General features: G+C 62.9%; 41 protein-coding genes. 2 read left to right on the plus strand and 39 right to left on the minus strand.

Annotation, left to right across the window (positions count from 1 at the left end; translation table 11 throughout):
• Positions 1–232: 232 nt before the first annotated feature.
• From recO to Q5Q88_RS07640, 33 genes are all read right to left on the minus strand, one after another.
• Complete coding sequence (gene recO / locus Q5Q88_RS07480) at positions 233–979, minus strand: DNA repair protein RecO (protein WP_302742661.1); 747 nt, start codon at positions 977–979, stop codon at positions 233–235.
• Between the two features lie 182 nt (positions 980–1161).
• Positions 1162–2193 (minus strand): GTPase Era, encoded by a 1032-nt coding sequence (era, locus tag Q5Q88_RS07485; protein ID WP_294123811.1) that lies wholly within the window; start codon positions 2191–2193, stop codon positions 1162–1164.
• A 186-nt stretch (positions 2194–2379) separates the two neighbouring features.
• Entirely contained in the window at positions 2380–2769 is a 390-nt protein-coding gene (locus tag Q5Q88_RS07490) for a diacylglycerol kinase family protein (RefSeq protein ID WP_118653646.1), read from the minus strand.
• Positions 2770–2777: 8 nt separating this feature from the next.
• Entirely contained in the window at positions 2778–3287 is a 510-nt protein-coding gene (ybeY, locus tag Q5Q88_RS07495; RefSeq protein ID WP_302742665.1) for an rRNA maturation RNase YbeY, read from the minus strand.
• Complete coding sequence (locus Q5Q88_RS07500; protein WP_294123806.1) at positions 3268–4278, minus strand: PhoH family protein; 1011 nt, start codon at positions 4276–4278, stop codon at positions 3268–3270. Before Q5Q88_RS07500 ends, ybeY begins: the two co-directional genes overlap by 20 nt.
• A complete protein-coding gene (locus Q5Q88_RS07505) occupies positions 4275–5618 on the minus strand; it encodes a MiaB/RimO family radical SAM methylthiotransferase (protein ID WP_118653649.1) in 1344 nt (447 codons plus the stop codon). Before Q5Q88_RS07505 ends, Q5Q88_RS07500 begins: the two co-directional genes overlap by 4 nt.
• Positions 5619–5629: 11 nt before the next feature.
• A complete protein-coding gene (gene dnaJ, locus Q5Q88_RS07510) occupies positions 5630–6793 on the minus strand; it encodes a molecular chaperone DnaJ (RefSeq protein ID WP_302742669.1) in 1164 nt (387 codons plus the stop codon).
• 205 nt (positions 6794–6998) lie between these two features.
• Positions 6999–8120, minus strand: a complete 1122-nt coding sequence (locus Q5Q88_RS07515; protein WP_294123802.1) for a DnaJ domain-containing protein — start codon at positions 8118–8120, stop codon at positions 6999–7001.
• Between the two features lie 195 nt (positions 8121–8315).
• A complete protein-coding gene (locus Q5Q88_RS07520) occupies positions 8316–8798 on the minus strand; it encodes a dCMP deaminase family protein (RefSeq protein WP_118653652.1) in 483 nt (160 codons plus the stop codon).
• Between the two features lie 398 nt (positions 8799–9196).
• Positions 9197–10432, minus strand: a complete 1236-nt coding sequence (hemW, locus tag Q5Q88_RS07525; protein WP_302742672.1) for a radical SAM family heme chaperone HemW — start codon at positions 10430–10432, stop codon at positions 9197–9199.
• 2 nt (positions 10433–10434) lie between these two features.
• Positions 10435–11586 (minus strand): tRNA dihydrouridine synthase DusB, encoded by a 1152-nt coding sequence (dusB, locus tag Q5Q88_RS07530; RefSeq protein ID WP_302742674.1) that lies wholly within the window; start codon positions 11584–11586, stop codon positions 10435–10437.
• A 146-nt stretch (positions 11587–11732) separates the two neighbouring features.
• The gene (gene lepA / locus Q5Q88_RS07535; RefSeq protein WP_302742676.1) at positions 11733–13541 is read right to left on the minus strand and encodes a translation elongation factor 4; all 1809 of its coding nucleotides are present in this window, start codon (positions 13539–13541) and stop codon (positions 11733–11735) included.
• A 327-nt stretch (positions 13542–13868) separates the two neighbouring features.
• On the minus strand, positions 13869–15503 hold the full coding sequence (gene recN, locus Q5Q88_RS07540; protein ID WP_302742678.1) for a DNA repair protein RecN: 1635 nt from the start codon (positions 15501–15503) through the stop codon (positions 13869–13871).
• Positions 15493–16353, minus strand: a complete 861-nt coding sequence (locus Q5Q88_RS07545) for an NAD(+)/NADH kinase (protein WP_302742680.1) — start codon at positions 16351–16353, stop codon at positions 15493–15495. The genes recN and Q5Q88_RS07545 overlap by 11 nt, the downstream gene beginning before the upstream one ends.
• On the minus strand, positions 16350–17165 hold the full coding sequence (locus Q5Q88_RS07550; RefSeq protein WP_302742682.1) for a TlyA family RNA methyltransferase: 816 nt from the start codon (positions 17163–17165) through the stop codon (positions 16350–16352). The genes Q5Q88_RS07545 and Q5Q88_RS07550 overlap by 4 nt, the downstream gene beginning before the upstream one ends.
• A 12-nt stretch (positions 17166–17177) precedes the next feature.
• Positions 17178–17489 carry an exodeoxyribonuclease VII small subunit gene (locus Q5Q88_RS07555; RefSeq protein WP_118653658.1) on the minus strand — a complete coding sequence of 104 codons (312 nt, stop codon included), beginning with the start codon at positions 17487–17489 and terminating at the stop codon, positions 17178–17180.
• 3 nt (positions 17490–17492) lie between these two features.
• Entirely contained in the window at positions 17493–18143 is a 651-nt protein-coding gene (nusB, locus tag Q5Q88_RS07560; RefSeq protein WP_118653659.1) for a transcription antitermination factor NusB, read from the minus strand.
• Positions 18144–18146: 3 nt separating this feature from the next.
• Entirely contained in the window at positions 18147–18506 is a 360-nt protein-coding gene (locus Q5Q88_RS07565; protein ID WP_118653660.1) for an Asp23/Gls24 family envelope stress response protein, read from the minus strand.
• Positions 18507–18546: 40 nt separating this feature from the next.
• Entirely contained in the window at positions 18547–19110 is a 564-nt protein-coding gene (gene efp / locus Q5Q88_RS07570) for an elongation factor P (protein ID WP_118653661.1), read from the minus strand.
• 53 nt (positions 19111–19163) lie between these two features.
• On the minus strand, positions 19164–20294 hold the full coding sequence (locus Q5Q88_RS07575; RefSeq protein ID WP_302742687.1) for a Xaa-Pro peptidase family protein: 1131 nt from the start codon (positions 20292–20294) through the stop codon (positions 19164–19166).
• A gap of 88 nt (positions 20295–20382) precedes the next feature.
• Positions 20383–21474, minus strand: coding sequence for a hypothetical protein (locus tag Q5Q88_RS07580; RefSeq protein WP_302742689.1), 1092 nt, complete (start codon positions 21472–21474; stop codon positions 20383–20385).
• Complete coding sequence (locus Q5Q88_RS07585; protein ID WP_118653664.1) at positions 21471–22004, minus strand: shikimate kinase; 534 nt, start codon at positions 22002–22004, stop codon at positions 21471–21473. Before Q5Q88_RS07585 ends, Q5Q88_RS07580 begins: the two co-directional genes overlap by 4 nt.
• Before the next feature lie 6 nt (positions 22005–22010).
• Positions 22011–22508, minus strand: coding sequence for a YqeG family HAD IIIA-type phosphatase (locus tag Q5Q88_RS07590; RefSeq protein ID WP_118653665.1), 498 nt, complete (start codon positions 22506–22508; stop codon positions 22011–22013).
• Between the two features lie 3 nt (positions 22509–22511).
• On the minus strand, positions 22512–23777 hold the full coding sequence (gene mltG / locus Q5Q88_RS07595) for an endolytic transglycosylase MltG (RefSeq protein WP_302742692.1): 1266 nt from the start codon (positions 23775–23777) through the stop codon (positions 22512–22514).
• Positions 23770–24198 (minus strand): Holliday junction resolvase RuvX, encoded by a 429-nt coding sequence (gene ruvX, locus Q5Q88_RS07600; protein ID WP_302742694.1) that lies wholly within the window; start codon positions 24196–24198, stop codon positions 23770–23772. The genes mltG and ruvX overlap by 8 nt, the downstream gene beginning before the upstream one ends.
• 15 nt (positions 24199–24213) lie before the next feature.
• Positions 24214–26868, minus strand: a complete 2655-nt coding sequence (gene alaS / locus Q5Q88_RS07605; protein ID WP_302742695.1) for an alanine--tRNA ligase — start codon at positions 26866–26868, stop codon at positions 24214–24216.
• A gap of 66 nt (positions 26869–26934) precedes the next feature.
• Positions 26935–28302: an AI-2E family transporter gene (locus Q5Q88_RS07610; RefSeq protein ID WP_302742697.1), complete on the minus strand. Its 1368-nt coding sequence runs from the start codon at positions 28300–28302 to the stop codon at positions 26935–26937.
• A gap of 21 nt (positions 28303–28323) precedes the next feature.
• Complete coding sequence (locus Q5Q88_RS07615) at positions 28324–29109, minus strand: RNA polymerase sigma factor SigF (RefSeq protein WP_302742699.1); 786 nt, start codon at positions 29107–29109, stop codon at positions 28324–28326.
• Entirely contained in the window at positions 29099–29485 is a 387-nt protein-coding gene (locus tag Q5Q88_RS07620) for an ATP-binding protein (RefSeq protein ID WP_302742701.1), read from the minus strand. The genes Q5Q88_RS07615 and Q5Q88_RS07620 overlap by 11 nt, the downstream gene beginning before the upstream one ends.
• Positions 29478–30044 carry a hypothetical protein gene (locus Q5Q88_RS07625; RefSeq protein WP_118653672.1) on the minus strand — a complete coding sequence of 189 codons (567 nt, stop codon included), beginning with the start codon at positions 30042–30044 and terminating at the stop codon, positions 29478–29480. The genes Q5Q88_RS07620 and Q5Q88_RS07625 overlap by 8 nt, the downstream gene beginning before the upstream one ends.
• 243 nt (positions 30045–30287) lie before the next feature.
• Positions 30288–31613: a replication-associated recombination protein A gene (locus tag Q5Q88_RS07630; RefSeq protein ID WP_302742704.1), complete on the minus strand. Its 1326-nt coding sequence runs from the start codon at positions 31611–31613 to the stop codon at positions 30288–30290.
• A 73-nt stretch (positions 31614–31686) separates the two neighbouring features.
• A complete protein-coding gene (locus tag Q5Q88_RS07635; protein WP_118653749.1) occupies positions 31687–32940 on the minus strand; it encodes a deoxyguanosinetriphosphate triphosphohydrolase family protein in 1254 nt (417 codons plus the stop codon).
• A gap of 131 nt (positions 32941–33071) precedes the next feature.
• Complete coding sequence (locus Q5Q88_RS07640; RefSeq protein ID WP_302742720.1) at positions 33072–33554, minus strand: prepilin peptidase; 483 nt, start codon at positions 33552–33554, stop codon at positions 33072–33074.
• 82 nt (positions 33555–33636) lie between these two features.
• Here Q5Q88_RS07640 and Q5Q88_RS07645 point away from each other — a divergent pair, with 82 nt between their 5' ends.
• Positions 33637–34032, plus strand: coding sequence for a hypothetical protein (locus tag Q5Q88_RS07645; RefSeq protein WP_302742706.1), 396 nt, complete (start codon positions 33637–33639; stop codon positions 34030–34032).
• Positions 34033–34035: 3 nt separating this feature from the next.
• Here Q5Q88_RS07645 and Q5Q88_RS07650 read toward each other — a convergent pair whose 3' ends face one another.
• The 6 genes from Q5Q88_RS07650 to Q5Q88_RS07675 all read right to left on the minus strand — a co-directional run bounded on the left by Q5Q88_RS07650 (position 34036) and on the right by Q5Q88_RS07675 (position 41588).
• Positions 34036–35310 (minus strand): glycosyltransferase family 2 protein, encoded by a 1275-nt coding sequence (locus Q5Q88_RS07650; RefSeq protein WP_302742708.1) that lies wholly within the window; start codon positions 35308–35310, stop codon positions 34036–34038.
• 83 nt (positions 35311–35393) lie between these two features.
• Positions 35394–36410, minus strand: a complete 1017-nt coding sequence (locus Q5Q88_RS07655; protein WP_302742710.1) for an RluA family pseudouridine synthase — start codon at positions 36408–36410, stop codon at positions 35394–35396.
• On the minus strand, positions 36410–37045 hold the full coding sequence (lspA, locus tag Q5Q88_RS07660; RefSeq protein ID WP_302742712.1) for a signal peptidase II: 636 nt from the start codon (positions 37043–37045) through the stop codon (positions 36410–36412). Before lspA ends, Q5Q88_RS07655 begins: the two co-directional genes overlap by 1 nt.
• A 246-nt stretch (positions 37046–37291) precedes the next feature.
• Entirely contained in the window at positions 37292–40093 is a 2802-nt protein-coding gene (ileS, locus tag Q5Q88_RS07665) for an isoleucine--tRNA ligase (protein WP_302742714.1), read from the minus strand.
• Positions 40094–40578: 485 nt separating this feature from the next.
• The gene (locus Q5Q88_RS07670; RefSeq protein WP_302742716.1) at positions 40579–40923 is read right to left on the minus strand and encodes a DUF3784 domain-containing protein; all 345 of its coding nucleotides are present in this window, start codon (positions 40921–40923) and stop codon (positions 40579–40581) included.
• 212 nt (positions 40924–41135) lie between these two features.
• Positions 41136–41588: a DUF523 domain-containing protein gene (locus tag Q5Q88_RS07675; protein ID WP_302742722.1), complete on the minus strand. Its 453-nt coding sequence runs from the start codon at positions 41586–41588 to the stop codon at positions 41136–41138.
• A 125-nt stretch (positions 41589–41713) separates the two neighbouring features.
• Here Q5Q88_RS07675 and Q5Q88_RS07680 point away from each other — a divergent pair, with 125 nt between their 5' ends.
• The gene (locus Q5Q88_RS07680; protein WP_302742718.1) at positions 41714–42802 is read left to right on the plus strand and encodes an iron-containing alcohol dehydrogenase family protein; all 1089 of its coding nucleotides are present in this window, start codon (positions 41714–41716) and stop codon (positions 42800–42802) included.
• Positions 42803–43014 lie beyond the last annotated feature (212 nt).

Genomic DNA, 43014 nt, shown 5'->3' on the forward strand with positions numbered 1-43014 from the left:
TTACCTTGTACCCAGCTCAGTGCATATATATCAACTAACTGTTGTGACAGAGCCTTTCAATAATTCAAACAGCTCGAGAAGCGTCATTAAGCAACCTCTCCATCCCCAACGATACGTAGACACATCAAACAGTCGAATATATTACCAAACTGGGTAGATTTGTCTCCTGGAATGCATAACGTGGGACACAACTGCAGAAATCTGACAGAAATGCGTCAGATTCTGCCGTTTATTAACGCCCCAATAAGAATTCGAGCGCCCTTAAGCGGCAATCCAGGTGCGTGGCGGCCCATATATGGGCCAAGCCGAGGAGCCGCGCCGCGGTATGGGGGTCGATGTTTGAGGCGGCGAGCTCCGTGAAACGCAGGGCAATGAGACCCTCGAGCCACTGCGCCATGTTGGCATCCACCCGCTCGCACCCGGGAACGCCCTGCGCGCAACTGGCGCACAGCAAGCCGCCCGCCTGGGCCGAGAAGTACGTGGGGTGCTCGTCATCGCACGCGACGCAGCACGAATAATCGGGTCGGTAGCCCACATGACTTAACAGCTTGAAGGCGTACGCAGCTACCAGGAGGTCCTGGTGGACGGGGTCTGCCTGGGCCAGCTGCGCCAGCGCCGCGCGCGTGATGGGGTACACGAACGTATCTTCGGCATCCTCATAGGTGCACCGCTCCGCGACCTCCGCCACCGCGCTCGCGGCGGCAAGGAGCTCGTAGGTGGGCTGCGCGCCCAGTGGTGCGCCGATGAGCTCCGCCTGGGATACGATGTCGAGGCTGCGCCCATGCGCCAACAGCAGGTCGACCTCGCAGCACAGCTCACAGCGCGCGGCCAGGCGGCTCCCCGGCTTGCGCGCGCCCTTGGCGACCGCACGGATCTGGCGACCGGTCTGGTCGACGAGCGTGAGGATGAGGTCCGTCTCCTTGAGCTTGGTCTTGTCGAGCACGATGGCCTTCGTGCGATACGTGCGGCTACCGGCCATGACCGCTCACGACCAGCCGCAGCGCATGTGGAGGGTTCCGGTGCATGTCATCGCCTGCTCGAACAGTCCTGCTCGCGACGAAGGCGCCACAGGCGCCTTCTGCTCGTGCGGAACTCGCAAGCGATGACATGCACCGGCACCGGACGATCACGGGCGTCAGTCTGTACGAGTGAGAAACGTGGCTACTCGTCATCGGCGGCGTAGCCAAAGCGGCGGATCTCGCGGGCGTCCTCGCGCCAATGCGGCTTGACCTTAACGTCCAGCCCCAGGTACACGCGGCAGCCGAACATGCGCTCCAAGTCACGGCGCGCCTCGATACCGATACGCTTGATCATCTCGCCGCCCTTGCCCACGAGGATGCCCTTCTGACCCTCGCGCTCCACATAAACGGTGGCATGCAGGCGCAGTAGATCGCGCTTGGGACGCTCGAACTCATCGCAGATCACGCCGACGGCATGCGGAATCTCCTCGCGCGTGCGCAGCAGCACCTTCTCGCGCACGAACTCGGCAACCAACACCTCGTCGGCCTCGTCGGTGCCCATGCCCTCGGGGAACCAGCGCGGACCTTGCGGAAGGAATCGCGCCACCACATCCACGAACGCCTCCACGTTGAAGCCTTCCGTGGAAGACACGACGATCTCGTCGTCAAAGTTCACGAGCTCGCGCGCGGCTTCGATCTGCTTGAGCATCTGCTCGGGGCTCGCGAGGTCGGCCTTGGTAAGAACGAGAACTTTGGGTGCCTTGGCGACAGCCACGCGCTCGGCCACCCATGCGTCGCCACGTCCGATGGGTGCACTGGCGTCGATCACGAACGCGATCACGTCGACGTCCGCAAGCTCTCCCAGGGCGCTCTTGTTGAGCTCGGAGCCCAAGCCGTCCTTGGGCTTGTGGATACCAGGCGTGTCCACAATGACGAGCTGGCAGTCCTCGCGATTCACCACCGCACGCAGGCGGCGGCGGGTCGTCTGCGCCACCGGTGAGGTGATGGCGACCTTCTCGCCGTAGCAGGCGTTGAGCAGCGTGGACTTGCCAGCGTTTGGACGGCCCACCAGGGCAACGAAGCCGGAACGGAAACCCTCGGGCACATCGGCGCACAGGGGTGCCGGTCCAGCAGTGCCGGAAAAGTCAGGCATCTCACCGGACTCGAGCATGGCATCAAGCTCATCGTCGGAGAGGTCGGCAAACGGGTCGAAATCGGTCATAACATCGGACATAGGTACTCCTCAACAGATACGTTGGAACTTGAACGGTGCGGACAATCACAGCGATCGAATGGTGCAATTGGGGACGTACCCCAACTGCGCCATTCCCCAACTGCACCAGTCGGTGCGAGCTACAAGGTGCAACGGCTGGCAGGGCTGCGTTTTACAAAGGGACTACGTCCCCAATTGGAAATACGGTCAGTGCCAGGGGCCGAGGAAGCCGAAGGCGTGGGCGAACACGAGGATGCCCACGATCGCGGCGGTGATGGACAGCACGTAGACACTCGCAGCGGCGATGTCCTTGGCGCGCTTGGCAAGCGGGTGCAGCTCCTGCGTGGCCAGATCCACGATGGCCTCCATGGCGGTGTTACACAGCTCGGCGAAGATCACCAGGCCGATGCAGATCGCGATAAGCGCCCAGCTAATCAACTGAAGCTTGGCCACTAAACCGGCGATGACCGTAAGGATACCCGCCACGAGCATGACCTTGATGTTGCGCTCTGTCTTGACGGCGGTCATGAAGCCCTCAATGGCGTAGCCAAACGAGCGCAAAAACGACGGATGGTCCTTGTTGGAACCGGGAATCATGGCGCCTCCTAATCGTGTGCGTGGTTAGTGATGGGACCGACCTCGACGTCGTCGGGGTTCTCTCCCCGCATGACGGCGAGCTCGCGCAACAGCGCGTCCTCGCGGGCCTCCATAACCTCAGCCGCATCATCCTCGATATGGTCATAGCCCAGCAGGTGCAAAAGGCCGTGCACAAGCATGAGGCGGCACTCGTCGGCTGGCGTGTTGCCAAACCCGGGTGCTTGGCGCTCAATCACCTCGGGCGCCAGGATGACATCGCCAAGCTCGATGAGTTCATCGGCAGGAAGCTCATCGTCAAAAGCTGAGTCGCACTCAAAGGAGAGGACATCGGTGGTTCGATCGATGCCACGCCACTCGTGGTTGAGCTCGCGCATCTCCGACTCGTCCACAAACGAAAGGGAGATCTCCACCTCTCGTTCCGCTCCTTCTGCGGCGAGGACATGTGCCGCAATGGCACGAATCTCCTCCTCGGCAATGAGGGTGGGCAGCTCGGCATCGTTACTTATGAGAACGGTCATGACGCCCCTCCTTTCCAGATTGCACGCCTTCGGCATCAAACGCCTCGTACGCTTCCACAATCTTACCAACAAGCCGATGACGCACCACATCGGCGCGGGCGAGCTCCACGAACGCGATGCCCTCCACGCTGCACAGGATCTCCTGGGCATCGGTGAGACCGCCGCGCTTGCCAGGTAGGTCGCGCTGCGTGGCATCGCCGGTGATAACGAAGGTCGAGTTAAAGCCCAGACGCGTGAGGAACATCTTCATCTGCTCAGGCGTGGTGTTTTGCGCCTCGTCCAAGATCACGAACGCGTCGTTCAGGGTGCGGCCGCGCATGTAGGCGAGCGGCGCGATCTCGACCACGCCGCGTTCTACGAGCTCATGTGCGCGCTCGGCGTCCATCATATCGAAGAGCGCGTCATAGAGGGGGCGAACGTAAGGATCGACCTTCTCCTCCAGGGTGCCGGGCAAAAAGCCCAGACTCTCCCCCGCCTCGACCACCGGGCGCGTGAGTACGATGCGCCCCACGTCGCGGCGCTGCAGAGCTGCCACCGCCATGGCCATGGCAAGATACGTCTTGCCCGTGCCCGCGGGACCCGTGCAAAAGGTGACGGTGTGCTCGCGAATGGCGTCGATATAGCGTTGCTGGCCAGGGGTCTTGGGCCGAATGACCTTGCCGCGGTAGCTGAGCAGCACGTCATCGCGCGGGCCGGAGGAGCGCACGTCCTCGGCGCGCAGGCCGTCGATGGCGCGATCCACATCGTCCGCCGTGAGGGCAACGCCGGTAGTGGCAACTTGCATGATGTGGGTGAACAGGCGCGTGAGCAGGTCAACCTCGCCGGGTGCGCCACTCAGCGAGACGGCGTTCCCCCGCACGGTGACGCTGGCCTCGCACCGGCGCTCGGCGGCGCGCAGAAGCGCGTCGGCCGGGCCGGTCACGCGCGTGGGGTCAACCCCCTCGGGGATGGAAAGCCGCACTTTCGCCGTACTGGTAGCGGAGCCACTCATCGCCGCCCCTCCCCTTCGGCAGACCCATCAGAGGCGTTGGGGGCTACCGACTGGTCGTCGTTCCCGCGCAGGACATGGGCATGGAGGATACCGCGATCATCCATGGCGTCGACCCGCACGCGAACAAGGGAGCCGGCGCGGTCGAGGGGCACATCGTCCACGATCACGCGATGGAAGCTGCCCAGGGTACCGCGGTTACCATACTCCAAGACGGCGTTCTCGCACGTGCCCACGCGTAAGGCCGCATCCGCCTGAGCGCACCGCTCGGCAACCGCACGAAGCTCAGAGGCGCGGGCCGCCATGACCTCGGGCGCCACCTGATCGGGCGCCTCCGCGGCGGGGGTACCGGGTCGCGCGCTATAGCGGAATACGTGCATGCGGCTAAAGCCCACGCGCTCGCACAGGGCGCGGCTCTGAGCAAACTCTTCCTCGGTCTCCCCAGGGAAGCCCGCGATGATGTCACAGGAAATAGAGGCGGCGGGCAGTTTGCCGCGGATCATGGCGACTGTAGCCTCGTATTGCTCTGCCGTGTAGGGGCGATTCATGCGCTCCAGGGTAGCGGTGCAACCAGACTGGAGCGGTAGATGCAAAAACGGGGCGACACGCTCGCCGCCGGCCACCATGGCGTCTATAAGGCGCTCGTCGACGTCCATGGGCTCGAGCGAGGACAGGCGAACCTGGGGGATGTCCGTCTCGTGCAGGATGATGCGCAGCAGCTCGTCGATCTCCACATGAGAGTCCTCGGCATCCGCGCCATCATATGCCCCCAGGTTGACACCCGTGAGCACGACCTCGGGAATGTCGGCGCGTTCGGCTTCGCGCACTTGGCGCAGGACCGCCTCGACGGGAACAGAGCGCTCGGGACCACGTGCCTTCCACACGATACAGTAGGAGCAACGGTTGTTGCAGCCGTCCTGGACCTTGATGCCCAGGCGCGAGCGGCCCAGAAGGTCACCTAGGTCGTGGTGTTCGCCTGCCGACGCGTCGGTACGCAAGGAGAGCCCTGCGGCTCGAGCGGCCGTGCGGGCGACGTCGATCTTGGAGGGTTCGGCGATTACGCGCGGCGACAGCTCCGTAAGCTCACCGGGATGAAGGTTGACCACGCAGCCAGTCACGATAACGATGGGCTCGTTGGGCAGACCGAGTGCATGCCGCACTGCCTTACGGGTCTTTGACTCGGCCTCACCGGTGACGGCACAGGTGTTGATGACGATGAGGTCCGCATCTTGCTGGTCCACGAGCGCGAAGCCCGCAGAGGCAAGGTCGGAGGTGATGCGGTCGGATTCGACGCGGTTTACCCGGCATCCCAGGTTAACCACGCTGGCGAAGGGGCGCGTCATACGGGTCCGTTCTAGTCGAGGATATCGTCGATGGCGTCACGGATGCGATCGCCCACCGTGCGCTTCTTGGCGGTGCCGGCGGCATGCTCACCCGAAGCCGCGGCATAGCGCTCGAGTGCCTCGCGCGCGTCGGCGGAGAGGTGCGTGGGGACGTCGATGACGATGCGAGCCACGAAGCGACCGCGCGAACCGCCGCCGCCCAAGCGCGGCATGCCATGCCCGTCGACGGTGATGAGGGAGCCGTACTGCGTGCCGGCGGGGACCTCAAGATCGAATTCCTCGTCGGGCATGATGCCCTTGACCTCAACCAGGCAGCCGAGTGCTGCCTCGGCGATGCCGATGTGAACCTCAGAGAGGAGGTCGTCACCATGGCGCTCAAAGCGCTCGTTGTCCTCGACCTGGATGGTCACGATGAGGTCGCCGGATGCGGCACCTCGGTAGCCGGCCTCGCCATAGCCACGCAACCTCAGCTGGCGGCCCGTCGCAACACCGGCCGGGACCTCGACATCCAGGCGCTCGTGCGTACGAGAACGACCCTCGCCGTGGCAGTGCTCACACGGCTTGTCGACGATGGTGCCCTCGCCACCGCAATCCGGACACGGGGCGCTCGACTGCATCTGGCCGAAGATGGAGCGCTGGACGGTGGTCACATAGCCGGAGCCGTTGCAGCGCGGACAGGTCTTCTCCTGGCCACCCTCTCCACGACCTGAACCGTGACAATGCCCGCACGGCGCCAAGCGATCGAACGAGATGGTCTTCTTGCAGCCGATCGCCGCCTCTTCGAGCGAGACGGTGAGCGAGATGGCCATATCGCGCCCGGCCCTGCGGCGAGCACGGTCGCGCGGACTGCCGCCGCCCGATCCTCCTCCGCCGAAAATCGACGAGAAGATATCATCGACGCCCATGCCGCCGAAGATGTCGGAGAAGTCGACGTAGCCGGACCCGCCGGGCATGCCGTCGACGGTGCCGTAGCGATCGTACATGGCGCGCTTCTGGTCATCGGAAAGCACCGAGTATGCCTCGTTCAGCTCGGCGAACTGCTCGTTGGCGTCGGGGGCGTCGTTGTGGTCGGGATGAAGCTTGACCGCCTTCTTTCGGAACGCGCGCTTGATCTGGTCGGCCGTGGCATCGCGCTCGACGCCCAGCACCTTGTAGTAATCCCTTTTGTCCGCCACCTTGTGGACCCTCCCCCAATGAATGATCAACCTTATGCGCCCGCCGCGCGCACGCCGCGGGCGTCTTTCGTTTTACCCATAGTTCCGCCCATCCACACGCGCGATGCACAGACACCCCAAGGCATCGACACACCCCGCTCCGCAAGACGGGAGAAGCGAACAGCGCGTGCCATGTGCGGACGTTCCGCTCGGACTTTAACCCTGCCTACATGAACCGATACGGCGCGAGGAGCACCGCCTGCGTGCAGCTGGAAAACCAAACGGCAATCATGGCGAACACCAGCCCGTTGGCCGCGCCGTTCGCAAGCACCTGCAAACCTCGCTTCCACCACAGCCCGCTGCGATGCAACACGTCATCGGAGACGATCATGAAGATGCCCATGACGAGCGGTATCAGGCACAGCATGAGGAACATGGAAAACGTGCCGGAAAACGCCGAAAGCACCAGGAACGGCAAGACCAGGCCGAGCATGTAAAAGCCGCTCTGCGCGCGACCCTCGAGGCGCTCGGCAGCCACATGGGCGCGGCCCACAAGGTCGCCCGTCTCCCCACCGTTGGTTCCAGCGTTGCCGCGGGCCTTTATGCGAACGACGTCGCCGTCATGCGTGCCCGCCGGGAACTCGACCACGGCCTCGGCTTGAACGCGCGTACGGCCCTCTCCCCCGCACACGGGGCAGGGGTCGGCCACGACTTTGCCGGAACCGCCGCACTCGGGGCAGACCATGCGGGCCTGACCCATGCCGAACATGCCCAAATCGACGGCAATGGCGCCGGTGCCTCCGCAGGTGGGACAGGCGCGGTGATGCTCGGATGCCACGGAGCCCGAGCCGTGGCAATTGTCGCAGGGCTCATAGCGCGGATACTTGACGGCCACCTTGGCACCGTCCTTTGCCTGGTCGCGCGAGAGCTTGACCTCGACGATAACGTCGGCACCGGTAGAAGGGTTATAGGCGGACGCGCCGCGGCGGCGCTGCGTGCCAAAACCGCCCATGCCGCCGAACGGGAAGCCAAAACCGCCAAAGCCGGTGTAGCCGCCCTGGTATCCGCCGGGGTACCCTCCGGGGTAGCCCCCCGCGGACGGCGAGCCGGCCGAGGCAAAGGGGCTGCCCGAGCGCATGGCGTCGTAGCGGGCGCGCTTTTGTTCATCGGAGAGAACGGCGTATGCCTCGGAGACCTCCTTGAAGCGCTCCTCGGCATCGGGCTCCTTGTTCACATCGGGATGGAGCTTGCGGGCCTTTTGCTGGAAGGCCTTTTGGATGTCCTTAGCGGAGGCGTCTTTATCAACGCCCAGAATGGCGTAGTAGTCTTTATCGTTCATTCCTGCCATATGGCAAAGACTCCCCTGTTCATGGGTTACATTCAGTGGGAGACATTATATCCCGACCCCGCGTGCGATAAGCGGGGCGGGTGCGTTTTACACATCCACGTACAAAACGTGTCCACCGCTTTTACAAGCGGCGATGCAATCGGTCGCTCGACCGGAACCCGTGCCTAGCGGCAGTGTAGTCACCTGCCCAAGAGCCTATTCAGCAGGCTGATCGCTCAACTGGACCTGGCGATAGGCAATGCCGCAGCGGTCGAGGATGTTCTTGGAAATGAGGTTGTCCTCGGTGCCGCAGTACTTGTCGTCGAGGTAGACGACCTCGCCGATGCCCGCCTGCACGAGGGTCTTGGCGCACTCGTGACACGGGAAGAGCGTGACGTAGACGGTGGCATCTGCCATGTCCTTGAGGGAGCCACGGTAGTTGAGGATCGCGTTGGCCTCGGCATGAATCACGTAATTGTGCTTGTCATGCAGGGGGTCGTCCGCTGTGCCCCAGGGGAAATCGTCGTCGTTGAGGGCGGAGGGCGTGCCATTGTAGCCCACCGAGAGGATGCGGTGGTTGGTGTCGGCAATACAGGCGCCGACCTGCGTGTTGGGATCCTTACTGCGCAGGCTCGCGGCGACGGCCGCACGCATGAAGAACTCGTCCCAGCTGATCACGTCTTCGCGTTTACCGGGCATGATGCCCCTCCTCTCAAGCGTTTTGGACAGCATGGCGCATAACGTGGGAAGATGCAAGCGTTGGCGAAAAGATGTCCCTCGCAAAAGGCGGTGTCGCTAGCGGAGAAGCGTGCCCGCAATGGCGACGAGGGCTGCCCGTAACGGCGACGAAAGGCACCGGGGCAACGACGACGCTTGGCATTGGCGATGTGAGAAATCAGGGGTTTGAAACAAGCCGGCCGTTTCAAACACCTGATTTCTCACAAAAAAGTAGGTGGTAATGTGATTTATCAACGGTTTGAATGAATGGGCTTATTTCAAACCGTGGATTTCTCACATTGCGAGGGCGAAGAACGGCGGCCGAGGGCTGAGATGCGGGGGCCCGGCACTCGGCGCGCGTTCAGGCCGTGCACACAGCGTTACGCATCAGCCGCCAAATCCCAGAAGATGCCGAAGAGCTTGTTGCCATCGAGCCATCCGAGGTGCGTGGGCTTGAGGGCACCGTTGTCCCACGCGGCGAGGTTCCACTCAACAGCGCGATCACAGGCAGCGGAGAGCTCGTCCGCCGGAATGACCCGTATCGCACGCGCGAGTAGCTCCGGGCCGATACCGTCGGTCATACGGCACGCGAGCATGAGGTCCTCGGCCATAGCTTCGCGGGGCGTAAGGAACTCGTGGTCGAATTCCTCACCCGCGTCGTCGAGCTGCGTGAAGCGAATGCGGGCCGTGGACGAATTGGCAGACGATCTGCCGGCAGCGCCATCGGACGTGCCGTCAGACTCACTATCTGGCGTTCCGTCGAACGTGTTTTCCAGCAACAAGCTGACGTCGCCCGTTGCAGCGCACATGCTTGCGGCGGAGCGGCCGATACCCAAATAAGGCACGCCGGTCCAGTAGGCGATGTTGTGCTGGCAGCGGTGCCCGGGCTTGGCATAGCTCGCCACCTCGTAGCGCTCGTAACTATGCGCATGCAAAAGCTCCGCCGCGATGTCCATGCATTGGGCCTGGAAATCCTCATCGGGCACCTCGATTTTCCCCGCCGACTCGAGACGCTCCAGAGGCGTGCCTTCCTCAAGCTGCAACGGATACACCGAAACATGGTCGGGATCCGCCAAGAGGACCCTCTTAAGCGTGTCCCTCCATGCGTCGAGCGTCTGACCGGGCAACCCACACATCAGGTCGCAGGAGGTGGAAAATCCCTCCTGCCGTGCCAAGGCAACAGCCTTCACAGCCTGTTCAGCCGTATGAATGCGGCCAATTGCGCGGAGCTCATCCGCCTGCAAAGACTGCACGCCAAGGGAAACCCTTGTCACGCCCGCGGCGCGCAACGAGCGCGCAAGCTCGGCCGTAAACGACTCGGGATTCGCCTCGCAGGTGAACTCGACCGGATCACAGTAGCCGAGTACACGCCGGACGAGTTCAACCAGGCGGACCCCCAACAGCGAGGGCGTTCCGCCCCCGATGTACACCGTTTGGACCTCCGCCAGATCCCCCGCCCTGCCATGGGCGTCGATCTGCGCGGCAAGAGCGTCGCAGTAGGTGGCCACGGCCTCATCCAGCGCGCACCCCTCGCCCATCGCGCGCGAGTCGAAATCGCAGTACGCGCATTTGGATTTGCAGAAGGGTATATGCAGGTACAGAGCCTCGAAGCGCATGGCTACACGCGCTCCGGCGACGACGGTCCCGCGTCGGCGACGCCGCCGGCAGCGGGAACGGCTGACCTGCAGGCGCCCGGAGCGGCGGGAGCGGATGCCCCGAAGACGCTTGGGGCGGCGGGGGCGGCTCCTGCACCGAAAACGACATCTGCCCCGCAAGCGGCGTCGGCGGGGGCAGCCTCGAAGGCGACGACGTCAGCCTCGACCTCGTCGAGCATCGACATGAACTCTTCGTAGCTGGTGCACCGCACGACCTTGCCGCGCCAAGCGGCGGCGTGCGGCAGCCCCTTGAGGTACCAACCCGCAAAGGCACGGGCGCGCGCCATGTAGGGCTGCGTGGCGTGCAACAGCGTGAGGTGCTCACGCAGGGCGTCAATGCGCTCGAGCGCGATGCGCTCCGGCACGGGAACGCCATCGAGCGCGAACGCACGGGCGTCGCCGAAGATCCAAGGGTTTCCGTATATACCGCGCGCGATGAACACTGCGTCTGCGGCAGTGTCGTTGAGCATGCGCGCCGCATCCTCGGCCGAAAACACATCGCCGGAGCCGATCACCGGTACGTCCACGCGCGCGGCGACCTCGTCGATGGTGGACCAATCGGCCTCGCCAGTGTAGAGCTGATTGGCGGTGCGCCCGTGAACCGCCACCGCCGCGGCGCCCGCCTGCTCCATGCGCGCTGCAAACTCGGCGGCCGTGTTCTCCCCCGCCGCGAAACCGCGGCGGATCTTGACGGTGACGGGCACGCGCGCCTCGCGCACGCACGCCTCCACCAGCGACGCGGCAAGCTCGGGCTCCTTCATGAGCGCGGATCCCTCGCCCTTGGTGATGACCTTGCGCGCCGGGCACGCCATGTTGATGTCGATGAGACTGAGCTTCTCCCCCACTCGCTCCTGCACGGCGTCGACGGCGAAGGCGAACTGCTCCGGCTTGGTGCCGAACAGCTGCACGCAGATCTGCGGCTCCTCGGGCTCTGGCTCCACGAGCACCCACGTTTTGGCGCTTTTGTACGAAAGACCCGCAACGCTCACCATCTCGGTGTACGCCATCTCGGCTCCGCGACGGCGGCACATAATACGGTACGCCGCGTCCGTGACGCCCGCCATGGGCGCCATCAAAAACGGCTGACGCTTGAATTGTTCACGTAGGTCGATCAAGTAAACCCCTCAAATCGACGATAAGCCTATCAACTCGATCTGGGTTTCTCAGGTGCCCCAGATTCGGGTGAAAGAGGAGGGCGCACGCCTGACGTGCGGCGCCCGACGATTGAACCCGAAGGTGGGGTGCCTGGGAAAGCCGGCGATTAGTCTTCGACCTTCAAGATGGCGAGGAACGCCTCCTGCGGCACTTCCACGCTGCCGATAGCCTTCATGCGCTTCTTGCCCTCTTTTTGCTTCTCGAGCAGCTTGCGCTTGCGCGAGATGTCGCCGCCGTAGCACTTGGCGAGCACGTCCTTGCGGCGCGCCTTGACGGTGGAGCGGGCGATGATCTTGTTGCCAATGGCGCCCTGGATGGGCACCTCGAACAGCTGCCGGGGGATGATCTCCTTGAGCTTGTCGCAAAGCCCTCGCGCCAAACCGTAGGCTTTGTCCTTGTGGACGATGAACGACAGGGCGTCCACCTCGTCGCCGGACAGCAGGATGTCGAGTTTGACGAGTTCGCTCACGCGATAGTCGGAGAACTCGTAGTCGAGCGAGGCGTAGCCCTTGGTACGGCTCTTGAGCTGGTCGAAGAAGTCGAGGATGAGCTCGGCGAGCGGGATATCGAAGTGCATCTCCACGGACTTCTGCGACAGGTGGATCATGTCGGTGGTGATGCCACGGTGTTCGATGGCGAGCTGCATGACCGCGCCGGTGTACTCGGGCGGAGTGATGATCTTGGCCTTGAGGTAGGGCTCCTCGATGTGGTCGATGCGCGTGACGTCGGGCAGGTCCTGCGGGCTGCGGACCTCGAGCATCTCGCCGTCGGTCTTGTAGACGTGGTAGTCCACGGAGGGGCTCGTGGCGATGAGCGCCAGGTCGAACTCGCGCTCCAAGCGCTCCTTCACAACCTCCATGTGCAGCAGGCCGAGGAAGCCCACGCGGAAGCCGAAGCCGAGCGCCGCCGAGGTCTCGGGCTCCCAGATGAGTGACGGATCGTTGACGTGCAGCTTCTCAAGCGCGTCACGCAGGTTCTCGTAGTCCTTGTTGTCGATGGGGAACAGGCCCGTGTAGACCATGGGCTTGGCCTCGCGATAGCCGGCAAGCGGCGCGTCGCAGGGGTTATTCACAAGGGTGAGGGTGTCGCCCACGTGCACGGCCTCGGGATCCTTAAGACCCGTGACCACAAAGCCGACTTCGCCTACGCCGAGCGCATCGACGGCGAACTCAGCCGGACGGCGCACACCCACGCCGTCTACGAGGAACTCCTCGCCGCCCTGCATCATGAGCAGGTGGTCACCCTTCTTGACGTGTCCGTCGAAAATGCGAACCGTGGCGACCACGCCGCGGTATTCGTCGAAGTACGAGTCGAGGATGAGGGCCTTGAGTGGCTTGTCCGCGCTGCCCGTGGGCGGGCTCACGAGAAAGACGATAGCCTCGAGCAGGTCGTGGATGCCCTCGCCCGTCTTTCCAGAGACGCACACGGCGTCGTCGGCGGGGATGGCAAGCTCGTCCTCGATCTCGACCTTGACCTCCTCGGGATGCGCGGAGGGCAGGTCAATCTTGTTGATGGCCGGTACGATGTCGAGGTCGACGTTCATCGCGAGGCTCGCATTGGAGACCGTCTGTGCCTCGACGCCCTGGGTGGCGTCGACCACGAGAACGGCGCCCTCGCATGCCGCGAGGCTGCGGGAGACCTCATAGGTGAAGTCGACGTGACCGGGCGTGTCGATGAGGTTGAACTGGTAGGTCTCGCCGTCATCGGCGTCGTACATCACACGGACGGCATTCGACTTGATGGTGATACCGCGCTCGCGCTCGATGTCCATGGTGTCGAGCAGCTGCGACTCCATGTCGCGCTCCTCCACCGTGCGGGTGAGCTCGAGGATGCGGTCGGAGATCGTCGACTTGCCGTGGTCGATGTGCGCAACGATCGAGAAGTTGCGGATGTGGGAAGTGTCAAAAGTATTCATGCAGACCATCTTACCTGAAATTGGCTGGGTCGGGTGCGTGTTTGCCGCTCGGTCAAGTCCTGCGCAAGACGAAGAGCCCACTGGGCTCTTCTTTGCGTGCGGAATCTACGGCAAACACGCACCCGACCCAGCCCCAAGGCTCGACGGCCGCGCATTCAGAACGAGATTCCGCCTGAAAGTCGCCCGTAAACGTAAGCTCAACGTAGCCCAGCGAGAACATATAAGGTTCGACGTAGATTCCGCACGAGCGGAAGGCGCCTGTGGGGCCTCGTCGCGAGCAGGACTTGACCGAGCGCCGAATCTTATATGCTCTCGATGGGCGAGCGTCTACAGTTGTCCTGCCTCAGCGAGCATTTGCTTGGCGTGGGCGAGAGATTCCTCGGTGGCGTCGCCCGAAAGGAGGCGGGCGACTTCGGCGATCCGCTCGGGACCCTCAACGCGCAGCAGACGCGTCTCGGGGACGTCCTCGGAATCATCGCGACGGACCACGTAGTGGACGGAGCCCTGCACCGCGACTTGCGCGAGGTGCGTAACCACGATCACCTGGTGCGTGCGGGCAAGGTCGGCGAGCACCTGGGCGAGCGAACGCGCCGTGGCACCGCCAACGCCGGCGTCGACCTCGTCGAATACGAGCGTATCGACGGCGTCGGCTTCACCAAGCACCACTTTTGCGGCGAGCATCACGCGCGAGAGCTCGCCGCCACTCGCGATACGGCGCAGGGGACGCGGCGTAAGGCCGGCGCCACTGCGGTACAGCAGCTCGCAAGCGCAGGGCCCCTGGGCGGTCCAGCGTTCGCGCGGGAGCTCGCGGCTCTCCCACACCAACTCGGCACGCCCCATCTCCAGTCGTGCCATCTGCTTGCCCACCTCGCGGCAAAACCGCGGAGCCGCGGCATTACGGCGCTTGGTAAGCGCGCGGGCCGCCTCATCGAGAACGGCCTCGGCAGCCTCAAGCGCCTCGCGGGCACGACGGACGCGGGCCTCGGCGTCATCGACGAGGCTCAGCAGCTCGGCAGCCTCGGCACGACGCGCGAACACGTCCTCCATGCGCGGACCCCATTGGCGCAGCAGTCCCTTGAAGGCCGAGAAACGCTCCTGTGCCGCCGCGAGCTCGGCGGGGTCGTAATCTACGGAGTCACGATAGCGCCGTAGGTCGGAGGCGGCGTCCTCGATGATAATCGCGGCACTCGTGAGCTCCTCGGCAAAATCAGCGAGCTTGGCATCGACTGAACCCATACGCGAAAGGCCGGCAATGGCGGAGTTGAGGGCATCAAGTGTTCCCCCTTCGCCCGAGAGGGCCTCAGAGGCGTCGTTGGCGCAGCTCGCAAGCGCCTCGGCATGCTCCGCTCGGGGCAGACGCTCCTCAAGCTCCTCGTACTCACCGGGCTTGGGGTCGACTTCGTCAATACGCTCAAGGGCAAAACGGGCTTCCTCAAGTCGACTTCCCTGCGTGCGGCTTGCCTCTTCCACACGGGCAAGCTCACGAGCCGCCTCGGCGGCGCGCGCAAGCGCTTCGCGATACGCCTTGAGCGCGTCGGCAACGCCGGTGCCCGCCCATGCGTCTACCATGCCCACATGGGAGGCTGGATCGAGCAGGCGTTGATGCTCGTGCTGGCCGCAAAGGTCAATCAGAGGGCTCACGCGCTCGGAAAGCTCACGCACGCTGGCCAAGCCGCCGTCGATGCGCGCGCGAGAGCGACCGTCGGCACCCAGGCGGCGCGTCACCACGAAGCCCTCCTCGTCATGTGGGCCCGCAAACAGACGGCCCTCCACCAGCGCGCCTTCGCTCCCCTCTCGAACCGCGGAGGAGTCGGCACGCTCCCCCATGAGCAACTTGAGTGCGGAGAGCAACGCGGTTTTTCCCGCTCCGGTCTCGCCCGTGAGCACGGTGAGGCCCGCGCCCGGTACGAGGTCCGCCTCGCGGATCAAGGCCACATTTTCGACATGGATCTCATCGATCATGACGCACTCCGTAGAACACACGGCTCACCGAGCGGTAAAAGCTCTGCGGACCATAATCGAGCAGCAGAACATCGGCGTCACCCCGACGAACCTCCACACGGTCGACCTCGCCCTCGCAGGTGAGGAACTGGCCGTCGACGGCGATGGCGGGCACCGAGGGGCGGTCCTTGGACATCTTGAGTTCGATCACATCGGAGGGCGAGGTGAGGAAGGCGCGCGCCTGAATAGTGTGCGCCGCGATAGGCACGCAGACCATACCCGCGTAATCGGGGCTGACGATGGGGCCTCCCGCGGAAAGTGCATAGCCCGTCGACCCAGTTGCCGTGGACACCACCACGCCGTCGCCACGTAGACGGTCGATATGATGGCCCGAGACCGTGATATCGAATTCAACCATATCGGACAGCGGGCCACGCGTAAGGGCCAAGTCGTTCAGGGCGAAGCTCGTGTAGGAGCGCTCCTCGCCGAACTCATCAACGCTCACGATATCGCAGGCGAGCGTTGCGCGACGACTCACGTGCAGCTCACCTGCAAGGGCATCACCCACTACGGTGAGGACGTTGCGATCCTCGGGCCTGGCCGCCGTAAGAAAGCCCAAATGGCCATAGGAAAGGCCGAGAATGGGGATCTCGCGGTATCCCACGATGCGTGCGGCGCGCAGCAGCGTACCGTCACCGCCGAGTGAGATCACGAGCCCACAGTCGTCAAGGTCGGGCGTCGACTCGATGCCGGAGCGCTGGTCGGGGGCCCACTCGACCTCGAAGCCCTGACGCGTGAGCCAGAGCTCCAAGGCAAGGCCGCTCTCAACGGCCTCCTGCTTGTAGTAATTGGGGACGAGAAAGACCATCATAGCGAGGCCGCCTTACTCACGAGCAACGCGATGCGCTCATCGAGGGCGCGTGCGTTGGAACACAGACCTTGGACGTCGCGGGCGCCCCGAGCGCCCAGCAGGAAGAACTCACGATTGCCCTTCGCCCCCTTGATGGGCGAGGCGCACACGTCGAGCGGGGCGAGGCCGCTTTGGGCGAAAAGGCGCACCGTTTGCTCCAACACGCGCGCGTGCACCGTGGGGTCGCGCACGATACCGCCTTCCCCCACCTCGTCTGGCGCCGCCTCGAACTGCGGCTTGACGAGCGTGAGGAAGGCGCCGTCGGCCGAGATAAGCTCGAGCACCGCAGGCAAAATGGTGCGAATGCTGGTGAAGGAGACATCGCACACGGCTAGGTCGAAGGCCCCCGCATGACCGAGCGCGGGTACATCGACGATGTTCGTGCGCTCGAGCAGGGTCACGCGGGCGTCGTTGCGCAAGGACCAGTCGAACTGGGCACGGCCCACATCGACGGAGACCACGTGCGCAGCGCCGCGCTTAAGCAGGCAGTCGGTAAAACCACCCGTCGAACATCCCACATCGAGGCAGGACAGGCCCGAGGGGTCGACCTCGAACGCGTCGAGGGCACCGGCCAGCTTGAGGCCCCCGCGGCCCACATAGGGAATGCGCCCCTTGACATGCAAGGGCGTGCCGGGCTTGACCATCATCCCGGGAGAGCTCAGGCGCTCGCCACCCGAAGAGACGAGACCCGCCATCAACGTGCGCAGGGCATCTGCGCGGTTCTCGCAGATGCCCTGGGAAATCAATTCATCATCTAGACGAACACGTGCCACGATGTGCCCTTCTTACGCGTCCTCGGCGCTCGAATCCGCGCCGGAGGGCCCATCCGAAGACGCGGTTGCTTCGGGTGTACGCGCGTCCTTGACCGCCGAATCTGCCGAGTCCTCGGAGCCGTCACGCGACTCCCGCTCATCGAGCATGTCGACCTCGCGAGGCGACAGCTCGAACGAGTCGACCATATCCACGGCGCGCGAGCCAAGCTCAATCGCCTCATCGAACAAATCGAGGCTGCGCTCGAGCGAGGTGTCCTTGGAACGAACTTGAGCGATGATCTGGTCCAGACGCTCCGTGATGTCGTCGAAAGTGCCCTCGGCCATGTCCTACTCCCCGTCGGAGGAATCGAACGGGTCGAGGAACATATCGTCGAGGTCCTCGGTCTCAAAGCCATACTCGGCTGCCTCGAAGCGCGCGCGGGCCTCCTCGGCGGCGCGGGCGGCTTCGCGTTCCGCCTCGAGCCGCTTGGGATCGATCTCGAACCACAGGGCGGAAATGCAGGCAGCCTCGCAGTCATCTGCCGTGACGGTGCACGCAACGTGCTGGAGGCTCGGCAGATGGCGCTCACGGACGATGCGGCCGAGCACGCCGTTCACAAAGCCAGCGGAGTCGTCGGTGCCGTAGGCCTTGGCGACCTCGACGGCCTCATTGATGACGACGGCGGCATCGAGGGTATCGGCCACCTGGAAGTACAGCTCGTACACGGCGGCGCGCAGCAAGTTGCGGTCGGCACCGGGCATGCGCTCGAGGCTCCAATTGGCGGAGACGGCGCGCAGCGCGGAATCGATGCGCTCGCGATTGGCGTCCACGCCGCGCGCGATCTCTACCGCGTAATCTGCCAGCGGGCCCTTGGAAAGCGTGAAATCGCCGGCAAGAACGTCGGCCACGGACTCGCCGCGGACCTCCGCCTGGAACAAGATCTGAAGGGCCTGGCTACGGGCGAGCGTACGCCCGCGGTTGACCTTAAGGGATGCCACGCGCTACTCCTTGGGGAAAACGAGGCTGTCGATGCAGATGTTCACGCTCTCGACCTCGACGCCCACCTGGGCATCGATGGCGTTGACCACGGCCTCGCGCACGACCTCGGCGAGCTTCTTGAACGGATAGCCGAAGAAGACCGTGAGGTGCACGGTGAGACGGAGCTTGTCGTCAATGACCTCGGCCTCGACGTCCTCACCCACCTGCGTGGACTTGGCGGAGAACATGGAAACGAGATTGGTGGCGAGGTCCTTGACGCCCACAGACGCGACGCCTTCGACCTGCTCGACGGAACGGGAGACGATGGCGGCCAGGACCTCAGGCGCGATGCCGATTCCTGCGATGGTGATCTCTTGCGACATGGTCACTCCTTACGTGAATGCGTGATGCGCGAGGATGCGATTAGAGGCGCTGGACGAACTCGCCGGTGCGGGTATCGACCTTGATGCGCTCGCCCTCGTTGAGGTACATGGGGACCTGAACGACCGCGCCGGTGTCGATGGTGGCGGGCTTGGTGGCACCTTGGACGGTGTTGCCCTTGGCACCCGGGACGGTCTCGACGACCTCGGCCTCGATGAACATGGGCGGATTCACGCCGAGCAGCTCGGTATCGGCGTAGAGGAGCTGGGCGTTGTCGTTCTCGCGCAGCCACTTGGCGTTGTCGCCGATAAAGTCGGCGGGCACCGGGATCTGCTCATAGGAGCTCATGTCCATGAAGTAGTAGTTGTCGCCGTCGTTGTAGAGGTACTGCATCTCGTTGGTGATGAGCTGCACGCTCTCGAACTTGGAACCGGCGTTGCAGGTGTTCTCGACCACGCGGCCGGTCTTGAGGTCCTTGGTCTTGTAGCGGACGAAGGCACCGCCCTTGCCGGGCTTGACGTGCTGGAACTCGACGATGGTGTAGTACTTGTCCTTGATCTTGAGACCCATGCCGTTGCGGAAGTCGGCGGTGGTAATGGAAGCCATGGCTTGCCTTTCTGTAGAGGAGTCGAACCTGAAAAGTATACTCTCAAATGCGCTTAACAGTCGATGACGACCAGCTCGTGCGTAGAGGTCGTGAAGGGCTCGTAGCCGTCCTTCGTCACGACGCCGTAGTCCTCCAGGCGCACGCCGCCCACGCCGGGCAGGTAGATGCCGGGCTCCACGGTGATGACGGCGCCCTCCTCCACGATGTTGCTCTTGCGGCCGAAGACCGGAAGCTCGTGGATGTCGATGCCCACGCCATGACCGAGGCCGTGGCCGTAGTACTCACCGTAACCGGCATCGCCGATGATCTTCTGCGACAGCAGGTGGATATCGTGACCGTCCACGCCGGCGCGGATCGCGGCGACGCACTCCTCGTGCGTACGGCGAACGATGTCGTAGATCTCACGTTGCTTCTCGGAGGGCTCGCCCACGCAGACCGTACGGGTCATGTCCGACTTGTAATCGCGGTACCCCGCGCCGTAGTCCATAAGGACGAAGTCACCCTTCTCCACCACGCGGTCACCGGGGATGGCGTGCGGGTTGGCGGTATTGGGGCCGCTCGCGACGATGGAGCCAAAGGCCAGGCCATCGGCACCGTTGTCGAACATGAAGGTTTCAAGCTCGGTGCGGAGCTGCTTTTCCGTGTAGCCGGGACGGATGGACTCGCACATATGGACGAAGGCGGCGTCGGTGATGGACTGCGCATGGCGCATGAGCTCGATCTCCTCGGCGTCCTTGATGGCGCGCATGAGCTGGAGATCTCCGTGCATGAGCGGCAGGCTCGCGCAGATGGAGCAATCCTCTAGCCCGCGCTCGATGCCGCGGTAGAAGTTGATCTGCATGTCATCCTCGACGGCGACGGTACGGCTCTTGGTATCGCGGGCGCGCTCGGCGACCCAACGCGGAATGTCGATGACCTCCATGTCGAGCTTCCACTCGACGCCCTCGGGAAGGTTCTCCTCGAAGGTGTTGAAGTACCGGGAGTCCGTGTGCAGGTAGCAGGCATCAGCGGTGATAAAGGCGGCGTGCGGGTATTCGCCGGTGTAATCGAAGACCCGCATGGCCCCAGTGAGCCAGCGAAGGTTTGCCTCGTCGCGCACGACCACGGCGTCGTAGCCGCGCTCTGCCATAAGGGCACGCAGGCGGGCGATGCGCCCGGCGGGACCGTTAAGTTTCTGGGACATAGGATGATCCTTTCTCGAGAACAGGCTGGCTGGGATGTGTGCAATGGGAAGACGGATGCGTCCTGCACCATTATCGCACTGTAAGAAGCTAGGGGTGGCGCGAGGCGAGGAACGCGCGGGCGTGGCGCTCGAAGACCTCGTCGTCTACCGATGCCAGGCGAATGATGCCCGGATGCTTGGGCAGGGCAAACTGGAAACGGTTCGAGCGACGGAAGCGCTCAGCGCGCACGGCCTCGACGAACGTCTCGGGTTCAATCGAGAACTGAAGCTCCTCGATGCCCAGGTCTTCCAGGCGATCGTCGAGGGCAAACATCTCATCAACGGGAAACTCGCACACGTCGACGGCAAGACGCGCCTCGAAGCGCATGCCCTCGGCGTAAAGACGGTACCCGGGGATGGAGGAGTCATTCAAACACACGGCTAGTGCGCGAGCCGTGGTATCGCCGTACATGAACGCGCGGCGTGCGGAGGGGCTCGCCGACTTGACAGTATTCATGCGCGAGGTATGCGCACTGGTGAACGCCTCCATGAGCGAGACTTCACTACCGGCGACCATGCCCTCGACCGTGGACTCGAACGACTCCCAGCACTTGCGGCTCTCGGCGAGGCTCGCCGCGCACATGAGCACGTAGCCCAGGCCATTGCGCTGCGAGTCGAACGCGCGCACAAGGTCGAGATCGCATATGACGAGACCGACCTCAGGCGCAAGCGACACGCCCGCATCATGTGCCCCAACGGAAAGGGGCACCATCTGGGTGGGTGCCATGATCATGGCATCGAGCGTCGTGGGGACAAGAGCGCACGCGCACCCTCCGCACCACGAACGGGCGATGTACGCGGAGATGGAGCAGACGGGGGCGGAGCCAACGCCCACGACGAGGTCCTCGGCAGTGAGGCCGAAAGACGCGAGGCGCACGAACAACCCGCCGACAGTTGCGAACGAGCTCGCGGCCTCTCCATCGAGCGCCACCTCATCCACGCGATATCCGGCATCGATAAGCGAACGGCGCACGTTAAGGACAAGGTCCTCGGGCAGGTCGGCATCGGCAACCATGAAGGCGCGACAGGGACGCCCCACGGCGCCGGCGAGCATTTTGGAGAGCTCGGAAAACGCACCGCAGCCAAAGCGCAAATCGGTGCTACGTGAGCCAAAGTTGAGAAGCTTGCGACGAATCGTCATATCAAACCACGCTCCAAGAGCAGTTCGGCAACGGTATAGGACACATCGGTGAACGAGGTGCCGCGAATATCCACGGTAAGATCGGCAGCCTGTCGGTACAACGGGCGGCGATGTTCGAGCAGACGCGCGGCGTGCTCGGCGCTGCGGAAATCGGGTCGGGTGTCGGAGCGGCGGATTTGACGCAGGGAGTCGTCTAAGTCACCGTCGAGATACACGCAGTAGCCCATCTCGTGCATGAGCTCGATGTTGCGAGGGGTCTCCACGACACCACCCCCGCATGAGACGAGCAGGCTGCGCTCCGAACGCAGCCCCTCGAGCACGGCGGTCTCGAGCTCGCGAAAGCGGTCCTCGCCAAGTTCCTCGAACACGCGGGCGACGGTGCTGCCGCAACGCCGCTCGACCAAGCGGTCGGTGTCGACGAAACGGCGATGGAACATCCGTCCCAGGTTTCGGGCGAGCGTCGACTTGCCGGCCCCAAGGAATCCGACGAAGAAGACGTGATCGCATCCGTGCTTGACCGCCTGCGCCATGGCGACCTACTCCTCGCAGGCCACGTGACGCAGGGCGCGGCGCTCGAAGATGCGGAAAATCTGCGTGTACCACAGGTCGACGGTTGTCTGTGGCTTGACCAGAATAGTGTCGATACCGGCGAAGTTTCCGCCCCACACATCGGTGTAGAGCTGGTCGCCGATCATGACGGCCTCCTCCGGCTTCGCGCCCAAACGGCGCATACCCGCCGTGATCGCATAGGGCAGCGGCTTGCACGCGAAGGAGATGTAATCCATCTTGAGCTCGCGCGCCGAGCGCGAGACATGACTCTTGTGCCAGTTGTTGGACACCATGATGAGCTCGAAGCCGAGCTCACGCGCATGGTCGAGCCACGCCGCCACGCTGGCGGGCGCGTCCTTGCGGTCACGCGGGACGAGCGTATTATCGCGATCGAGTAGAATGGCGCGTTTGCCGGACGCCCAAAGGGCGTCGAGGTCGATGCGCTCAACGCTCGAAACATAGCGTGCAGGGGAAAACCAGCTCATTGCCTACTCCCAAGACTGCATGTGCTCATCGTAGGTCTCGGAGAAATACTCCTCGTCCTGCGTGATGTAAAAGTAGAGGTCATTTGAATCGGTCGGGTTCAAGGTAGCCTGAATCGCCTCGACCGACGGCGCGCAGATGGGCGTGGGGGGAAGTCCCGCGTTCTTATAAGAGTTATACGGGCTGTCGATGCTCTGGATGTCATCGGCCGTGACGGCGCCGCCCGTCACATACATGAGCGTGGCGTCACTTTGCAGGTACGGGCGACCCGCAAAATCACCCTTCCCGCTCATGCGGTTGAGGAAGACGGAGGCAACATGCGCGCGCTGGCTGGCGTTCAATCCCTCACGCTCAACCACGGAAGCGAGGACGAGCAATTCATAATCGCTGAGGTCGAGCCCATAGCGCTCGTTGATAGCGATGCGGGCGGCCGTGAAGTCGAGCGCGTCGACCACATCCGTCTGATACTGGTCGAGCATGGCGCGAATAATTTGATCGGCCGTGGGAGTGCCCGAGAAGGTATACGTCTTTGGATAAAGGAAGCCCTCAAGGGAATCGTCGGCTGCCTCAGACAAGAAGGGATAATCCGAAACGTAAGCGCTCGCCTTTGCCTGGGCAAGGAAGTCATCGGCAGAGATGCCATAGGTCTCCTCAACGAGCTGCGCCGTCTGCCCGACAGTCCTGCCCTCGGGCACCGTGAGCTTGGCGCCACTGGCATTCGGGCCCTCGACGAGCTGCTCGACCACTTCGACGGGATCCTGCAGCGTCTCGAACTGGTAATCGCCGGGCTTGAGCGACATCTCGGCATTCAGCTTCTTGACGGCGGCATAGTACTCCGAGGGATCCTCGATAATGTGGTTCTCGGAAAGGATGGAGGCTATGGTATCGCCAGAGGCACCATCGGGAATGGTGATAGTGACCTGCTGGCCCGCCTCAACGGTTTGATCGGATCCGCTAAACAGACGAGGGAAGATAAAGATGGCAGCACCTGCGACGACGGCGATGGCGATGAGGACGCCGACGATCACCGGAATCGGAGAGCCCTTCTTATGCGAATCGCCACTACGGCTGTATACAGGCTGAACACCAATGCGGGAGGGCTGGGCGGAAGCGGGACGCGAGGTGTTCTGCGAGAAACGAGTGCCCGCTGGACGCGGCGCGGCGGTACGACTCGAGGCAGACGAAGCGGGGGCAGACCCATTGGTGCGGAATCGCTTGCCCGCCGGACGGGACGTGTCGCCGGGGCGATGGGAACCGGAGTAATCAGCCACGGTCTTCCTTTCGTCTCTGAGAGTCGAGCCACGCCTGCAGGAACAGCGAAGCCGAGATCATATCTACCTTACCGCGCATCTGTTTTTCGCTCAAACCCTGCTCACGCAAAACGCGCTTGGCCTCGCTCGAGGAAAGGCGCTCGTCGATGAACTCGAGGGGAAGGTCGCAGGCACGCGATACGCGTTCGGCGATCGCACGGATATGCTCTGCCTGCGGGCCTTCCTCCCCCGCCATCGTCTGGGGCAGTCCGCAGACGAGGACATCGGGCTCATGGTCCTCAATGATCATGCGAAAGGTGCGCGCCATATTCTCAACCTCGGAAGCAGGGAGGACCTTGAGCGGCATAGCGACGCGCCCGGTGCGGTCAGAGACCGCGATACCGGTGCGTGTGCCGCCAATATCGAGCGCGAGTGCAACCACCTCTGGACGCCTCGGTTACGCGTTCAGCGCATCGCTCGCGGCCTCGAGAGCAGCAGCGATGCCCGCGGCATTCTTGCCGCCAGCCTGCGCCATGGTGGGCTTACCGCCACCACGGCCATCGACGAGCGGCACGATCTGCTTGATGACGTTACCCGCGTGGAAACCAGCGGCGGCGGCGTCATCGGTCGCGGCGGCCAGTAGCGCGGGCGTACCCTTCTCGGTCACCGTGGCGAGCACGCAGGCGACCGGGCCGGCGATCTTGCCGCGCACGGTGTCCCACACATTGCGCAGGTCCGCCGCCTCGAGCCCCGTGAGCTCGGCGGTCACGAGCTTGTACGAACCCATGTCGGCGGCATTTTCGATCGCCGCGGAAATGGCATCGGAGCCACCGCCGGTGAGCGCGCGCTTGAGCTTCTGGTTGACCTCGCGCAGCTCGGACTGGAGCACAGCGATGCGCGTGGGAACCTCCTCAACACGGCACTTGAGGCCAGCGGCGGCCGACTCGGCCAGCGCAGCGCGCTCCTCGAGATACGTGATGGCGCCGGTGCTGGTCACAGCCTCGATACGACGGACATTGGAACCGGTGGAGGACTCGGAGACGATCTTGAACAATCCGAGCTCCGCCGTGTTGGCAACGTGGGTGCCGCCGCACAGCTCGCGGGAGAAGGGCTCATCCTCGACGCCCACGGACACGACGCGAACCACGTCGCCGTACTTCTCACCAAAAAGCGCCACGGCGCCGGAGGCCTTGGCCTCCTCAATGCCCATGACGGTGGTCACCACGGGCTTGGCGGCAAAGATCTGCTCGTTGACCAGGTCTTCCACCGCGCGGACCTGCTCAGTGGTCATGGCCTCGAAGTGCGTGAAGTCAAAGCGCAGGCCCTCGGGAGACACCAGCGAACCGGCCTGGTTGACGTGGTCGCCCAGGACCTCCTTCAAGGCGGCGTCGAGCAGGTGGGTGGCGGTGTGGTTGCGACGGAGCAGACCGCGGCGGGCGAGGTCGTAACCGACAAAGACGGTGTCACCCTGCGAAAGCGCGCCGATGAGCTTGCCCTCATGGACGTACAGACCGCCCTTGGCGATAGTGTTATTGACGAAGAACTGAGCGTCGACGGTGTCGATAAGGCCGTGGTCACCCATCTGGCCGCCCATCTCGGCGTACAGAGGGGTGCGATCGAGCACGACGGCAGCCTCCGCGACGTTCTCGGCGCGCTCGACACGCTCGCCGTTCACGACGATAGCGAGGACCTTCGCGCCCTCGATGCTCTCGTTGTCGTAGCCCACGAACTCGGTGGCGGGCAACTGGTCTGCAAGCTCGGTCCACACGTCGTTGAAGGAACCCCAGGCGTCACCCTTGGCGGCGGCGCGGGCGCGGGCCTTCTGCTCGGCCATCTCGGCATTAAAGCCCTCGATATCGACCGCATGGCCGGCGCCCTCGGCGATCTCGACGGTGAGGTCGATCGGGAACCCGAACGTGTCGTGCAGCATAAATGCGGCGGAGCCGGGAAGCTGCTCGCCATCCGCGAGCGCCGCGAGCTGCTCATCGAGATAAGCGCGGCCGTTGTTGAGGGTGGTGGAGAAACGCTCCTCCTCCGCCTCGACGATACCCTTGACCAGGCCGACGTTCTCGAGCAGGCTCGGATAGGCGTCGCCCATCACATCATTCACCGCATCGATGAAACGGCCCAGGAACGCGTCCTCGATACCCAGCAGACGCCCATGGAACACGGCGCGACGCAGCAGACGGCGCAGCACATAGCCACGGCCCTCGTTACCGGGAAGCACGCCATCGGAGATCAGGAAGTTCACCGAACGGGCGTGGTCGGCAATGATGCGTAAGGAACGGGAAGCACCGGTGTAGTCGTCATCAACATAGGTCTTGCCGGAGATCTCCTCGCCCAACTTGATGAGACTCTGCATGACGTCGCCGTCGAAGAACGAGCTCTTGTGCTGCATGATGGCAGCCATGCGCTCGAGACCCATGCCGGTGTCGAGGTTGCGGTGGGGCAGCTCGGGCATGGAGCCGTCCTCTTGGCGATCGAACTGAGTAAAGACGAGGTTCCAGAACTCGAGGAAGCGATCGCAGTCGCAGCCGGGCGCGCAGTCCGGGCATCCACAGCCCACCTCCTCGCCAAGGTCGAAGTAGATCTCGGAGCACGGACCGCACGGACCGGTGGGGCCGGCCGCCCAAAAGTTGTCGTCCTCCCCCAGACGGGTGATGTGGTCGGCAGGCACGCCGAGTGAGCGCCATACGGACTCGGTCTCATCGTCCTCGGTGAAGACCGTGAAGTACAGACGGTCCTTGGGCAGCTTGAAGACCTCAGTGATGAGCTCGTATGCCCACGTGCATGCCTGCTCCTTGGTCACGCCGCCAAAGGCGAAGTTGCCGAGCATCTCGAAGAAGGAGGCGTGGCGCCCGTCGGCACCGATGATGTCGATGTCATTCGTGCGCACGCACTTCTGGCACGAGCACGCACCGATCTCCTTCATGACCTTTTTGCCCTGGTAGAACTCCTTGAACTGGTTCATACCGGCGTTGGCGAGCAGCAGGGACGGGTCATCGGGAACGAGTGAGGAGCTCGGATAGAGCTTGCAGCCCTTGCTCTCGAAAAAGTTGAGGTAGGCCGAGCGGATCTCGGCGGTCTTCATGGTGGGATAGTCGGCGGCCATGCGTAAACTCCCTGGGTTAAATGAGGTCCCGATCACCGGGACAGTTTCCAACCCGTCTAGTATACGTTAACGGCCGTCATCAGTTGTGTCGGTTTCCTCGGGTTTCTTGGCACCCACATCGTGCTCGTGCGAGGTGAAAGGGTTCTCGAAGTCGATGAGCTTTGCCCACGGGTTCTCGAGCTCGGGCTTGGGCATGGCCTCCGCCTCGGGAACCGAGCTCTCGTCGATGATCTGCGAGTCGGCTACGAAACCGTCGTCTCCCAGCGCGTCAAAAGCAGGAACCGGGTTGCCCTGTGCATCACGGAAGGGGGCTCCACGGAAGAGCGCACCCTCGTAGGAAACGATCTGCTCGCCGGTGCGCGTCTCGAAATAGAAGATGAAGAGCGATTTGATGACCGCAACGAGCGGCAACGCGACGATCATTCCCGCGGCTCCACCGAAAGTCGATCCAACAACGAGCGCCGTGAGCGACAAAACCGGATGCACCTGCATCGTGGACTGGTTGATCTTGGGCGCGATCACGTTGTCCGTGATGTTTTGGGAGAGCATAGCCATGACCATCGTCCACAGCGCCATGATGGGGCTGTACACAAGTGCGATCAGAGACGCCAACGCCGCGGATATGGAGGGGCCGACCACGGGAATGATGTTTAACACGCCCGAAAGAACACCCATGGCGCCCGCGTACGGATGGCCCACGATCGTAAATCCCACGAAGGCGAGGAAGCCCTGGATGACGGAGTTAATGACCGTCGAGCGCAGGTAGCCCCCCACCGAACGACTGACCACCGCAACCATGAGGCGATAGTCGTCGGCTTTGCCCTCGGGCAGCACGCGACAGATTTCCTCGTTGATGCGGGGGTAATCGCACGCAAGCCAGAACGCGAGGACGAAGCCGAGGAACACGATGAAGACCGTCGAGGCGATGTTGTTCACCATGGGAACGATGCCATCGCGCACAGCCGCGAGCAGGCCCGAAAGCGCCTGGTTGACGATGTCCTGCGCGGCGGTGAAGATCGAATCGAGCTGAACGATGTCATTCAAATGCTCGACCACGGCGTACTTGCTCTCCATGCGCACCACCCACGCACCGAGGGCGGAGAATTTGGAAGGAGCATCGCGCAGGAGGTCGATGAGCTGCCCGGTAACCATGGGGATCACGAGCGCAAAGAGTAGAATCAAGCCGACCATGACAACGATGAGGCCTATCAGGGCACCCGCACCACGGGGGACACGGTGGCGCTCGAGCCAATTGACGATGGGCGAGGCGACGAATGCCGAGAGGCAACCGACGGAGAGGAAGAGCAGCACACTCGAAAGCGAGCCGATCAGGTTCAGCGCGACGGAGGCGATGATGATGACGCCGATGACGATCCAGATGTTGAAAAACGTGATGCGGGCCACACGCTCTGCGTGCGAAGTATCGTGCTTCATAGTTCCTCTCACCAACCGGACCTAGCCGGCCATGGACCCGTCGGGGTCGATTATGTCTTGGATCTTCTTGAGCGTACGCCTGAGCAGACGGCTCACCTGCACTTGGGAGATGCCGAGCTTCTCGGCAATTTCAATCTGCGTCATCCCCTGCAGGAAGCGCATCTCAATGACCTCGCGCTCACGCGGCGAGAAGCTCGCAAGTGCCTCCTCGATGATGATGCGATCATCGGTGAAGGCGAGGTCTTCATCCTCCGTGGCATATCGGTCGATGACCGAGGGGGTGTCGTCATCCTCCATGCCCGAAGGCGCCTCAAGCGAAACAGAGCTATACGCGGAAGAAGATTCCATGGCCTCGAGCACCTCGTCGACGGAGGCGTCCAGATACTCCGCAATCTCGGCGATAGTCGGCGAACGCTGAAGCTTGGAGGTAAGGGTATCGGTGGCCTGGTTGACCTTTGCCGAGAGCTCTTGCAGGCGCCTAGGCACACGGACGCTCCAACCCTTGTCACGGAAATGCCGCTTAATCTCGCCCATGATGGTGGGCGTGGCGAACGTGGTGAACTCGAGGCCGCGACTCGGATCGAAGCGGTCGATAGCCTTGAGCAAGCCCAGATACCCGACCTGCACGAGGTCATCGAGAGGCTCTCCGCGATTCTTGAACTTATTGGCGATGAAGCGCACGAGATTCAGATGGGACATCACGAGTTTCTCGCGAGCATCCATATCGCCCTCTTCTTTGAAGCGGCGGAAGAGCTCGCGCGTCTTCTCCTTGTCCCAGGCGCTTTTACCCGAGGTTTTAGATGGCATCGACGTCCGCCTTCACGTCGAGCACCAAGCGAGCGGGCGCTTCGTGCTTTTCGTAGACATCGCAGACCGAGCCCAAGATGAGATCGGCGTACACGGCGGTCGGGTCCTCCTCAGAGGGCTCTGCGAACGCCGTTGCGGACAACTGGAACGTCATGGCGACATGACGCTCATCGACATCGAAGTCGATGACTAGGTCCTCACCCGGCGTCGTTCCGCAAGCGTAGATGAATGCCTCCTCCGCAGCCATGCGCATGTCTTCGACGCGCTCGACCGACATGGCGGAAAGCGTCGCCACGTTCGCGGCGGTCATGCGCACGATGCGCGCGAGATGCGGCTCGCAAGCAACGGTAAGGGCGACACGCGTGGGATTACTCATGGTCGGACTCCTCGGCGGGGGTGTAGGTGAAGTACTGACGGGGCTCATCTGCCTCAATGGGCTCTGTCTCCCCCGAGGCATGGTCGAACGAGCCGGGCGTCTCTGCTGCCGGGGCAGCCGCTGTGTCGCCGAAGGTGCGGGGTGCGGGCATGGACTCAGTCTTACGCGGCTTGGCAAACAGCTTGTGAACCTTCTCACTCGCGGCGTCAGCAAAACCGGTCACGGCACTCGACGCGCTGCTGGCGGCACCGCTTACCGCGGAGACGTCACGAAGTACACCGTTGACCTCGATAAGGTCTGCCGAGAGTGCCTCAGTCGCGACCGTGGCCTGCTTGAGCAGGGGTTCGATCTGGGACACAGCCGGCTGCAGTTCGTCGACCACACCATCGAGCTTGGCGACCACAGGACGCGCCTCCTCGATGGTGCTGTTGATCTGCTCGACGGTCTTATCGAGCGAATCGACCACGCCGCGTGTACGACGCAGCATGAGGGCCAACTCGACGACGGCCCAAGCGCCGGCGAGCGCCAAAACGATAAGGACGATCTGGATGGGATCCATGAATGCCTCCGTAGTTGTCTCGTCACAGATAGATTGATGATACCCGTTCGCGTCCAATTCAACCATCTCGCTTCTCCCGTGCGCGGGCGGCGATCATTTTGCTCGGTCAAGTCCTGCGCAAGACGAAGCGTCCACTGGACGCTTCTTTGCGTGCGGAATCTACAAAATGATCGCCGCCCGCGCACGGGGGAAGCGAGATGACAGGCATGGCGCACACTTTGAAAGAGTTGTGAACCACAGCGGTTATCTAGGGCGGGTCTCGGCGCGCCATTGTTCCCAACCTCGGCCGCTGGGGTGCCAGAAGGCGCCGGGCTCGAGACCCTCAGGGAGATACCGCTGCGGTACCCAGCCCTCTGGGTAGTCGTGTGGATACTTGTACTCTCCATATTCGTCTGAACCCGGGCGATGGCGGTCGCGCAAGTGGTTGGGGACTTCGCGCTGACCACTCGAGCGCACGTCTTCGAGGGCGGCGTCTATGGCGGCTTCGGCGGCGTTGCTCTTGGGAGCCAGTGCGTTGTAGATGGCCGCCTGCGCCAGATTGATGCGGCATTCGGGATAACCGATCACCTCAGCGGACTTGAATGCGGCCTCGGCGACCAGCAAGGCTGTAGGGTCGGCGTTCCCGATATCCTCGCTTGCCTGGATCATGATGCGACGCGCGATGAACTTGGGGTCCTCCCCCGCGTCGATCATGCGGGCGAGCCAGTACACCGCGGCATCGGGATCACTGCCCCGCATCGATTTGATAAACGCGGAGATGATGTCGTAGTGCATGTCGCCAGACTTATCATAGGAGAGCCCGCGCCTGGGGTTCGCCTGCTTGACGTCCTCGAGTGTGATCTCGATGGGAGCTCCCTCGGCGCGAACGTCCTCCGCCGGGTCTGCCGGACGCGTAAGCGCAATCTCGCTTGCGAGCTCAAGCGTGGTGAGCGAGCTGCGCCCGTCGCCCGCGGCAAGCGTGCAGATCGCCTTGATGACCTCATCACTCGCCGTGTACCTGCCCGCCAAGCCCTCTGGGGCCCCAAGAGCACGGCGCACCAATTGCTCAACGTCCGCGTCGCTCAGGTGCGTCAGTTCGACCACACGACTGCGCGAGAGCAACGCGGAGTTGACCTCGAAATACGGATTCTCGGTGGTGGCGCCGATCATGACCACGGTGCGGTTCTCCACCGCATGGAGCAGAGCATCCTGCTGGGAGCGGGAGAACCGATGGATCTCATCGATAAACAGAATAGTACGGCGGTCGAACATCATGAGGCGGTGCTTGGCCTCCTCGATCTCGCGACGCAGGTCCTTGACCGTACCCGTCACCGCCGAAACCTCGACGAACTCACTCTTCGTGTGTGCGGCGATGATGTGGGCCAGGGTGGTTTTACCCGTACCGGCAGGTCCATAGAGGATCACGCTCGAAAACACGTCATGTTCGATGGCGCTGCGCAGCCACGAACCAGGCCCCACCGCCTTCCGTTGACCCACGTAATCGTCAAGCGTGTTGGGACGCATGCGCACCGCCAAGGGTGCGTTCTTGAGCTGTTTGCTCCGCTCGGAGCTGCTGAAAAGGGTATCCATGAATCCGTTCCGTCGATTCGCCATCGCATGTGATTCTAGCAAATGGAATGATAGATTCAAACACCTGTTCGTATTAGCGTTCGTTGATGTACGTGCGCTGGGGGAACTTGAGCTCCGGGAACAACGTGCACGCAAGCTCGGTAAAGTATCCATCTGTCATGCTCGCGATATAATCGACGACCGTCTGGTCAAGATCACGCTCCCACTCGTACGTGCGCCCGTAGTACGACAGAGCCTTGTCGATGCGCGCGATGTGGTGGCGGAAGATATAGCTCTGCTCGTCATGTGCCTTAAGGTCGCCAAGGAAATGCTCGTACATGAGGCTGAATGCGCGCGCCATCGTCGCCGCCTCCTGCTCCTCGATGCCAGCCGAGTGATAGATCTTTTCGTAATTCTCACGCTTCGCGCGGCGGATCTCGCAGAACAGCTCCTCGCTCATCTCGATGCGGTCCTTACCGTAACTGTGCTCGACGATGTCGATCGAGGCGCGCGTGAGAATCCAGGAATTGTATCGACCACCTAAACCGTCTTCAAACGCGTCTTCCGAGAGTAAACCCGCCTCGATGGCGTCCTGACGGTCGCGCCCCACATAGGCGATGATATCCGAGATGCGCACCACGCAAGCCTCGAGCGTCATGGGGCGCAGCGTCTTGACGTAGTCGAAGTCGTGGGTGTAGCACTCCCCCACCACGTGGTCGAACTGCTCGAACGATTCCATGCCCGAGAGCTCGAAGACGCGCTGCTCGTACTCGCCGTTATGGCACAGCACGCCATCGAGCGTCTGCAGCGACAGGTTGCGACCGTAGAGCTTGTCGAGCACCCGGACTGAATGGACGTTGTGGAAAAACGAGCGGCCGGTGCGGGCGGTGGTGATGTCGTTGAGGCGCGCCTCCCCCGCATGGCCAAAGGGCGTGTGCCCCAGATCGTGCCCCAAACCGATCGCCTCGATGAGGTCACAATTGAGACCGAGCGCGCGCCCGATGTCCCGCGCAATGCGCGCCACCAGCTGCACGTGGAGGCCACGGCGCGAGAGATCGTCGTTGCTGCGGAAGCTGAACACCTGCGTCTTGCCGTTGAGGCGGCTGTAGGCGGGCAGATGCATGATCTTCTCGGCATCACGCACGTACGACGGACGCCAGATGCTACCGGCGTCACCTGCGCGCGGCTCGCGGCGAATCGCCGCATCGTCGGCGGCGCGATAAGGATTGATCCATCCTGCAGCACGATCCTCCTCCATACGCTCGACCAGCTCGGCGCTCAATTGGTCGGGCATGGCGAGTAGGCGATGCGTGAGATCACTCGTTGACTCTGAGGCATCGACAGTCATACGGGGATTCACATCATTTGTCTTCTGTTGCTGTACGTTCGTCATGTTCCATCTCCTCCTGTCATCGTTGATCGAGACCAATCATCGCACGGCGTGCGGACATACATCGATTCGCATTCGCAGCCGGACGGCTAACCCATACGAACGGCAACGATCATCACCAACAACAAAGGAACTACGAAGGGCAGTAGCGGCAACGAGACGCGCCGTGCAAGCAAGCCGGTCAAGGCAAGCAACACCAAGCCGCCTCCAAACGCCGCGAGGGCTTCGAGGGGCCTCCAAAGCGAAAGCGCGACGAGGAACTTGACGTCCCCCATGCCAAGGCCCGCGCGTCCCTTGTGCCAACGGCGCCACCACAACTCGAATGCGACGATCACCGCACTCGTGAGGGCGGATACCAGCGCGCACCACATGAGTCGCAGCAGGCCTCCCGTAGCCAAGCTCAAGGCCGCGCACGCAAGTGCCAAGCCCACTCCGAGCACGGTGGGAAACCTCCGCTCACGCGCATCGACCACCGCAGCCGCAACCAACAGGACGCACACGAGCAGCGTCAACGCACCTGCAGCGAGGCCCCTAGACGAAGCCCCCTCCATCAAATTGCCCGCCTGTACCATGTATACCACCTCGACACTCGCCCGCCGCCACGCCAACGCGGGTATAATGGCGACAATGAACTCGACCTTTCACGGGAGACCTATGGAAACGCCCACGTTCGACTACAGCACCAAACCCGAACCCCAAATGACCGGTCCACAGGCGGCGGACGCCGACGTCATAGAGTCCATTGACGGCCAGCGAGTGATCGAAAGCGCGAGCGCTTCGACCGCGCCTCAGACGAACTCGTCAAACTTCGCCTATGTCCTTACCGCAGTGACGTTGGGGATCATCTCATTGCTGGCAATCGCGTTCGCACTCCTCATGTTCGGGGTGGTCGGAACGGCCATCAATTCGTCCTACGCATATGATGAGCTGCCGAGCGATGGCTATATGAACGATTGGAAACGCTTTGAGAACGAGCATCGCGATGAGCTCGACCAGTTCGAAGAAGAACTCTGGAACGAGCTCATGTCCGAAAACGGCTACGACGCGTAAAACCTATTTGGCCCCGTCGAGCACCTCGTCGAGCGTCACGCTCACGTCATGCGGCGTGGGAACCCAGTCGACCTTAAGGAACAGCGCCGCCACGGTGAGCGGGACATACGTGAACATAAACAGCGGGAAGGTAAACAAGTTGGCGAAGATGCGCCAGCGCTGCGGACAATGGATGTGCTTCCACTCGGTGATAGTAGTGAAGAGCCCCATGACAAAGAACGTGCCGTACATATAAGCAAAAATCATGATTACCGAACCGATTGCCATCTCGATCTCGGAGTCGGTTGCCAAGAACCCGTGGCTCAGGCTACCGACCACGATGAAGGTGGTGTTGACCATGAGGCAGAGCAGGGTCAACAGCATGGCAGGACCGATGACCATGAGCATGTCGTAGGCGGCAAAGCGGCGAAACTTGGTGATGGACGTGAGCATGTGGCGGCCGTAGGTGAAAAGCACCTGATAGAAGCCTTTGGTCCAGCGCATGCGCTGTTTGATGGAGGCCTTGAGCGTGACGGGCTGCTCATCGAAGAATTCGGCCGGGGCATAGCCGATGCGAACACCGTGGATGGCGCAGAAGGTGGCGAACTGGATATCCTCAGTGAGTGTGTGGAAGTCCCAGCCGTGCATGCCCTGGATGATCTTGGCCGAAACGAGGTAGCCCGAGCCGGAGACGGCGCACGAGGTACCGCAGATCATACGCGCGTTGTTGAGATAGCGCGCCTCGCGCATGAACCAGGTGGCGTAGGCCGCGCTGATCCAGGAGCTACCGAAATTCTTTGAGTTGCGATAGCTCGTGAGCGCCAAATACCCCTGGTCGAAGGCGTCGTTCATGACGGTGACGTAGTCACGCGCGAGCAGATTGTCGGCGTCGAAGATGAAAAACGCCTCGTGCTTGCCGGGATACTCTTTGAGGATGCGGTCGAACCCGTAGTCCATGACCCAGCTCTTTCCCTTGCGGGAGAGGTCGTTGCGCTCGTAGACGATGGCACCGGCATCACGCGCCGCTTGGGCGGTGTTGTCGGTGCACGCGTCCGCCACCACGAAGATGTCGATCAGTTCGGAAGGATAGTCCTGGTCTTTAATCGACTTGACGAGGTTGGCGATCACCGCTTCCTCGTTATGGGCGGCGATGAAGAACGCATAGCGATGCTGCTTCTTGGCGGCGGGGGTCTTCACCTGGCCCCGCAGAAGTCCGATGAAGAAGAAAACGACCTGGTACAGAAAGCACCAGGTGAATAGGAAGCCAACGATGCTGTTGAAGGCGACGATAGGTGTCAAAACGCCTCCCGGGTCGCGATTGTTTCGTACGTCTCAGTGTACGACAGTCTGCGCCCGGGCACGCAATCTCCAATCGAGAGGGCTCAATCCTCGAGGAGGCCGAGGCGTGGAATGATCTGCTCCCCCGCCTCCGTGCGTCCGAGCGAGCGGTCGTGCAGCTCATCCAAAGCAGCCGCGAGGTCCCAAGGAAGCTCATCCTTGCAACTCACGACCTCACCGGTCACCGGATGCACGAACGAGACGCTCCATGAGTGCAGAAATTGACGGTCGAGGTAGAGGTTCATGCGCTCATTGCCCTTACCGTACAGTGGGTCGCCCACGAGCGGATGGTGGATGTGGCGCATGTGCACGCGAATCTGGTGCGTACGCCCCGTGTAGAGGTGACATTCGACGAGCGTATAGCCCTCGTCGCCCCGCGCGGGCTCAAAGCGCTCAAGCACCTTAAACGTCGTAATGGCCTGACGTGCAAAAGGATCATCGGAGACGGCCATCTTCACGCGATCGCGTGTGGAGCGCGCAATACCCGTGTTGATGGTCCCCTCGTCCATGACGATCTCGCCGTGGACGAGCGTGATGTAGCGACGATCGAGCGTGCGCGTGCGGATGAGGTTCTGCAGGGCGCGCTGCGTGCCATCGTCCTTGGCGGCGAGCATGAGACCCGAGGTGTCGCGGTCGAGGCGGTGCACGATGCCTGGTCGGTCCTCCCCCTGCACCGTGCCCAGGTGATCAAGGCCGCAATGGTACGCAAGGGCGTTCGCCAGCGTGCCATCCTCGTGGCCGTGCGCCGGATGGCACACCAGACCGCGCTGCTTGGAGAGGACGATGAGGTAGTCGTCCTCGTAGCGAATGTCGAGGGGAATGGCCTGTGGAATGATGGCTCCCGGTTCGCGGACCTCGGGAAGCTCGATGGAGATGCGGTCACCCTCGGCTACTTGCTGCTTTTTGGAGAGGCACGTTTCGCCGTTGATGGCCACGGCACCCGCCTCAACGAGCTTCGCGCAGGCAGAGCGTGAGGGGCACGCATCCTGCGCGCCCAGATACGCATCGAGGCGCTCGCCCGCAGCTTCGACGGGAACGAGCAGGTGAAGGTCGGCGGGCATTAGCGTCCCTCCCCTTCCGGCTTGTCGCACTCCTGGCGCTCACGCACCGCGCGGGCGCGCTCGCCGCGGCGTTTGGCGCGACGAGCGGCGGCACGGGCGTCACGTGCGTCGAGCTCGGCACCCGCATCGACTTGGGCGGCGGGAGACAGGAACATGAAGCCCACGAACGCGAGGAAGACGCCAACGCAAATGCCGATATCTGCAACGTTGAACACGGGGAAATCGATGAAGTCGGTGGCGATGAAGTCGACCACGTAGCCGAGAACCAGGCGATCGAGGGCATTGCCAATCGCGCCCCCCGCAACAAGGCCGAGCCCGAAGGTCTCCACCTTCGACACCTTCCTCACGTGACCAAGGTACAAGGCGATGGAAACGATGACGACTGCGGCAAAGAAGGCGAACAGCATACCCATGCCCTCGCCCATGCTGAACGCGGCACCGATGTTCGCGACGAAACGAAAGCTCAAGATCCCTGGGATGACGGATACGCTCTCCCCCGTCAGCATGAGCGTGTTCTTAACGAACACCTTGGAGATGTAATCGAGCGCGAACACCGTGACAGCGGCGACGAGCACCACGCACGCGCGCCATCCAAGCGACGGCTCAAAGGTTTTTGTATCCGGCTTCTCGGCCAAAGGAATCCCCAAACTCCGAAGTGAACATCCTTGATGTAGAAGGTCATGCCGCGTGCCAAAGGGGCACGTCCCCAATGGCACGCGATCCTTGATGTGGGCATGCACATCAGCGAGCGACGGCCAGGTGCGCCAGATTGCCCTGAAAGAGGAGGGCGCACGCCTAGCGTGCGGCGCCCGACGATTGAAGGGCAAGGTGGCGTGCCTGGCCGCCGCGCAGCGTCATGCGCTGAGCTTAGCTCAGCGCCTTTAGCTCAGCGCCTCAAAGCAGCGGTCGCAGATGTGCTCGTGCTCGCCGTGGACGCCCGTAGAGGTACGGTAGTTCCAGCAGCGGTCGCACGCCTCACCATGGGCGGCCTCGATCTGGGCGGTGAACGCCGCACCCTCGGCCAGCTCCACCTCGGAGACGATGTAGAACTCGGCGAGGTCGACAGCCTTGTCGCCGGTGAGCAGCGCATAGGCCTCGGCCGGGGCGGTAGCCTTCACGCGGACCTGCTGGCTCTTGGTGAAGGTGCCCGCGGAACGAGCCTCCTCGATGGCCTTGGTGACCACGCCTCGCAGCTCGAGCGACGCCTCGAGGACGCCGGCGAACTCGTTGGCCTGCTCGAGCGTGATGGGGCTCTTGTACCAATCGAGCAGGGCCGCGTACTCCTGGTTGTCTCGGCAACCGGCCGGAGCGAACTCCATGGCCTCGTCGACCGTGTAGGACAGGATGGGCTGCAGGTCGCGCATAAGCATGGAGAGCAGCTCGGCCACGACGGTCTGCGCGCTGCGCATCTCGTGGCTGCCCGGCTTCTCGCAGTACAGGCGGTCCTTCAGCGCGTCGAGGTAGACGTTGGAGAGCTCGGTGACGACGAAATCGTACAGCGTGCGGTACGCGCGGTTGAACTCATAACCGGCGTAGGCCTCGTCGACCTCGGCCTGGACCTGGGTGAGGCGGGCGAGCATGAGCTTGTCGAGCGGCATGAGCTCGTCGAAGGCCACGCCGTCGGTCGCGGGCTCGAACTGGCCCTCGAGCACGGACAGCAGGAAGCGCAGGGTGTTGCGGAAGCGGCGGTACGCGTCGGAGGTGCGGGCGAGGATCTCGTGGTCGCAGGCGACGTCGGTGGAGGTGTCCACGGAGGCGACCCACAGGCGGATGATGTCGGCGCCCATCTCGTCGCAGATCTTGTTGGGGTCGATCACGTTGCCGAGCGACTTGGACATCTTGCGGCCCTGGCCGTCCAGGGTGAAGCCCTGGGAGATGACGGCCTTGTAGGGGGCGACGCCGTTGGTGCCAACGGAGGTCAGCAGCGAGGACTGGAACCAGCCGCGGTGCTGGTCGGAACCCTCGAGGTACACGTCCGCCGGGTACTTGAGCTCGGGGCGGTACTCGCACACGGCCTTCCAGGACACGCCGGAGTCCCACCACACGTCGAGGATGTCGCGATCGGTCTTGAGGTGATGGCCGCCGCACTTGGGGCACACGCAGGCGTCGCCGAGGTAGGACTCGGGTGCGTCGGTGAACCAAGCGTCGGAGCCCTTCTCGTGGAAGAGCGCGATGACGGCGTCGAGCGTGTCGTCGTTCATGATCTTCTCGCCGCAGTCGGTGCAGGTAAAGGACGGGATCGGCACGCCCCAGTTGCGCTGACGGGAGATGCACCAATCGGGGCGCTGCTCCACCATGGCGCCGATGCGGTTGACGGCGTGCTCCGGATACCACGTGACATGGTTGCGCACCTGGTCGAGCGCCTGCTCACGCAGGCCGGTCTTGTCCATGGAGACGAACCACTGGTCGGTGGCGCGGAAGAGAACCGGCTTCTTGCAGCGCCAGCAGTGCGGATAGCTGTGGGTGATCTTCACCTCGGCCACGAGCATGCCGCGGTCGCGCAGGAACTGGATGATATGCGGGTTGGCCTCATCGGTGTCCATGCCGGAGAACGGGCCGCCGGTGCCGAACTCGGTGCCGTTATAGAAGCGACCGTCGTCGTCGACGGGCATGCAGACGTCCATGCCCTCCTTCATGCAGACGTAGTAGTCGTCCACGCCGTGGCCGGGCGAGTTGTGGACGATACCAGTACCGTCCTCGGTGCCTACGTAGTCGGCAAGGAGCGCCACGCCCTCGACGCCGTCGAAGACGGGCTGCTTGTAGTGCAGGTGATCGAGGACCTCGGCGGGGACCTCATAGGGCTTGCCATCGACCATCACGGGGGTGACGTCCCATCCGGCGATGCCGCAGACCTTCTCGGCGAGGTCCCTGAGCATGATCTCGGCGCGGCCATCGTGCTCGATGGCGGTGTAGATCGCCTCGGGCTTGAGGGAGACCGCCTGGTCGGAAGGGATTGTCCAGGGGGTGGTGGTCCAGATCACGAAGTCAACGGGGCCGTCGAAGGACTCGAGGCCCGCCGGCTTGGTCGTGAGTTCGAAGCGCACGTAGATGGACGGGCTCGTCTCATCGCCGTACTCGATCTCGGCCTCGGCCAGGGCCGTATGGCAGTGCTTGCACCAGTGGACCGGCTTATGGCCGCGATAGACCATGCCCTTATCGAACATGGCCTTGAAGGCCTCGATGTCGGCGGCGTCGTGCTGGTGGTAGAGCGTGAGATATGGGTTGTCCCAGTCGCCCAGGACGCCCAGGCGCTTGAAGCCCTCGCGCTGCAGGTCGATGTTCTCGACAGCGAACTGGTTGCACAGCTCGCGGATCTCGGCAACGCTCGTCTGGTTGAACTTCTCCGTCCCGAGCTTCTCCTCGACCTTGTGCTCGATAGGCTGGCCATGGCAGTCCCAGCCGGGAACGTACGGGGTCTCATAGCCCTGCATGGCCTTGTAGCGGTTGATCATGTCCTTGGCGATCTTGTTCATCGCGTGGCCCAGGTGGATGGGGCCATTGGCGTACGGAGGGCCGTCGTGGAGCACGAATTTCTCGTGGCCCTCGTTCTTCTTGAGCATGAGCTCGTAGACATGGTTCTCCTGCCAGCGCTTCAGGCGCTCCGGCTCGCGCTGCGCCAGGGCCGCCCGCATGGGGAACTTGGTCTTGGGCAGGTTCATGGTCTGCTTGTACTCGTTTGCCACGAATACCCCCTTCTCGTTATGGGCGCATGAAAAAAGCGCCCGTCCTAGCTCAAGCTGGGACGAAGCGCGTATGAGATGCGGGAAGCAGGGCCCGCGGTGCGTTTCGCTATACCACCCAGCTCAAAGGCTCGCGCATGTGCGCTCCCCTCGTACTCGGCTGGCCCGTGACGACGGCCATCCCGGCGACGCCTACTGGGCACCATCCCGCGTCCCCGCAAACGACACCCCCCATTGGGGACGTAGTCGTTTTGCAAAACGCTATGGATGGCAGCCGTTCGGGCCGCGGCTCCGGGGTGATTTTCGACTGGTCGCACGCACTTGGATCCCACCGCCCCAAGCTCTCTTTTCCGTGCGGGTCCGGCCTACTCGTCCCCATCAACGCCTGTGGCTCGACATGATAGCACGTGGCGAGACCCGTGCGATGGAAGCGCATCCGTTAACTCAACGATTACACGCAGCGGTACGGGAACGCTCTGGACAATCCACTACGATTCCCGGAGGCAGGTGGTGTTCATGCGCCTGATGCCAAAGAAGATTCCGACAGCCATCGCGAAAACCGCCATGAGCGCAACCCAAACCGATAGATCACGGCTTATCGCGCCTTGCATGCGAGCGAACTCCGCAAGTGCCATCGTGCCGAGAGCGAAAAACGCACCAACCATGATGAACCCCATGGCTCTGCATAGTTTCCGCTCGTCATATCGAGCACGCTGCTCGGGTGTCGAGGTGTTGTAGCCGGCGATGAGCTTGGCTCCTCGACCGGAAAAGAATAGCATGCTCAATACACCGCATAGCAAGGCAAAGGCAGACATGATGACAACGTAATTCATAGGCACCCCTTAATACACAAAGTGACGGTTGGGAGAGGCAGGCATGGGCGGTGGTAAAGCTGTCAGGTTTTCAGCGCCGTTGCCGTTTGCTCAGATGCAGAACTACGTACATTTTTACCCCGCAGGCCCCGCAGGTCCCTCCGCCAAACTCGCCCTCGTCCTCCGCATCGCCCTTGATGAGAAATTCGAAGAGGTCTTCTACTTCTCATGATCTAATCGAGTACGTCATCTAAATCGGATGCGTCCACCAAGCGCACGCCCGCCGCCGCGAGCGCTTGGGCGAACAGGCCTTGCCCCGGAATAAGCGTCCCCGTGAAGGTGCCATCATAGACTTGATGAACGCCGCAACTGGGACTCCGGGACTGTAGAACTGCTGCCGCAAGATCCCCCGCCTCGATCGCCGGCGCGAGCCGCGCCATCTCGGCGGCGACGCCCGCCCGATACGCGGTATCCACGCTTTCGCCAAGATTGTTGACAACCTCACCGCCCATGATCTCCGCAGGTGGGCGAGGCGTGGGCAGACCGCCCGCCACCTCGGGGCACACAGGGATCACCTCGATATCAGGACGGGCATGTAGCACCTCCAACAGGCGCTCACAGCGGTTGTTGCCCCCGCTGTATTTGCAATTCTCGCCCAGCAGGCAGGCGCTCACCGCGACCTTCATGACAGCCACCTTTCTTCCCAGAACGGAAATCTCACGTTAACACTCTTTTTCCGATTTCGATACAGAGCGCCGCGTGCGAACACCGTCCTAGAATGTCACGAACGACAACTCGTCAAGGAGGTCACATGCGCACCATTCAAATGAGCAGCTATACGGTTGGCGAGGATTGCTTCGAGGCGATCCCCGCGGTACTCGCCCCCTACCAGGCAAAAACCGTCGTCCTGGTAGGTGGACGCCGCGCCCTCGCCGCTGCGGCGCCTGGTATCCGCGCCGCACTCGATAGTGCAAACGTGCAAATCCTCGACGAGATAGTCTACGGCACCGATTCCACCCAGTCCACCATCGACGCGCTTGTTGCGAATCGGGCATTTCGCGATGCCGACATCGCCTTCGCGATCGGCGGGGGCAAGGCGATCGACACGGTGAAGACCGCTGCCAAGGAGCTCGACAAGACCGTCTTCTCCGTTCCGACCATCTGCTCGAACTGCTCGAGCGCCACCGCCATCGCCGTGGTCTACAACGACGACCACTCACTCAAGGGATACGCCTATCCCGACGCGCCTGCGCACATCTTCATCAACCCCGCCATCATCGCCGCCGCACCCGAGGAGTATTTCTGGGCCGGCATCGGCGACGCCCTCTCCAAACAGCCCGAGGTCGAATATGCCGCCAGCGAGGCCGAGCTCACGCACACGGGCACGCTGGGCCTCACGCTCGCACACACCTGCACTGATCCCCTCATGGCCTACGGCGAGCAGGGCTTGGCCGACGTCCGCGTCGGCCAGTCGAGTGAAGCGGTGCGCCAAATCGCGCTCGACATCGTGGTCAACACGGGGTATGTCTCCAACCTCACCAACCAGCCCGACTTCTACTATAACTCCTCACTTGCGCACGCCTTCTACAACGCCACGACGGGCGTGCAGCGCCCCGGGCGCACGCACCTGCACGGAGAGGTCGTGAGCTTCGGCGTGCTCGTGCTGTTCGCCTACACGGGCGACACCGAGCAGCTGGCGCGCTATGCCGCCTTCAACAAGAAGCTCGGTCTTCCCGTCACTCTTGCCGAGCTCGACCTCGACGAGAGCCACCTGCAGCGCATCGCCGAGCTGGCCCAGAACACGAACGAGTGGAAGCAGGCGAATCCCGCCCCGTTCTCGCCCGAGGGGTTCATCGAGGCCATCAAGGCCGCCGACGCCTTCGGCAGAAACTTGAAGTAGCGCGAGCCGGGAGTCGGCTAATCCGAGCCAACAGGCACAGCGAGTCTAACGGCACGCAATCGGGGCGCCCGCGTTCAACTTGAATGAACGCGGGCGCCCCGCCTTTCAATCGAAAACCCCCGTCGAAAACGGTAGCACAACTCGACAAAACTTCGCGATTGGGCGTGCGGCAGAAATCTTGGAGACCGGGCGGAGAGGAGAAGCCTTGTATT

This window comes from uncultured Collinsella sp., assembly GCF_959026545.1.
In the GTDB taxonomy this organism is placed as follows: domain Bacteria; phylum Actinomycetota; class Coriobacteriia; order Coriobacteriales; family Coriobacteriaceae; genus Collinsella.

What these genes read in the sequence shown, in the direction of transcription:
- Q5Q88_RS07575 (WP_302742687.1), bottom strand. Translation starts at nt 20,294, where the DNA reads ATGTCCCAGAAACTTAACGGTCCCGCCGGGCGCATCGCCCGCCTGCGT.
- Q5Q88_RS07590 (WP_118653665.1), bottom strand. Translation starts at nt 22,508, where the DNA reads ATGAGCTGGTTTTCCCCTGCACGCTATGTTTCGAGCGTTGAGCGCATC.
- efp (WP_118653661.1), bottom strand. Translation starts at nt 19,110, where the DNA reads ATGGCTTCCATTACCACCGCCGACTTCCGCAACGGCATGGGTCTCAAG.
- Q5Q88_RS07655 (WP_302742710.1), bottom strand. Translation starts at nt 36,410, where the DNA reads ATGCCCGCCGACCTTCACCTGCTCGTTCCCGTCGAAGCTGCGGGCGAG.
- Q5Q88_RS07675 (WP_302742722.1), bottom strand. Translation starts at nt 41,588, where the DNA reads ATGAAGGTCGCGGTGAGCGCCTGCCTGCTGGGCGAGAATTGCAAATAC.
- Q5Q88_RS07555 (WP_118653658.1), bottom strand. Translation starts at nt 17,489, where the DNA reads ATGGCCGAGGGCACTTTCGACGACATCACGGAGCGTCTGGACCAGATC.
- Q5Q88_RS07610 (WP_302742697.1), bottom strand. Translation starts at nt 28,302, where the DNA reads ATGAAGCACGATACTTCGCACGCAGAGCGTGTGGCCCGCATCACGTTT.
- Q5Q88_RS07515 (WP_294123802.1), bottom strand. Translation starts at nt 8,120, where the DNA reads ATGGCAGGAATGAACGATAAAGACTACTACGCCATTCTGGGCGTTGAT.
- ybeY (WP_302742665.1), bottom strand. Translation starts at nt 3,287, where the DNA reads ATGACCGTTCTCATAAGTAACGATGCCGAGCTGCCCACCCTCATTGCC.
- Q5Q88_RS07645 (WP_302742706.1), top strand. Translation starts at nt 33,637, where the DNA reads ATGGAAACGCCCACGTTCGACTACAGCACCAAACCCGAACCCCAAATG.
- lepA (WP_302742676.1), bottom strand. Translation starts at nt 13,541, where the DNA reads ATGAATACTTTTGACACTTCCCACATCCGCAACTTCTCGATCGTTGCG.
- hemW (WP_302742672.1), bottom strand. Translation starts at nt 10,432, where the DNA reads ATGCGCTTCGAGGCTCTGTACCTGCATATACCCTTCTGCAAATCCAAA.
- Q5Q88_RS07615 (WP_302742699.1), bottom strand. Translation starts at nt 29,109, where the DNA reads ATGCCATCTAAAACCTCGGGTAAAAGCGCCTGGGACAAGGAGAAGACG.
- Q5Q88_RS07630 (WP_302742704.1), bottom strand. Translation starts at nt 31,613, where the DNA reads ATGGATACCCTTTTCAGCAGCTCCGAGCGGAGCAAACAGCTCAAGAAC.
- recO (WP_302742661.1), bottom strand. Translation starts at nt 979, where the DNA reads ATGGCCGGTAGCCGCACGTATCGCACGAAGGCCATCGTGCTCGACAAG.
- Q5Q88_RS07640 (WP_302742720.1), bottom strand. Translation starts at nt 33,554, where the DNA reads ATGGTACAGGCGGGCAATTTGATGGAGGGGGCTTCGTCTAGGGGCCTC.
- Q5Q88_RS07670 (WP_302742716.1), bottom strand. Translation starts at nt 40,923, where the DNA reads ATGAATTACGTTGTCATCATGTCTGCCTTTGCCTTGCTATGCGGTGTA.
- Q5Q88_RS07500 (WP_294123806.1), bottom strand. Translation starts at nt 4,278, where the DNA reads ATGAGTGGCTCCGCTACCAGTACGGCGAAAGTGCGGCTTTCCATCCCC.
- era (WP_294123811.1), bottom strand. Translation starts at nt 2,193, where the DNA reads ATGTCCGATGTTATGACCGATTTCGACCCGTTTGCCGACCTCTCCGAC.
- Q5Q88_RS07680 (WP_302742718.1), top strand. Translation starts at nt 41,714, where the DNA reads ATGCGCACCATTCAAATGAGCAGCTATACGGTTGGCGAGGATTGCTTC.
- Q5Q88_RS07545 (WP_302742680.1), bottom strand. Translation starts at nt 16,353, where the DNA reads ATGATGGTCTTTCTCGTCCCCAATTACTACAAGCAGGAGGCCGTTGAG.
- Q5Q88_RS07635 (WP_118653749.1), bottom strand. Translation starts at nt 32,940, where the DNA reads ATGACTGTCGATGCCTCAGAGTCAACGAGTGATCTCACGCATCGCCTA.
- alaS (WP_302742695.1), bottom strand. Translation starts at nt 26,868, where the DNA reads ATGGCCGCCGACTATCCCACCATGAAGACCGCCGAGATCCGCTCGGCC.
- Q5Q88_RS07490 (WP_118653646.1), bottom strand. Translation starts at nt 2,769, where the DNA reads ATGATTCCCGGTTCCAACAAGGACCATCCGTCGTTTTTGCGCTCGTTT.
- Q5Q88_RS07565 (WP_118653660.1), bottom strand. Translation starts at nt 18,506, where the DNA reads ATGTCGCAAGAGATCACCATCGCAGGAATCGGCATCGCGCCTGAGGTC.
- Q5Q88_RS07505 (WP_118653649.1), bottom strand. Translation starts at nt 5,618, where the DNA reads ATGACGCGCCCCTTCGCCAGCGTGGTTAACCTGGGATGCCGGGTAAAC.
- Q5Q88_RS07625 (WP_118653672.1), bottom strand. Translation starts at nt 30,044, where the DNA reads ATGGATCCCATCCAGATCGTCCTTATCGTTTTGGCGCTCGCCGGCGCT.
- Q5Q88_RS07620 (WP_302742701.1), bottom strand. Translation starts at nt 29,485, where the DNA reads ATGAGTAATCCCACGCGTGTCGCCCTTACCGTTGCTTGCGAGCCGCAT.
- recN (WP_302742678.1), bottom strand. Translation starts at nt 15,503, where the DNA reads ATGATCGATGAGATCCATGTCGAAAATGTGGCCTTGATCCGCGAGGCG.
- Q5Q88_RS07585 (WP_118653664.1), bottom strand. Translation starts at nt 22,004, where the DNA reads ATGGCGCAGGCGGTCAAGCACGGATGCGATCACGTCTTCTTCGTCGGA.
- Q5Q88_RS07580 (WP_302742689.1), bottom strand. Translation starts at nt 21,474, where the DNA reads ATGACGATTCGTCGCAAGCTTCTCAACTTTGGCTCACGTAGCACCGAT.
- Q5Q88_RS07520 (WP_118653652.1), bottom strand. Translation starts at nt 8,798, where the DNA reads ATGCCCGGTAAACGCGAAGACGTGATCAGCTGGGACGAGTTCTTCATG.